This window comes from Bradyrhizobium sp. UFLA05-125, assembly GCF_059803515.1.
The window spans coordinates 1-57177 of record NZ_JBANBJ010000002.1 but is presented as its reverse complement, the minus strand read 5'-3'; the positions used below and the strand labels follow the sequence as shown (position 1 = coordinate 57177).

The window sequence follows — 57177 nt, the reverse complement described above, 5'->3', positions numbered from 1 at the left end:
AGGCGATGCAGTGGCGCGCCAGCTTGGCAAGAATGCGGAGCGACTCGCTGAACTTGGCGCGCGTCTGCGCGCCCTCGATCCACCGCTCGTCGCGACCATCGCCCGCGGCTCGTCGGATTGCTGCGCGCTCTATCTGAAATACCTCGTCGAGATCGTTTCGGGGGTGCCTTGTGCCTCCATCGGCCCGTCCATCGCGACGCTTTACCGTACGCCCATGCGGCTTGAAGGCGGCGTTTCCGTCGCGATCTCGCAATCGGGACGCAGCCCGGACATCATCGAAATGCAGCGCGCCGCACGACGCGGCGGTGCGCTGGCCGTCGCACTGGTCAACGACGTCGCCTCACCGCTCGCGCAAGAGACCGAAGTGCTACTACCGTTGTGCGCAGGCACGGAACGTTCCGTCGCTGCGACCAAATCGATGGTTGCAGGTCTCGCCGCGGGCGCGAGCCTTGTCGCGGCGTGGCGCGAGGACCGGGAGCTCGCAGACGCCCTCACCGGCCTGCCGGACGTCCTGCGTGGTCAAGCGGCGCCGCCGCCCGCGGCGATGCTGGAGAGGCTGGCAAATGCCCGCAGCGCATTCGTGCTTGGCCGCGGCGCGACGCTTGCGATCGCCGCGGAGGCGGCGCTGAAGCTGAAGGAAACGTGCGCCATTCACGCCGAGGCCTACTCTGCAGCGGAGGTGCTTCATGGCCCGGCGGAACTTGTGGCTTCGGGCTTTCCCGTAATCGCCTTCCTGCCGTCCGACGCGGCGCGCGAAGGCATGCTGCCGACGCTCACGGCACTGACCAATGCCGGCGCGACGGTGATTACAATCGAGACGGGTGGCACCGACGAGGCCGATCGTCTCGCGACGGCAAAAGTCGAAGCGACACTTCTGGAGCCGATCGTCATGATCCACCGCTTCTACCGCCTTGCCGAGACGCTTGCGCTCCGGCTCGGGCGCGATCCCGACCGCCCCCGCAACCTGCGCAAGGTGACGGAGACTGTTTGATGACCATTCTGTCCGGTGCGCGGATTTTTGACGGCGAGCGTTTTCTCGATGACCATTCTGTTGTCGTCGAAGGCGAGCGCATCACTGCAATCGTTCCTTACGCCGATGGACCTCGCGGCGCCGCGCGCGATCTCGGTGGCGGCCTGCTGGCGCCCGGCTATATCGATGTGCAGGTCAACGGCGGCGGCGGCGTCCTGTTCAACGAGGATCCGACGCCCGAGGGCATCGCCCGTATCGCGGCCGCGCATCGCAACCACGGCACCGTCGGGCTGCTGCCGACGCTGATAACCGACACGCCGCAAGTGACGGCCATCGCCATTGCCGCCGCGCGCGAGGCGCGGCGTCTGACGCCGGCGTCGCTCGGCATCCATCTGGAAGGGCCGTTCCTGGATCCGCGCCGCAAGGGCGCGCATGAGCTGAGGTACATCCGCAACCTCGAGCCCGACGACGTCGCGACGATCGTCGAAGCGAATTGCGGCTCGGTCATGCTGACGCTCGCGCCCAATCGCGTCGGGGTGGAGAGCATCGCCGAACTTGCCCGGCAGGGCGTGCTCGTCTCGCTCGGTCATTCCGATGCGACCTACAAGGAGGCGCGCGCCGCGGTCGAAGCCGGCGCGCGCGCGTTCACCCATCTGTTCAATGCGATGAGTGCACCGGCCGTTCGCGAGGCGGGTATGGTCGGCGCCGCCCTCGATCTCGACGAGCCGTTCGTCGGCATCATCGCCGACGGCCATCACGTGCATGAGGCGAACCTGCGCATCGCGCTTGCCGCCAAGCGCCGCGATCGTTTCATGCTGATTACCGACGCGATGCCGCCGGCCGCCGGTGGTCCCGATCAATTCGATCTGCTGGGCCGCCGCGTAACAAACGTTGATGGTTGCCTGCGGCTCGACGATGACACGCTCGCCGGTTCGGTGCTGACCATGGACGAGGCAGTGCGTTATGCCGTCAACGTCCTAAGGCTCGATCTCACCGATGCTCTCGCGATGGCCTCCCGCATTCCGGCAACGTTTCTACGGCGTGAGACTGAGCTCGGCCGCATCGCGCCCGGATATCTGGCGAGCCTCGTGCATCTCGACGACGATTTGCGGGTACTCGAAACCTGGATCGAGGGCCGGTCGACCGCCGACCGCCCCTGACGCGATCTGGCGGGCGTTGTTTCGATTGAAGGACGCGATTGAGCCATGTCTTCTTCATCTTGGTCGGCAACGCAGCCCATCCGCGTGCTCGTGGTCGGGCTCGGCACCATGGGAACCAGTCATGCCCGCGCCTACAGAGCGATCGAAGGCTTCGAACTCGTTGGCCTTTGCACGTCTCGTGCGGCCGATCGCCAAGACCTCGAGGCCGAGTTTCCTGGTCTGCCGCGTTTCGAGCGATACGACGAGGCACTCGCGATACTGCGTCCGGACGCTGTCGCGATTTGCACTTACACCGAACATCACGCCGTCATGGCTCTTCAGGCTTTCGCGGCAGGAGCGCATGTGTTCTGCGAAAAGCCGCTGGCCGACACGCTGGAGGCCGCCAGGAGTGTGGTTGAAGCCGCGCGAGGGAGCGGAAAGGCGCTGCTGATCGGCTATATCCTGCGCGTCCATCCGTCATGGTCGCGCTTCGTCGAAATCGGCCGCACGCTCGGAAAGCCGCTCGTGATGCGCATGAATCTCAACCAGCAATCGGCCGGCTCGTTCTGGGAGGTTCACAAGAAGCTCATGCTATCGACCTCGCCGATCGTCGATTGCGGCGTACACTATGTCGACATCATGTGCCAGGTGACGCGCTCGCGGCCGATCACGGTGCACGCGGTCGGAGCGAGGCTCACGGACGAGATTGCACCTAGCATGTACAACTACGGCCATCTTCACATCGTGTTCGAAGACGGATCGGTTGGTTGGTACGAAGTTGGTTGGGGGCCGATGATGAGCGAGACCGCTCATTTCGTGAAGGACATTATCGGACCGAACGGCAGCGTGTCGATCGTTGCAAAGGAAAGCACGGACGCGACTGCGCGTTCGGCGGAACATGACACCCATACGCGCACCAACGCGATTCGCATCCATCACGCGGGTCTGAACTCGGAACGCGATTTCGCGAAGCCCGATGAACTGCTCTCGACCGAAGACGAGCCAAACCATCAGGAACTCTGCGAACGCGAGCAGCAACTGTTTCTGAGGGCGATCCGCGGCGAGATCGATCTGTCCGAGCATCACGAGGCCGCGATCAACTCGCTAAGCATCGCGTTTGCTGCCGACGCCAGCATTCGCAGCGGCGAGGTCGTACGCCTGTAGCGACTGATTCTCGGATGGAGTCGTGGCGCGGGACGTCGAGCCCGGCAGGAAGCACACACCATCAGAGCATTTGAACACTCGTAGTGGGTCCGTAGATCTTCCCTCGTGGAAGCGAGATAGCTTTGACCTGTACGTGCGCAAACGCCATCGCTATGCCGCAACGTCCGCAGAGAAAAACCCCGGCGGTTGCCCGCCGGGGTTCTCTGATCGATCGAGAGATCGAACTTAGAAGTTGCGCTGGGCGCGGAGGAGCATGCTGACCGAGTTCTGGTCCTTCATCTCGTACAGGCCTGCCGGCTTCGCAGCGGTAGCAAGGCCCGGGCTCGTGATGGTGCCAGAGTACTTCTGGTCCAGATGCGTCCAGTTGACGTCCGCCGTGAAGGCCAGGTTCTTCACCGGGGTCCACACGGTGTTGACACCGACCACGGAGAAGTTGAAGTCCGGGTTGCAGTTGCCGGTCAAGGCGAGGAGGCCAACCATGTTGGCGCAGATCGTGGTCTTGCCACCGGAGCCGTACTGCACGGCGCCGTAGCCACCGTAGATGGCGCTCGCCCAGTTCGGGTTCCAGTTGTGGGTATAACCACCACGGAAGCCCCAGGTCTTCACAGTCTCGATCGACGAGCCGGTGGTGAAGACACCGTCAGCAATACCGCCGATTCCGAGGCTCTGGTAGGCGCCAATGCCGCTACCGCTGTACATAAAGAAGGACTGTGGGAACAGGCTCTGGAAGTTGTAGCGAGACGCGCCATCCGTGTAGACGGCCTGCAGGTTGATCGAGTCGCCAGGTCCCGTCGGGATGTTCTTGATCGACAACGCACCCTGGATGGCCCAGCCCCACTTGTCAGCCGGGTGACCGGTGAGTTCCGTGGTGCCGTAGTAGGCAGCATGGATGTCATGCGCGGCAACCGAGACCTGAGCCAGACCCCAGGCCTGGTCGACGCGGATCGCACCGACGATGTCGGGAACGCGCGTCCCACCCCAATCGTTGTTGCCATAGACGCCCGTGATCATGTTGGCAGCGGTCGCACCCGACAGGTTCCAGAGGTTCGACTGGCCGTTTGCCGCCGTGCTCAGATCCTGCAATGCCACCGAACCGGTGATGCCCTGGCCGAAGTCAGCCGTATAGGCAACCTGGTTCACACCGGTGACGTTGTTGGAGCCGCCCGGAATGGTGTCGGGACCGCCAGCCGGATAGCTCTGCCACGGAGCGTCGAAGATCGAGACCGTGCGGCCGAAGGTGAAGCCAGCGAACTGGATGAACGCATGGTAGAGGCCGAGCGAGGCGGAACCGGTCGAGAACGCCGACGGGTTGCTGCCGGTGACCGAGGTCGTATCCCAGGTGAAGACCATGTCGGCGTAAGTACGAACCACGCCATACTCGGTCGCCGTACGGGTATCGACGGTGAGGTCCATACGAGCGCGGCTGTACCAGTAGTTGGTCAGACGGTTGTTCGAACCCTGGTTCGCGCCTTGCATGAACGAGTAGTCGCCCGAACCAAGCGTAGTGTCGGCACGCACGTAGCCACCGAACTTGATGCAGGTGTCAGTGCCCGGCATGTAGTAGAATCCGGCTCCGTACAGGGAGCAGATCTTCACGTATTCGACGGCCTTGGCCTTCACGGGAAGATCGGCTGCCTGCGCTCCGCCAACGGCAATCAGAGCCGCCGCCGAGCCAAGCATAAGGCTCTTCGTCAATTTCATTTGCTTACCTCCAAGTTGGTGCTGGGCGACTTGGACGCGATCGACGATCGCGGCCTCCGGCCCCTCAATTCCCCATTCGTCCGCCCCCGATCTCCGGTTGCGGAAACGACTTCAAGGGTGCCCCCCTCCGTCGCTAAGTTCGATATAATTCACCAAAACAATCAGCTCAATTAATTGTTGCGATCAATTAACTGTTCGCGGCGGGCTGTTGTAACAGCGCAACACCACTGAATTCGGGGAAATTTGACCTGATTTCGCATCGAAACTGATAGCAAAAAACCCTCGGGGGGCATCCCGAGGGTTTCCTTGGAGGTTTAACAAGCGGTGTTTCGGAACTCCCTATTGAGGAGTTCGAACTGCTCTTAAACGTGATAATGCTTATTCCAATCAATTAATATTTTCAAGTATCAATTCAAGCCGATGCTTGCCGCTATCTAGCCGCGAAAACTGGGCATTTTACCGCCGTGGATAACGAATATCTGAGAGCAAAATCACTTGAGATGACAGTAGAGTAGCTAGTTAAAGGGCTCTGGTCCTCCAACTTCGCTGGAACTCAAAAATGATCGAGAAAAACCTCGACCGAGCAATCAGGGATTTCATCTGGAATGTGGTCGAGATCCACTCCCAATTGGAGGATATCCATAAGAGCTGGGCCGAACTCCTCGGCATCACAGAACCGCAATGGCTGATCTTGATGGCCATCGAAGAGTTGGATGAGGGGCAAGGCGTGGCTGGAATCGATGTTGCGGGTAAGTTGCGGATTCATCCGGCATTCGTCACCAACCAGACGAAGAGTCTCGAGAAGGGCGGATTGTTGTCGCGAGCGACTCGTGCGGACGACGCGCGTTATGTCTTGATGTCCCTTACAGCCAAGGCACAAGCCGAAATCGCGAAGCTCGCCAAGAGGAAACTTGCTCTAAACTCGACAATGTTCAACGAGTTCGACGAGAAAGCCTTGGCAGATATCAACGTCTCGCTGGCGACGATTGCGAAGAATGCGCGGCTCGCATCCCGTCTGCTGGCGATAGATATCTCCTGAACGTGGAGCAGCTTGTTGACCGGCGCATCATGCGTCGGGGCCTCCAGCTCGAACGAGCTACAGGGCGGACATCTTTGGACTTGATCTGCTCGCTGCTGGCCGCCTGCTACAGGTAGGTTATCGGTTCAAATTGCCGATGCGGTCCGAGTTTTTGCTGGAGCCAATCGAGAACGAAATTGTCCTTGGTGACGAAGTTTTCGAACTGCCCCGAATTCTGAGCAATTGCAATGGAGCAATCCACTCCGGCAGGCTTGCACTCGGCTTGCAGTTCAAGAGCATCCTGCTGGTCGACCATCGCTCGACCGCCAGCCATAATCAGGACCGGACACCGCATTCGACGCACCAACTGTAGACTGGACTTCCGCACGCGGTCGCGGGCCGGGTCCCACATTCCCGTCATCCAGCCCACGCTCGCTCGATGTCGGAGCGCGGTCCAAAGTCCGCCATCACAAACAGCTGCAACTATCCTGCGGTCGGTTGCAGCGATGCGCGACGCATGACTGGCGGCGATTCTCTCACCGCTGACAGCGATTCGGCCAGCATCGACATCGGATCGGCTTTCCAAATAGTTCAGCCAACTCGCCAGGAAGGCTTCAGGCCCGAATAGACGATGCCTTGATGCATCGTCTCCTCGAACAACCAGGATCGACAGATTGCGCCCCTCAGCCGCAGGCAGAAGCCGGCTCAGGATCGTATCGACGGACGATTCCTCGTCGCTAATGCAAATGACCGCGGGTGCAGGCCGTGCGCGACACGCGGCGGGCAGAAAGCACCCGGCAAGCCGCACTTGATCAAAAGGCTCAATCTCTACCCGCTCCACGCGACGAGGCTCACAGGCCTCGAAACTCCTGAGGCTACCCTCGATCCGGTCCTCAAGCGCGGTGCTCGATGAACTCCCTGCCTCGGCGAGTTCTCTTGCCACCTCAAAAGCTGTCAGGGCGCAAAACCAGGATTCACTGGATGACGTTTGCAGCTTTTTCCTGATAGCGAGCTCGGCCGAATCCCGATACCGATCACCAACCGTCATCCAGTTGTGAATCCCGCGGTCGCGATCTCCAGGAGCCGCAACCAACATATTGTCAAGAAATGCCGCTGCAGCGCGCCGCACATCTGCAAGGTTGGCGCAGGCGTTCGTCATCGATGCCTGCGGCCACCAATCGCCGTCCATGTCCCCCTCCGAAGGCCTGCTCTTCAACTCGCATAAGCACCCCTCCTTGAGTATTCGCCCGACTGTCCCCTCAACGCGTCCCTTGTCCATTTCGCGAGCAGGCGAACTTGCCAGCAAGAGACGCTGGCAAAACGCGCACGTCTATTAGGATTGTCGGAACACGACCCAACGAAGATTAGATTTTTGATCGGCTCGGTCAACCCTCGTCGGCGGACATGAATGCAGCAACGATGACCAAGATTGGCCGGATCGTTTCACTTTGTTTCCCGAAGCCCAGCCATGAATCGTCGCGATACAAGCTTCCAGGATTGCATCAACCCTTCGGCATTCTCCAACGTGGCCCCAAGACTTCCATGCCCATCCCGAGCCTTCCTTGCAAGAGCAGGCGGTATTCTTACGGGAAAAGCTAACGAGCCCGGCGGGCAAGCCGACGCGGCCTGGCGCAGCCCTGCTCAGGTGGCGGAAGCCGCCTTGGTACAGGCTGTCACACAACTAGGCATGACGCGTCATGGAAGCTTTCGTGTCGGCGGCGCGCTATCCAGTCGCACCCAGCTCAAGTGTGACAGATCCTTCGATCGTGCCGATGGTCAGGGGCTCCGCCACTCCGATCGGCGTCACACGCAAACGGTCGAATGCCGGACGGAAATCGCCTTGCGCCCTTCCCGTCAATTCCAGACCGGTGGCTTTCCGGCACAAGCGAACGGACAACAGCAACGCATCCGTGCGCCAGGCTGTCATGTCGCCGTCGTCCTCGTAGAGATCGGCAGTGGAATACGTCTCCGGCGCGCCGAAGACCATAAGCGACCGCTCACCCGGACTGCCGGCCAAATCGATGTCAACGACCGGAATCATGGCGCCGGCGCGAACGAACACTGGCAGGCGCCCCAAGGGCGCGGCGACCTGCACCGTCCCACCACCGGCGAAGTGTCGACCATCGTGCCAGTCGTACCAGCCACCTTCATGCGCAGGTAGCTGGACGCGGCGCTCGGAGACGCCCTCCTCGAGCACAGGAGCGACGAGCAAATCGGGGCCGAGCATGAAGGCGTCCTCGACGCCCCTCACCGCCGCATCGTCCGGGAAATCCCAGAACAGTGGACGCACCACGGGCTCATGGTCGCGACTGGCGCGCCACATCTGCGTGTAAAGGTAGGGCAGCAGTCGATGCCGCAGCCCGATCACGGCGCGCACCTGCGGCAGCACGGATGCGTGCATCCAGGGCAGTGTCACCGAGCCGTCATCGTTCCAGGAATTCATGATCATGCGCGGCCAGAGCGCGCAGAACTCGACGAAGCGGCAGAGCAACTCCGGGCTTGGCCTCGGGCCGTGAAAACCGCCGACATCGTGGCCGATGTTGAAGAGCCCGGACAGGCTCATGTTGAGACCCTGCGTGAGATTGAAACGCAGCGTCTTCCAGGCGGTTTCGTTGTCGCCCGACCAGGTCTGGCCATAGCGCGCGAGCCCCGCCGGCCCGCCACGCGTGATGACATATGGCCGTCGTGACGGGGATCGGTCGGCCTGTGCCTCGAAGGAAAGCTTCGTCATCAGCAACGCCTGCGCCGGGCGCGCCAGCGCCTGGGCGAAGGGACGGCCATCGCCGGCACAAACCGCGTCCTCATCCCAGATCTCGAACTCATTGTTGTCGTTCCACATGGAAACGACGCCATGATCGAGCAGCGCATGCTCGATGCCCTCGCGCCACCACCGGCGCCCGTCGGGATTGGTGAAGTCGACGTGAAAGCCGACGCCATCCCAGAACTGCGCGACGGCTGGAGCTTCTGTCGCCTTGTCTTTCACCAGGATGCCGGCGTCGATGGCCTCGGTGAGCCGCGGATGATCGTCGAGCAGACACGGCTTGATGTTGGTCACCGGCTGGATGCCGGCTTCGACGAGCCGCGTCATGGTCGCGGATGGATCGGGAAACTTGTCGTGATTCCAGTTGAATACGTACCGCCGCCCGCCGATCGAGGTATAGCCGGAGCCAAAATGGAAGCTATCGCAACGGATGGCGTGGCGGCGACAGTCGGCAATGAATTCCGTAACTCGCCTGTCCGCGTCGGGCGCATCCGCTATCGCCATCGACGTGACACCGAACCCGAGCGACCAGCGCGGCGCAAAGGCCTGGCCCCCTGTGAGCCAGGAGAAACGACGCACGACCTCGCGCACACCGGGCCCCGCGAGCACGTAGAAGTCGAGATCGCCGTCATCGGCGCGATAAGACCGGAACGTGCCATGGTAGTTGTCGATCGTGCAGCCGAGATCGACAGATCCGGTGGAGAGATTGTCATAGAAAATGCCGTGAGCGCCTTGCGGCCCATCGACGATGACGAACGGCAGCATCTTGTAGAGCGGATCGCTCAGCTCGGCGTCGAAGCCGCAAGGGTCTACTGCGTCGATGGCAAAGCGTCGTCCCGTGCGATCTAATGGGCCCGCCTTGTCGCCCAGGCCGTAGTGGCGCTCGTCCGGGTGACGCGCCGTCATGTGCGCGATGGCTGGGGTTTTGTTGGAGACAAAATAGGCCTGGGTCGGTCGGTCGCGCAGGAATGGCTCGACCTCGTGCCCGCGTCGCCAGGCAACCCCGAACGGACGCAGCGTGACCTCGGCCATGAGCCCCGCTGCCGCTACGCTGATGGTACCCTCGCCCACAGTCACCGTCACCGGCGGATTGGCGAAGCCCGACAAGTCGTCGCGATCGCGTCCCCCATACGGCGGCTCGATGCCGCCAGGCGCCAGCGACCAGCCGCGATCAAGTCGAAAGCCGCCAGCACGGCGCAGCGTCACCCGGCCCAGATCGTGCTCGAGGATGCGCACCGCGACGGTGGCTCCCTGCCCGACGTCGAACACTGCGGCTCCGCCTTCGAAACCGCGATAGCGGCCCTCAACCAGGGCTTTCATGTCTCAGCACTCCATCATTGGTCTTGTTCTATCGTCGTCTGCCCTCGGGATTCAGCGGCCGGGCCCCGAACGGCAGCCCCTTCGGCGTCGAACAGGTGAAGGTTGGCCGGCTCGAAACGAACCGGAAGAGTCTCGCCGCGCCCCCGCAGCGCCTGGCCGTTCTGCCGCACTGTGATCTGCGGCAAGCCGGGCGCGCTGCCATAGAAATACGTGTCGCCACCGAGCTGTTCGACGAGGTCGATGGTGAGTGTCAGATCAGCGGCGTCTGCGGCGAGCGTAATATGCTCGGGGCGCACGCCGAGCGTCGCTGATGTGCCCGCAGCGACCGAGCCCGTCGTTATCTTGATCGGTTGACCGGCCTCGCCGACGCGCACCAACCCCGGCGATGCCACCTGCACCGGCAGCAGGTTCATGCGCGGCGAGCCGATGAATCCGGCCACAAAGAGATTGTCCGGCCGATTGTACAGTTCGAGCGGCGTACCAATCTGCTCGATGCGGCCGCCACGTAGCACGACGATGCGGTCTGCCATGGTCATCGCCTCGACCTGATCGTGAGTGACGTAGATCATGGTGCCGCCGATCTCGGCATGCAGCGCCGCAAGCTCCTTGCGGGTGGCGACGCGCAGTTCGGCATCAAGGTTGGACAACGGCTCGTCGAGCAGGAAGATCTTGGGATCGCGGACGATCGCGCGACCGATCGCCACGCGCTGCCGTTGTCCCCCCGACAGTGCTTTCGGCTTGCGCTCGAGATACTCGGTGAGGCGCAGCATCTTGGCCGCGCGCCGAACCCGGGCGTCGATCTCGGTACCGGCAAGACCCATGTTCTCGAGCGCGAAGGCCATGTTCTTGTAGACGGTCATGTGCGGATAGAGAGCATAGGACTGGAACACCATGGCGAGCCCGCGGTCGGACGCCGGCACGCGCGTGACGTCGAGGCCGTCGATCGCAATCTCGCCGTCGGTCACATCCTCGAGCCCGGCGATGATGCGCAGCAAGGTCGACTTGCCGCAGCCGGACGGGCCGACGAAGACGATGAATTCGCCGTCCGCGATCGCAAGATCGACGCCGTGAATCACGGCGATCGTTCCGTAGGCCTTGCGGACGCCCTTGAGAGTCAGGCCAGCCATGACGACATCCCCGCCATCATTTCATCCCCGTATTGGCTATTCCCGTGGCGATGAAGCGCTGCAGAAACACGAAGACAAGAGCCACCGGAATCAGCGATACTACCGTCATCGCCAGGAGATAATTCCACTGGGTCTGCAACTCACCCTGGAAGGCGTTGAGACCGATCTGCAGCGTGAACGATTCGGACTTGGTGAGCACCGCGAGCGGCCACAGAAACTCGTTCCACCGCCACATGATGGAGAAGATGGCCAATACTGCCAGAGCCGGTGCCGCCAGCGGCATGACGATCCGCCAGTAGATTTGCCACTCGCTTGCCTTGTCCATGCGCGCCGCCTCAATGAGGTCCCGCGGTAGCGTCAGCATGTACTGCCGCAACAGGAAGACGCCTGTGGGCGTCGCGGCGCCCGGAAGAATGACTGCCCAGAGCGAATTGACGAGGCCGAGCTTCGTGACGACGAGATAGACCGGCACGAGGATGATGGTGATCGGGATCATGAGCGTGCCGATCACCATCAGCATGGCGACGGTCTTGCCTCTGAATTCATAGATGGAGAGAGCATAAGCTGCCATCGAATTGATGAGCAGTGTGATCAGAGTTGCGATCGTCGTGACGAATACCGAGTTCCACAGATAGTGCGTGAAGGCGAATTTCTGGAGCGGCTCGGTGTAGTTCGAGGTCACGAAACTCAGGTGCCGAACCGGCGCGAGCTTGGCGGTTGGCACGCGATATTGCTGTTTGGGATCGGCCGGATCGACCATCTGGGCGACCAGCCCGATGCGCCTGATTTGCGCGAACTCGCGACGCTCGCCATTGTCGAGGATGGCTGCAAAAAGCGGCAGCGGCTGCGGAAAGCCCTGCACTCTGACTTCCTGCTGGGACAGCGGCAGCAGCGAGGGCGGAAATTCCAGCAGGCTCGCCTGGGTCTTGAACGAGGACAGGACCAGCCACACGACGGGCCCGAACATCAGCACGACGCCGAGCCCGAGATAGGCATAGGCGGCGATATCGGTCCAATGCCAGTGCCCGCTCCGACGGCGGGCGCGCAGCAGCTGAATTGGCTTCATGAGGCGCTCCGGGTACGAGACAACTGCGCCAGCGTGAGCAGAAACAGCACCGCGCCGAGCACGATCGAAGCCGCCGCAGCGAGGCCGAAATTCTGCACCTGGCTGGCAAATGCAGTCTCGTAGATGTACTGCACGATCATCAGCGTTGCGGTCCCCGGTCCGCCGCCGGTCAACACGAACACCTCATCGAACGTCTGCACGCCGCGGATCAGCGCCAGCACGATCACCACGATGAGGTTCGGCCAGAGCAGCGGCAGCGTGATCCGCCAAAACACGCGCCAGCGCGGCGTCGCGTCCATCTGCGCCGCTTCGTAGAGATCGGCTGGAATGGCCTGCAATCCCGCGAGCAGGATGAGCGTGTAGAAGCCCATATGCGCCCAGACCGAGACGAAAACCGACCAGAACATCGCCCAGCCGGGATCCACGAAGAACAGCACCTTCTGCCCCCCGATCGTGGTGAGCCCGGCGTTCAGCAGGCCGTCGCGTTGCAGTATCCATTTCCAGACCAGCGCAACCACGACCGGTGACAGCAGCACTGGAAAGAAATAGACCGCGCGAAAAATGCCGCGGCCGCGGATCCGCATGTTCAGGACCAGCGCGGTGACGAGCGAAAACGTCACCATGGATACGAGCTGGAAGATGGTGAAACGCAGCGTGTTCGCAACGCCGCGCCAGAAATGATCGACCCGGCACGACGCGGGATCGAAGAAGGAGCCGCAGTCGAACAGATAGGCGTATTGATCGGTCCCGACATAGGGTCGCTCCGAAGGAAACAGCGACTCCCCGCCGGTGAACGAAAACACCAGATCGATCGCAAGCGGGACGAACACGAACAACGAGAAGAAAACGAGGTTCGGCAGCAGGAAGACATAGGCCATTCGCCGCTCGCCGATGAGCCGTTGCAACAGGCGCATTGGACGATCGACGAGGCGCAGCAGGTTGCCGCACACCGCACCCAGCGCCGTCTCGGCCGCGCGGCGCAAGCGCGCGAGCAGCGAGACCGTCGGCGCGGCCTGCGGTTCACTGCCAGTTGGCAAATCGGTCATGCCGCGATGCGCCCAGCGCCTACTTCTTGTTGCGCTCGGCGAGCTGCTGCTCGACGTCGCCCGAGATGCGCTTATAGGCCTCATCGAGTGTGATCTCGCCGGAGACGGCCTGGCCGAGCCGGCTGATCACCGCGTTGAGGATGACGCGACTCGCCGGATAGCCCTGCAACTGATTGGCCGCCGGCGCGAGTTGATTGACACCGTCGCTGAAGACCTTGAGCGCGGCATTCGCAACCGGCGACGCATCCTTGTAGTCGAGGCCCTTGCGGGCGAGACCGAGATGGCCCGGCACGAACAGGGAGCGGGCATAGAACTCGGCGACGACGTCCTCGCTCGCGAGGTAATCGAGCACGCGCGCCACTTCTTCGGGATGCTTGGTGGACTTGATCCCGACGAGCGCCGCACCGCCCGGCATGCCGGAGCAGTTCGCCGGCCCGCACGGCGTCGGCACCGCAACCCAGTCGAACGCCGTTCCGATCGTCTTGTCGAACTGGCTGATCTGCCAGGAGCCCGATTCATACATGACGACCTGGGCGTTCTTGAATTCCTCGTTGGCTCCGCGGTAGGTCGCCCCCGCCACCGAGCCCCATAGCTCCTTCGACATCACGCCGCTGTTGTGCCAGTCATAGATCAGCTTGGCCGCGCGCTTGAACCCGTCGTCGATGATCGCCGGCTGCCCCTTGCCATCGAACACGGCTGCGCCTTGCGAAATCGCCATGCCGAAAAAGCGGTGACCGGAACGGTCGAACGCGATCGGAAACGGCGCCTGGACCTTGTCCGCCACCTCTTTTGTCGCCTTGCCCCAGTCCTCCCAGGACGCTTTCGGACCCGGCATTGCGACGCCCGCCTGCTCGAACAGCGTCTTGTTGACGAATGGACCGGTCACGGTCAGTTGGGTCATGAAGCCTGGAATCGACGACGTGTCGCCCGGCACCCGCATCCACTGCAGGAAGGGACCGTAATTCGCTTCCCAGTAGTCGGCGTTCTTCAAGTAGGGGCGCAGGTCGAGCATATAGCGGGCAAGGCCGCCCATGTCGCTGACGCGGGCAATGTCGGGCCCCTGCCCCGAGGCAAGTTGCACCGGCAGATTCTCGTTGATGGCCTTGAACGGCACCTGATCCAGAACGACGTGGATGTCGCGGTTCTTTTCCTCGAAGCGGCGGAGGAGATCGGCCATCACCTCACCTTCGTTGCCGTCCGAGTACCAGGTCATCCGCAGAACGGTCTGCGCCGCGGCGGGATGAACGCCCGAACCGCCCGCCAGGAGGCAGACCGCCAGCACAGAGGCGCTGATGGCGTGTCGGATAACAGTTCTCATAGCGTCCTCCCGGCGAAGTCTTGGTTGTTAGGGCTAGTTTGGCAAACGTTTGCCTAAATTGTCAATCGCTGTATTCTCCCTCTTCAGCGGATCACAACCGAGCCAATCAATGAAGAACAAACAACGCTCCGCGCCCGCCTCACTTGCGACCGTCGCTGCGGCGGCCGGGGTTTCGATTGCCACCGTCTCGCGCATCGTCAACGGCGAAACGCGCCGGGCCTCTGCCGAGACCGTCGAGCGCGTCCGCAGGGCCATCGCCGTCGTGGGCTACCACCCCAACCACGCCGGCCGGACGTTGCGCAGGCGGGAAAGCCGCCTCGTCGCGATGCTCGCCCCCAACCTGGACAATCCCGTGATGGCCGCGATCGCCGCTTCGACCGAAGCCGCGCTGCGCGCCGCCGGTTACGTGATGATCCTCTGCGACACGCACGATCGACCTGATCTGCAGGACGAATATCTCAACGCCATGCGTTCGCAGGTGGTGCGCGGCTATATCATGGTCGCTAGTGTGCCGAGCGCAGTGCTGAAAGATTTCGTCGCTGACGGCGCGCCAATGGTTTTCGTCAACCGCCGCCCGCCGTTCGGGCGCGGCGCCTTCGTTGGTATCGACAACGTCAAGGCGGGCGGCGAAGCCGCCGAAATGCTGTGGTCCGCGGGACTGCGGCGCTGCGGCGTGCTGGCGCCCGCCCGGGGATCCTCCGTCACGCGGGATCGCCTCAAGGGATTCTGCAACCGTATGCGCGCGCTCGGCGCCACAGAAATCCCGAAGGCGGAGGCGGCCGGCCGTTCTCACCTCGAGATCGGCTACGAAGCCGCCCAGCAGCTCGCCGCGCGCGATGGCTGGCTCGAGGGATTGATGTGCGTCAGCGACCAGATCGCCTATGGCGCCTATCGCTTTGCTCGCGAGAGCGGCATTCCGGTTCCGGAACGCTGCAGGCTCGTCGGCATCGATGGCAACCCACTCAACCGCTGGATTGCACCGTGGCTGCGATCGATCGAGGTGAAATACGAGGATTTTGGCGAGCCGATCGTCGAGCTACTCGACCAGGTCTGGCGCGGCAAAGGCCAGGCGGAGCGCATCATGCCGCACGGCGTGGCATGACAACGTCTTGAGAGCTTCGCCACTGCCTGGATCTGCGCGGTTGAACGGCTGATCGAGGGCGTCGATGGACAGGCCGACACCATTACGGCGTACGGCTGCGCAGGCTTGCTCGTCTCGCGTATTCCAGCGCCGTAAGCTAGGAGCCTTCCTGCACACGCTCCAACTTCTGCAAACAACGCGTGGCGCGCACGACGGCGGGCATCTCCTCGTCCGGAAAGTTCGTCTTCCAGTCGGTGACGCCGACCTCGCCGACATACAGGTCACCATGCGAATCCAGCGCGATGCCGTGCGGTGCCAGGAACTTGCCGCTCGCGATACCCGGACCATCTTCGCCGCCGAGCCGCGCGATGCGCCTTCCTTGCGCATCGACGATCGACAGTCGCGGGCCGAGATTAGGCACCTTGCGGTTCACCGGCATGGCGGGGCCGAGCTCTCCGATGATGAAGGTCGGCTTCCTTCCGCCGCAGCAGCACAGCGCACAGGGCCGATGCAGGTTATTCCACTGTGTCTCGTACCTGCCGTTGCCGTCGAACACTTGCACGCGATGGTTCTCGCGGTCGGCGACGTAGACATAACCGTCGGCGTCGGTGGCGATGTTGTGAACGATGTTGAACTGGCCGGGATCGGTGCCAGGCTCGCCCCAGCTCATGATCAGCTTCCCATCCGGCGTGAATTTGTGGACGCGGGCGTTGCCGTAGCCGTCGGAGACGTAGATCTCGCCCTTCGGCGACAGCGCGGTATGGGTGCAGCGATGAAAGGGATTGCCGCTCATGAACGGCGTGGGCTTCTCGGGGATGCCGATCGTCAACAGCACCTTGCCGTCGGGGGTGCACTTGCGCACAGTGTGATCGCCGTCATCGGTGCAATAGAGATTGTCGTCGGCGTCGATATGCAGACCGTGGGCGCGGTTAAACAGTCCCTCACCCCAACTCCGCAGGAAATTGCCCTCGCGGTCGAGCACCACCATCGGATGGGCGCCGCGGTTGAAGACGTAGATGCAGTCCTTGCTGTCGACCGCGACGGACGCGACGTCGGTGAGCTGCCAGCCGTCCGGCTTCGCCCAGTTCTCGACGACGCGGTAACGATGCTCGCCCGAGCCGAGAATGGCCGGCATGTAGTCTCCTTGCCTGTCGCGTTGCGGCACTGGATCCGCCTCGATCGCAGAACGCTACGCCCTAACGTTCGGATTGCCGGAGCCGCGGGCGAGTCGATCGTCGTAGGCCTGCCTGTTCAGGCAAAGGTACAATTCTTGGCCTCGAGCACCTTGCCAATGCCCGACAATTCGAGAATGTCGCCACCCGCCTTAAGCGCTTTCATCACGCTGGCTTCCTTTTCCTCGCGCGCGGCGGATTTGACGCAAACGTCGGCGATGTTCTCCTTGGGCACGATGACCACGCCGTCATCGTCTGCGCTGACGATATCGCCTGGGCGGACTGCGATGCCGCCAATGACGATCGGCTGGTTGATGTAGCCGAGGGTCTCCTTCACGGTTCCCTTCATGCACAGCCCATAGGAAAAAACATGGAAGCCGGTATTGCGGATCGCCGGACCATCGCGCACGCCGGCATCCGTGACCAGGCCGGCGAGCCCCTTGGCGACACAGGCGGTCGCCAGCACCTCGCCGAAACCGCCCTGCTCCGGATGGTCACCTGCGCTCACCACGAGCACATCGCCCGGCTTTGCCAGCGAGATCGCCGTGATGAGCATCATGTTGTCGCCGGGGTGACAGCTCACGGTAAACGCCGGCCCGCAGGCCCGCATTCCCGGATAGATCGGCTTGATCCGGGACGTCAAAGCACCCGAGCGCCCCTGCGCCTCATGAAGGGTGGATGGAGGAAATTGCTTGATACGCTCTACGAGGTCTGCGGCAGGCCGATCGAATGTTCTGACAACGTGAACCATGGTCCCTCCAAGGGTCCGAAATCTGTGCTTCACCCTGAGATAGTTGACCGCCTCACGTCGGAGAATTTCAGATTTGGGATTGCCGCATCGTATTTCGTTATGGCTCGTCCTTCGATCCGCTCAGAGGCGATGTTGGGCTGCCAGTAGCGCCGGCAGCCGAGCCGGAGGAGCAATCGAACGGCCTCCAGTTCTTACCGATGATCTCGAGCAATATCTTGTAAACAGCGAATGCGGCATCGGACAAAGCAACGTTGTCGGAAATGCATAGCGACATTTGCTGCGACGCCGACGGCGCATCGATCCGACGAATGCAGAGTTCATCCAGGTTCGGCAATGCCTCTGCGATGGACATGGGTAGCACGGCAGCACCCATCCCGGCTGCAATCGCCGAAGACAGGGTCGATTGTGAATGGATCTCCGCGACGATGCGCGGGCGGAGCCCAACCTCGGCGCAGACCCGTTCGACCGTCTGTCGCAGGAAGGATTCCCGATATGGAAGCAGCAGATCAAATTGCGCGACCTCCTCCGCAGAAACCTCTTCCGAAGGCATCTGCCCCGAATACATGCTGCGGGGCGCAACAAGATAAAAGTGCTCGCGCATCAGCGGCTTGTAGTCGAGACCGGTCACGGGACGATCGCCGTAGAGGACAGCCATATCCAGGATCCCCTTCAGCACCATTTCGCTGAGCATGACCCCGGAACTGTCGTATATGTGCAGCACGACGCCTGGATAGCGTTCACGTACCTGCATCAGCAGCGGGGTCGCGAGCAATGCCGCCGAGCTGAGCGGCGCCAGGCCGATCGTAACGTTGCCATTCAGCCCCGATCGGTTCTCCAAAATAGTACGCCGCGCTTCGTCGATCTGCCGCTGGATCGATTTGGCATAGCGGTAGAGGATTTGCCCCGCATCGGTCGGCCTGACGCCACGAGCGCTGCGGTCCAGCAGCTTTCGCTTGAAGTCGACCTCCAGGCTGGCGATCTGCTGGCTCAGCGCCGGCTGGGCAATGTTGAGCAGTTTCGCCGCACGCGACATGCTTCCGAGGTCGACGACTTTGACGAAGGCTTCGAGGCGGCGCGTATCCAATACGGGGTTCCCAAGAACGAGGTCATCACGGCGGCAGCAATACGCTGCGGCTATGGGACTAGAACGAAATATTCTTACCACCTGGAACCCGTCGGGCCTATAGGTAACGCTGCACTGAGGAGCCGAACGAATGGGATTTTCAGACTATCGAACGGCGCTGGTGACGGGCGCCTCCTCGGGCATCGGGTCTGCGACGGTTCGCCGCCTGAGCGCCGAGGGGCTGGACGTCTATGCGGTCGCACGCGATGCGGACCGGCTGGCGGCCCTGTCGGCCGAGACCGGGTGCCACGCCTGCGCCGTTGACGTCAGCGACTTGGACGCGCTGACGGCGCTGGCAAACTCGGCTGAATTCGACGTTCTCGTCAACAATGCCGGCCAGTCCCGGCGAGGTAATATCCTGGACACTACGCCTGACGATGTCGACGCCCTGATCGACGTCAATCTGCGCGCCGTCCTGCATCTGACGCGGCTGATCGTACCTGGAATGGCGAAGCGCGACCATGGCCATATCGTCAACATCTCGTCGATCGCCGGCCATTATGCCTTCGGCGGGGGAAATACCGTGTACCACGCAACGAAGGCGGGCATCCATTCGCTCTCGCAGCAGTTGCGCGTCGATCTCTACGGCACCCGGGTTCGCGTGACCGAGGTTTCGCCGGCCCGCGTCGAGACGGAAGTCTTCGGGCGGCTGCTGGGTGATCTTGCCGAGGCAAAGCGTCGCTTTTTCGATGACTACGATGCGCTGCAGCCCGAGGACATCGCCAATTCAATTGCTTTCGCGATCGGCTCCCCCGCGCGCATGAACGTCGCGTTCATGGAGGTGCTGCCGACCCAGCAGGTGGTCGGCGGCCTCAACTTCGCGCAGAGGCATCGGCGGACCACGACTTGATGATCGAGAGGCGCACATCGATACGCTAGACAGGGGCGATGACCGTGGACCTCGCTAAAATCGAGCAACTGGTCGATCTGGTCTCGCGATCGCGCATCGCGGAGCTGGAGCTGACGCAAGACGGGACGCGCGTCCGCATCCTGAAAAGCACTGCGTCGCACGAGGCGAATCCCGTCTCACCTCATGCCCCGCATGGATCGGACGTGATGCGCGTTCCCAGGCACGAGCCGGCACGCGCGCCGGCGGTACCTGATGCTGATGCCGAAGAGATCGTCGTGCCCGCGCCGATGCATGGCGCGTTTTATCGCGCTGCGGCGCCGAATGAGCCGCCCCTGGTGGAAATAGGCACAACCATCGAAGCAGGTCAGAAAATATGCATCATCGAAGCGATGAAGACCTTCATCGACGTCACCGCCGAGGCGTCCGGTGTCGTTCTGGCCGTTCTCGTCGAGGACGGTAACGAGATCGAAGCCGGACAGGCGCTGTTCCGGATCCGACCTGCAGGCCCCTCCTGATGTTCGACAAGGTCCTGATCGCCAATCGCGGCGAGATCGCGCTTCGCATCCAGCGCGCGTGCCGGGCGATGGGTCTCAAGACCGTCGTCATTCACTCCGAGGCGGACCGGGATGCGAGATACGTTGCGCTCGCAGATCAAGCGCTCTGCATCGGACCGGCCGCGGCGAGCAACACCTATCTAAATCCTGCGGCGATCCTGCTCGCAGCGGAAGTCACCGGAGCTCAGGCGATTCATCCGGGCTACGGATTTCTGTCGGAAAGCGCTGATTTCGCCGACAAGATTGCACAGGCCGGCCTCACCTTCATCGGGCCGCCAGCGGACTGTATCCGAACCATGGGCGACAAAGTCGCGGCCAAACGAGCGATGCGGATGGCGGGCGTTCCTTGCGTGCCCGGCCCGGACAGCGCCCTGCCCGATGATCCGGTCGAGGTCCGTGCCATCGCCCGGGAGATCGGGTATCCCGTCATCATCAAGGCGGCAGGCGGCGGTGGCGGGCGCGGCATGCGGATCGTGCGCGCCGAGAATGAACTCGACGACGCGCTTGCGCTGACGCGCGCAGAAGCGAGTCAGGCCTTCAAGAACGCCGCCGTTTACATCGAGAAATTCCTCGAAAAGCCGCGACACATCGAAATTCAAGTCCTGTGCGATCAGCACGACAACCATCTTTGGCTTGGGGACCGCGATTGCTCGCTCCAGCGCCGGAACCAGAAGGTCGTCGAGGAGGCCCCCGCGCCCGGCATCGACCGCGCGCTCGTCGAGCGGGTCGGAGAGAACTGTGTCGAAGCCTGTCGGCGGATCGGTTACCGTGGCGCAGGCACCTTCGAATTCCTCTATGAAGACGGGCAGTTCTTCTTCATCGAGATGAATACGCGCGTCCAGGTCGAGCACCCCGTTACCGAGATGACTACGGGCATCGACATCGTCAAGGAGCAGATTCGCATCGCACGCGGCGAGTCGTTGCTGATCTCGCAAACGGGTATCGCGCGGAGCGGTCATGCCGTGGAGTTTCGCATCAATGCGGAAGACCCGGTCACCTTTGTGCCTTCGCCAGGCGCCGTGACGCGCTGGGACGTTCCCGGCGGCATCGGCATCCGTGTCGATTCGCACATCGTCACCGGTGCCAACGTTCCGCGTTATTATGACTCCTTGATCGGCAAGCTCATCGCCCACGGCGCCACCCGCGACGAGGCACTGGCGCGCGCACGTGTCGCGCTATCCGAACTGCGCGCCGAGGGCGTCAAGACCAATGTGCCGCTGCATCAGGCCATTCTGTCAGATCCAATATTCTGCCGGGGTGGCTACGACATCCACCATCTGGAGCATTGGATGGCTGTGCGGAGAGCCATAAAATGACGGCTCTCGATCGACCACGGATCAGCCTGCTCGGCACGTCAGCTCTTCTGTTCGAGGCCCCCGGCACGTTCGACCTGGCCCACCAGCAACGCATCTGGGCGCTCGCCGCTGCGGCTTCGAAATGGCCGGGAATCCGCGAAGCCATCCCGGGCATCACCAACCTGATGCTGACCTTCCAAACACCCCCCCGCCAACTGGACTCGCTGATCGCGGCCCTCAACGATGGATGGGACGAAGCGCAGGAGTTTGCGATCGGGGGGCGCGAGATCAAGCTGCCGGTCACCTACGGCGGAGAGATCGGATTGTCACTCCAGGCCGTTGCCGAACACACCGGCCTGTCCGTTGACGACGTAGTATCGATCCATGCCGCGCCCCTCTACACCGTGTTCGCGCTGGGAAGTCATCCCGGCTATTGCTACCTCGGCGGCATGGACCCTCGCATAACCATGCCGCGTCGCCAGACGCCGCTGCAACGTTCCGCCGGCGGCTCAGTGTCCATCGGTGGATCGCAGACGGGCGTCTCCGCTTCACCGGGCCCAAGTGGTTGGCACGCCATCGGACACACGACCTGGACGTTCTTCGATCCGTCCTGGCAGACGCCGGCCGCGCTCGCGCCGGGCGACACCATCCGCTTCGAGATCGAACGGGTGATCCGTTGATCGAGATCCTCTCAGCTCTCGGCCCGACCAGTGTCCAGGACCTCGGCCGCTTCGACCAATACCGGTTCGGGGTCGGCACGTCGGGCGCGATGGACGACGTTGCCTTGCGCGCCGGCAACATCCTGCTTGGCAATGACGAGAACGCGGCGGCCATTGAGATCCCGATGACGCCGTTCAAGCTTCGCTTCTGCCGGAATATGGATTTTGCGCTTACGGGCGCCGAGGTCGACGTCGAGATCGGAGGACGAACGATCCCACCATGGTGGCGGTCACATGCGCGCGCTGGCGACATTCTCAATCTCAAGGCGATGCCCCGTGGCGCGCGATGCTATCTGACCGTCAGTGGCGGCATCGACGTTCCGGTAGTCTTGGGATCACGGAGCACTCAGTTCCGCGGCGAGTTCGGCGGTCTTCACGGGCGACCGCTCCAGCCGGGAGACATGCTGCAATGCGCCGAGCCCAAACCAGCGACGGGCATCGGCGAGCTCGGGATCGAACCGGCCGACATCGTCCTCGCCCGGCCGAATGCGCCAGCGGACGATATCCCGGTCAGGGTCGTGATCGCCGGCGAATACGGCGCGTTCGACAGCGCCACACAGGAGTTGTTCTGGCGCAGCAGCTGGAAGATTACGCCACAGAGCAACCGCTACGGTTATCGCCTGCAAGGTCCCGCCGTGAAACCGATCGCACCGATCGAAAAACGGTCGCACGGCATCGTCCCGGGTGTCATTCAGATCCCGCCCAATGGACAGCCCATCATTCAGATGCGCGATGCGCAGACCTCCGGCGGCTACCCGAAAATCGCAACCGTGATCAGGGCTGATCTTTGGCGCGTCGGACAGGCAAGGCTCGGCGGCAGACTGCGGTTCGAGCAAACTCCGTATTCGGATGCGCTTGCAGCCGAGACCGATATCTCGGCCTATCTTGATCGGCTCAGGACCAACGTTCGACTTCTCGAGGAGCTTCGCAGATGCCGATAGATGCATCCCACATCGAACGCCTGGCCAGGCTCCTGGAGATATACGGCGTCGCGTCCATCGAGGTCGAGGACAAGGACCAGTCGTTGAAACTCGTCGTGGAGACCGGCGCGTCTTCGGCGGCGCCTGCCGCAGCATCCAGCCCTCACCAGGATCCGCACGTCGTCGCGACGGCAAATGTCGCGGGGCATTTCCTCGCCGGGCATCCCTGGCGGGCAAAACCCTTCGTCGAGGCGGGCCAACGGATCGAGGCCGGCGCGATCGTCGGCCTCGTCAAGGTTGGCCTGATCTATGCGCCAGTTCTTTCTCCGGCCGAGGGTATCCTCGATGCTGTCCTCGCCGAGACGGGCGCGCTGGTCGGCTACGGAACGCCCATCGCCAGGATTCGCCCCTTTGTCGAGGCCTGCCCGACCTGAACGACGGCACGCCCGCCCAAGCAACGCATTCTAGAGCATGATCCGGACCCGAAGGGCCACGTCAGTGCACAATGTGGTGCTGTTTTCCCTCGCGACAAACGCGGAACGCGTTTGCGCGGAGATGTAGCTCAAACAGCAGGCCAAAGCGCGATGACGATTCATCCTGATCTCATCGCGCTTTAGTCCACCAACACCTTCGCCGGGGCGACCTCTCCGCCACCCTGTTCCACCACGCGCCGCACCGTGGCCGCGAGATCGACGGAGCCGGGGGTGTCGCTGTGAATGAGGATCGAACGCGCCTCAACCTTGATCGATTTGCCTTCGATCGTCTTCACCGTGCCGCCGTCCAAAAACCTCTGGACCCGTTCTGCCACGGCCTCTGACGAGGTGATGACCGAATTGGGCAGCTTGCGGGACACGAGATGGCCGTTCTCGTCGTAGGCACGATCGGCAAGAAAGAGCGTCAACACCCGCAGGCCGACTCTGCGCGCGGCGCGCACGATCTCGGCGTCGGGCTGCGAAAACACGATGAAGTCTCGATCGATGGTTGCGATTGCGCGGGCGACCACGGCGGCCATGTCCGCATCGGCGTTCACCATATTGCCCATCGCCGCGTGGAAGCTGACATGGGTCACGCGATGGCCGGCATTGGCCGCGATGCCCTGGAGTGCACCGATCTGATAGACCATATGCTTCTCGAGCTCCGCTGCATCCATCTGGATCACGCGGCGGCCAAATCCAAGCAGATCCGGCAGACCCGGATGCGCGCCGACTTCGACCCCCTTGGCCTTTGCCATGCGGACCGTGCGATCCATGATGATGGGGTCGCCGGCATGAAAGCCGCACGCCACATTGGCAGATGAGACGATTCCCATGAGCGCCTCGTCGTCACAAATGCGATAGTTGCCGAAGCCTTCGCCCATGTCCGAGTTGATGCCGATTTTCATGTTTGAACCATCCTTCTTGATTGTTGCTTAGTTCCACTCAGAGAGCTCGATAAAGATCGGCCGTGGCGCGCACCCTACCGATGTAGTCGTTGACGGGAGCCATGGCGGCAACGGCGTCCTGGTAACTGACCTCGCTGAAAGCGATGAATGATCCCGACCGCGCTTGGCCCAGGCGCCAGAGATCTGCCTGGATCACCGCGGCCATCTTCGGATATCCCCCGGCCGTGTTGGCGTCGCTCATCTGGATGATCGGCTCGCCGCCCGGCGGCACCTGTACGACGCCGGCCACCACGCCGTGCGAACGCATCTCGACTGGCGCAGCCAATGTCAGCTTCGCTCCGCTAAGCCGATATCCGCCGCGATCACTCTGCGCGCTGATCTTCCATCTCGTCGACCAGAACGTCGCCTGCACCTCCTTGGAAAACAGGTCGTGCTCTCCAGCGCGTACGACGCGCACCCGCAGAATGCGGTCCTCCGCCGGATCGGGCTCCGCGATCGAGACCTCGGGTGGCTCGGCACCAAACTCGACCCGGCTCAACGATTGGCGCTGCGGATTCCCAACCGGCACAACGTCGCCCGACTGCAAGGCCCGCCCCTCCAATCCGCCGAATCCCGCACGAAGATGCGTGCTCCGTGAGCCAAGCACCGGTGGAACGTCGACGCCTCCCTCGAACGAGACATATACGCGAGCACCGCGTTTGGGCGCGCTGATCGAGAGGACATCCCCTGCCCTCGCCCGCATGCACCACCAGGGCGGAACGGCTCGCTGCCCCAACCTTGCGTCACAATCAGCTCCAGTAAGCGCAAATGAGACGTCCGCGTTGAAACGCAGGCGGAATGGAAACGTCTGCACCTCGATACTTGCGGCATCACCATCGTTGCCGAGAAGCGCGTTTCCAGCCTCGAGGGCGACCGGGTCCATGGCGCCAGACGTGCTCACACCGAAGCGGCGCACACCGCGGCGACCGTGGTCCTGAATCGTGTTGAACGCGTGGCTCGTCAGGATCTCGATCACAATTCGATCCGATCTATTCTGAACTTGACGCGATCGCCTGGAGCCATCAGCGACGGCTGCGTCTTGCGGGGATCGAACATCGTCATCTCGGCCCAGCCGATCGCGTTCCAGCCGTTCGGGCTCGTGAGCACCGCAACGCCGGTCTGCATCCCGCCGATCGTCACCGAACCGGCGCGCATGTTGAGCGATGGGACCGACTTGCGTGGCATGAAAATGCGGGGATCAAGGCCATGGAGATAACCGAAACCCGGGGAGCTCGCGATCGCACAGACAGTATAGTCGCCCTCACTGTGGATCCTGATCACTTCCCGCGCCGACAAACCCGAGCGCGCAACTACCGCCGGCAAATCGAAGCCAAGTTCGCCGCCATAAACAACGGGAATCTCGATCAGCTTGCCGCCCGCATTGCGCGGGCTCAAGCGATGCCAGAGTTCGACGATATCAGCCGCGATTGCGCCGATGTCGTTCGGCGGCAGCACAAACGTGAGCATGACGTTGGTCACGCCAACAACGGCCTCTTCGACATTGGGCCAGGACGAAAGTACGTCGGCAAGCGACCAGACGCGGCCCTGTTGAACAAGGTCGAACTCCCCTGGAGCCTCCACCAGCATAGCCAGTGTGCCGATCAGACTGATCTTTGGGTCCTTCTCGAGCACGCCGATGAAGGGAGAGGCCCGCTGGGTGATCGACAAATGGCGCTCCGGAGATCGACGTGCGGCCCTGTGGCCGCTATACCCTATCTAGATGACGCGCACGAGCCGAACCAACACGTTGTCGCTCTGCGGGTATAGGGGATACTGATTGCTGGCGCCCCCCCGCCGCCCGCACTGCGACGTATGGCAGCGAGCGCACCACTTGCGCTCGCCATCCAGGTCGATGGTCCTCGGCTTCCAACCGTGACTTTAGTGTCGCGCAATGACGTGATTGCTCGGCGCGTTCCATCGCGCAACGACCTGCTGCCCTACCGCGTAGCGGAGCTCCGATTGCTGCGATTGGTTTTGCTCGAACACGATCAGTTGCTCACCGCTCGCCGTCTTTAGATAATAGTGACTGACGAAGCCGCGATAGACGACCTGATCGATCCGCGCAGCTACACTGTTTGGTCGATCATCCGCAACACCCTGGCTGGCTCCCTCGACGATGATCGCTTCCGGCCTGATCGAGACCATTACGTCAGCCGCAGAAGCAGGCACCTGATCGACCTGGAGCTTCAGATCCTGTGACACGCGAATGATCGCGCCATTTCCGTTCCGTTGCTCGACCCTGCCCTCGAACAGATTGGAGGCACCGATGAACTGTGCAACGAATTTCGAGGCTGGGCGCTGATAGATCTCGGTGGCCGAGCCGACCTGCTCGAGCTTACCGTCCCGCATCACCACGATCTTGTCGGCCATCGTCAGGGCTTCGTCCTGGTCGTGCGTGACCATGATAGTGGTCAGGCCCAGTCGTCGCTGAAGGGCTCGCAATTCGACCTGCATGCTTTCGCGAAGCCCCTTGTCGAGGGCACCCAATGGCTCATCGAGCAGCAGCATCGCAGGCTCGATCACCAGCGCTCGCCCCAGCGCAACGCGCTGTTGCTGGCCGCCCGAGAGTTGGGCGGGATAGCGCTTCCCGAAGTTCGACAACTGGACGAGGCTCAGCGCAGCGGCGACCTTCTTGGCGGCCTCCGCCTTGCCGATCCCGCGCATCTGTAGGCCGAATGCGATGTTCTCCTCGATCGTCATGTGCGGAAACAACGCATAGTTCTGGAACAGCATTCCGATGTTGCGACGATGCACGGGCACGTCGGTAATCTTCGCGTTGTTAACCAGGACATCACCGGATGTCGGGCGGATCAGTCCAGCGATCATGCGAAGGCAGGTCGTCTTCCCGCATCCGCTCGGCCCGAGCAAGGCAATCATATGACCCGGCTCGATCGTCAGAGATACCTCATCGACCGCAACAAAGCGGTTGTACTCCTTGCTGAGGCGTTCAAGCCTGACTTCGGAAGACCTCATGGTTACCCGCCTCAGCTCGTGAAGACTTGGTTGTAACGCTCCAGCCAGGGGCCACGGCGCGGCACGATGAAATTCCAATCGGGTGTGAAGAGCCCGAGATCGGTGGCCTTCGTATCCGGATATGCGAGGAACTTCGCCGTCTCCGGCTTGAAGTCGATGCCGCTAACCGAGGGCGCGCTCAGCGTCTGCTCGGAAAGCATCTTGGCGACCGACGGCTCGAGAATTCGGTTGATGAGTGCGGCTCCCAGTTCCGGTTCGGGCGCATTCTTGACCACCGTCATGCTGTTGATGCCCGTGAACGCGCCTTCTTTGGGGAAGGTCATGTCGAGAGGCATGCCCTTCGCCGTATGCGGGTAAATGGCCTTCGAGTACTCGATGCCGCCGATCGTCGCCTGCCCCTGGGCGACCTGGAGGACCTGCGCCTCGCTGTCATAGATCGTCAGCACGTTCGGCTTGAGCGTCGCCAGCTTGTCCCAGCCCTGGTCGACCAGGTACTGGGCCTCCTTGAACGGCTTGCCCGTCACGAGCGACGTCGCGGCGATGAGCATCAGCACGCTTTGGGTGTTCTTCGGCGTGTTCAGGAGAATTTGCTTGCGATACTTCGCATCGAAGATCTGTTCGTAGCTCTCGATCGGCTTCGTCACCTGTGGGTTGATGAACAGCGCGGCGCTCGAGATCGAGAATCCGACACCGTAGCCGTCCTCGAAGATGTAGCGCGGATATACCTTCGCGAGATTGGGAATCTTGGCGGGATCGAGCTTGTCGATCAACCCTTCCTGCTTCGCCTGCGGGATGCCGACGTCATCCATCATCATGACGCTGTATCGTGGCGTCTCGCGCGTCGCGCGAAGTGCGGCGATGTTGGAGAGCGTGGCGCCTTCAATCGTGAAGACGCGACACTTGAACTCGGCCTCGAACTTGGGAATGACCTCCTTCTGGATCAGCTTGCCCAGAGCGGAGTTGTAGACGCCGACATGAAGCTGCTTGGCGTCCTGTGACCAGGCCCGGCTGATGATCGTCGGGAAAGCAACCGCGGATGCACCGGCCTTGATGAGAGTCCTACGCGTCAGTCTCATGGTCCAATCTCCATCTACGAAAGTAAATCAGGCGGCCAGCGCGCGGCGAAGACCTACCAGCTTTTCCAGAACCAGGACGCCGACCATCGCCATCAGGATGATGATCGTCGACATCGCGGGCACGGAAGGGTCAAAGACGTTGACGAGCTGCCGCATCAGCACGAGCGGCACCGGAGAGTATTCTGAATTCGCGAGCCACATCGTGACCGGGTAATTGTCGAAGGACACCATGAAGGCGAACAGACCACCGGCGGCGACCCCGGATGCGATCTGCGGCAGCGTCACGCGCCAGAAAGTCCACAGCCGGTTCGCACCGAGCGTGCGAGCGGCATCCTCCAGGTTCTCGTCGACCAGTTGCAGGCTCGTGACCACCGTTCGGATGACATACGGCGAGGTCACGACGACATGCCCGATCAGCAGGTTCAGCCTCGCATCCTCGGAACCGAGCTTGGTGAGAACCTGGAGCAGCGCAAGGCCGGTCACCAAGGCAGGGAAAATCAAGGGCGAGAGCAGGAAGCCCTTGATGGCCGCCAGGCCGAAGAAGTTTCCGCGCACCAGCGCAAAGGATGCCGGCACGCCGAACAGCAGCGAACCCGCCGTCGTGCCGAGCGCGAGCAGGATGCTCAGCCGCATCGCTTCCAGGAAGTCACGGTCCCCGAGCACCTTGACATACCACTTGAGCGTAAAACCCTGGGGCGGAAACGTCACGAAGTAGGAGTCGGAAACAGACACCGCCATGACGAGAAGCAGCGGCGCCATGATGAAGACCATCATCGCGGTCGTGATCGCGTACAGGACATAGGCGCCAAAGCCGGAAAAATGCTCGTCCATCAGCTCGGCCTCCGAAGACGGCGGCCCTCGAGAAGCCACATCGAGAAGCCATTCACTGCGAAAACGACACCTACCAGGACCACGGCGATCGCGGCGCCGAACGGCCAATCGTACACGACGAAAATCTGCTGCTCGATCAGATTGCCCAGCATGACCGCGGAAGCCCCTCCCAGGATGGCGGGGATGACGAAGGATCCGGCCGTCAGCGAGAACACCAGGGTGAAACCCGCCACGAAGCCGGGCATGCTCAACGGCAGCGTTACCCGCAGGAAGACTTTCCACCACGGCGCGCCAAGAACGCGGGCCGCGTCCTCCAGATTGCGATCGATCTTGCCGAGCGCGGACGCCAGCGGCAGCACCATCATCGGGAAGAACACATGCAGGGATCCGATGACGACGGCCTTCTCGGTGTAGAGGACTGAAACCGGCGCGTCGACGATGTGCAGCGTCATCAGGATCCAGTTCAGCATCCCTTTCGGGCCGTTCGCCAGGATCAACTGCCAGCCGTAGCCGCGCACGACGACGCTGACGACCAGCGGCGCGATGACGATGAGCGTGATAATTCGCGTGACGAGGGGGCGACTCTTCACCATGACCAGCGCGACCGGATAGGCCAATACAGTCGCAAGGGCTGACGTGATCAGGCTGATCCTCAGCGTCGTCCAGAACACGCGCGCATAGAGCTCGACATCAATGAGCCTCGCATAGTGCGCAAGCGTGAAAGGAGGCCCGATGATGCCCTGGCTGTTCTGGGTTTGAATGCTCGAGAACAGCAGCCTTATTGCCGGATAGAAGAAGAAGTAGGTCAGAAAAGCCAGCATCGGGAGCGCGAGCAGCCCGGCAGGCAAGTTCAGGCGCCAGCGCGATCCCTGTCGGGCCTCTGGTTGGGCCCCTACAACTGCCACCGCATCGTCGCTGGTCATTGCTGGGCGTCCCCGACTGCGCGATCCCAAGATCTACCCCTCTTTAAGCAAAGCTTAGACGCCGGCACCCGATAGGACCAAGATTGTCTCCATTTAGGGGCATTGCAAACGGTTATGACAATGGCTGCGGCACCCTGCCCGAACTCCGGTCATCGGATGCCTCGTCCGACATCCGTCAACGCAAACCTTCGCAGAAGGTCGCAATGCGCCGGCAGCCCTCCTTCAGCGTCTCGATGTCGGTCGCGTAGGAAATGCGGAAATACGGGCTCATTCCATAAGCCCCGCCGTGAACGGCGGCGACGTACTGCTCCTCCAGAAGGGCCGAGATGAAGTCGGCATCGGTCTCCAGCCGACGTCCTCCCTTGGACGTCTTGCCGATGCAACCGGCGATGTTCGGGAACACGTAAAATGCACCCTGCGGCTTGTGGCAGGTGATCCCGGGGATCCGATTGAGGAGCGAGACCACCAGATCGCGCCTGTCGCGATAGATATCGGCCCGCTCTTTCAGATACCCCTGAGGACCATCCAGAACCGCCACGGCGGCCGCCTGGCTGAGCGTGCAGATGCCGCCCGTCGCCTGACCGTGGACATTGTTCATGGCGGCAATCAAGCTTTTGGGGCCACCGCAATAGCCAACACGCCATCCCGTCATGGCGTAGGCCTTGGAAGCGCCGTTCACCGTTACGACGCGCTCCTTCAGCCTGGGCTCGACCTCCGCGATCGTGCAGAACTCGAAGCCGTCATAGGTGAGGTGTTCATAGATGTCGTCGGTGAGGATCCAGACATCAGGATGCTTCAACATGACGTCCGCGATCGCGCGCATCTCGGCGCGCGAGCAGGCGGCACCGGTCGGATTGTTCGGGAAGTTCAGGATCAGCCACTTCGTCTTTGGCGTGATCGCAGCCTCGAGATCCGCCGGCCGCAGCTTGAACTGGTTGTTCTCCGGGCATGGCACCGAAACCGGCGTCGCCTCGGCGAGGAGAACGATGTCCGCGTAGGTGATCCAGCCTGGCGCCGGAATGACCACCTCGTCGCCGGGATTGCAGGTCGCGAACAGCGCGTTGAAGATGATCTGCTTGCCGCCATTGGCGATCAGGATTTCATCAAGGGCATATTCGAGATTGTTCTCGCGCTTGAACTTACGTTGGACCGCAGTTCTCAGGGCCACCGTCCCTGGCATCGCCGGGTATTTGGTATCCCCTGCCAGTGCCGCCCGATGCGCGGCATCGATGGCATGCGGAGGCGTCGGGAAATCGGGCTCGCCGGACGACAGGCTGACGATCTCGACGCCCGCATCGCGCAACTCACGCGCCTTGTCCGTCATCGCCGCCGAGGCGGACACTTTTACCGTTTTGAGGCGGTTCGCAAGTTTAGGCATCGTCAGCTCCGTTTCTTGATCTCTGTCTGTTGCGCGGCCTCGGGTCGACGCGCAAATCGCAGGTCACCTACGACCTGAAACGTTGGAATGACCTCGAGCATCGCGACGTTCATGCGCATCGGCGATCCCACCGCGAACGCGATTGCGTCCGCGATGTCCTCGGGTTGAAGCGTCTCGAAGGCGCCGACAAAGCGATCATTCCCGTCGCCGCCGATGTCCGGGTTCTGGAAAATGCCGGTCGCGACCCGCCCCGGGGACACTTCGGTGACGCGAACCCGGGTGCCGTAAAGATCCACGCGCAATTGCTGCGACAGCGAATGGACGCCCGCCTTGGTCGCGTGATAGGCGACAGACGAATTGAACGTCGTCGCATTCTCGCCGAACGCATAGCAGCCGGCGATGGAGGAGATGTTGATGACATGCCCGCGGTCGCGCTTGGCCATGCCCGGAACGATCAGCCGCGTGAGATGCAGGACTGCCCGCATATTCACGTCCACCAGCGTGTCGACGTCCTCATGGGCGGTATCCAGAATATTGCTGCGCCGGGACTGGCCGGCATTGTTGACGAGCACGTCGAACTCGGCCGAGCCTGCCAGTTCCGTCAACGCGCCGAGGTCATTCACGTCAACGGCACGGGCGCGGCAACCGGTCTCTGCCGACAGCACCGCCAACCGTCCCGCGTCCCTGGCGGTCGCGTAGACATCGAGGCCCTCCGCGCTCAAGCGGCGAACCGTCGCAGCCCCGATTCCCGAGGATGCACCCGTCACCAATGCCGTTCGCAATTCCGCAAATCCCATCCGCACGGCTCTCTTGCGATCAAGCGGAGCGGCGGAACACTACGTTCACATAAATGGATGCGGATAGAACCGTTTCGATCTGCCCTCATAAGCATGGCCGATAGCTCCACAGGCCCCGCTGGCAGTCCCATAAGCGTCACCAATACCGGCAGAGTGAATTGCTCTTACTCGCTTCCAGCCACGTCCCCCTACATTCGCTCCGGCCGTTTTGGCACACCCTTGGGAAAGAAACGCACATGCTGGAGGTCAACAACCGGATCGTCATGGTCTCGGGCGCCTCGCGCGGCATCGGACGCGCCGTCGTCGATCGACTCCTGGCATCGGGTTTCCGTGTCTCGGCGGGAGTTCGTAATCCGGGCGCGCTCCAGGAGAGTCCGCGGCTCATGACGCACCGCTACGACGCCGACGACGCCGAGAGTCCCAAAGCTTGGGTCAAGGCGACGCTCGCAAGGTGGGGCGGCGTGGATGCCATCGTCAACGCAGCCGGCATCAATCCGAAGGTCCGCGTCTCCGACGAGGGTGAAGACGAATTGGACGACATGTGGCGGATCAACGTCAAAGGCCCGCTGCGTGTCGTCAGGGCGGCCCTGCCCCATCTGGCAGTCTGCGGCCATGGGCGAGTGGTCAACCTCGGTTCACTCGCTGGCAAGCGCGTGGGAAGCAATGTCGGCTACGCCATGACCAAATTCGCCGTAGTCGCACTCACGCACGGCATCCGCCGTGAGGGTCGCGCTGCAGGAATCAGGGCGACCGTCATATGCCCCGGCTATGTCGCCACCGACATGACGCTGAACGATGACGAGATTCCCCGTCACGAGATGAGTCAGCCCGGCGACATCGCGCGGCTGGTTGAGACCGTCCTCATGCTGCCGAACAACGCCTCGGTCTCCGAGCTGCTGGTGCATTGCCAGTTCGAACCGATGTTGTAGCGATGGGGTCGCATGGTCGTCGGTAACCCGCCGCAGCGAAAAGAGGCGCCTGGCGCCGGCTGGCGGGCCTCCGCGATAAAATCTCGAAAACAACCCCATGCAAAGTAGCCGGCAAACCCGAACATGGGGCGCTACGGAATTTACGAAATCGATTGACACGTCGGGCAAATCACCGGCATGATGCCATCATCGCAGACTGGCGCACACGACCTGGCCCTGATCAGGCATTTGCGAGACGGGCTCGAACTTGGCGATGCGCTGGTCCAGGCGCCATAGCTCGATGCGATAGAAGCTAACGAGCGCCTGCGCCTGACGCTTGGCATCCTCCTCACCTTCGCAGACGAGATTGATGCAGCCGAGGACATGGCCGTCGGGATCAATCTGGAATGCCCGGTAATGCTTCATGATCTGCCCTCTCCTTGCCAGCGCCTGCGGACGGCCGGGGCGGTCAACCAATCGGTCAGACTGGAAGCCACCTCGTCCTGCTTCGCACGGCGGAGCAACATCTCCCGCTCCTTGCCGGCCGGAAGGCGGCGGGCAGTTTGGCGGGCCTGTTCGGCCGAGATCTGCAAACGCTCCTGAAGCGAATGCGTCTGTTTCCTTCGATTGCGCTTTGCGGTCATTTTCTGTTCACGAATGATCTGCCTTGAGGGGAATCGACCCCGACTGGTTGCTCAGAGCGCCGGGGCCGATCACCTGCAGCACCGGAGGCGGCCCCGGCGACAGCCTTTGTAGATTCGGAGCGGAACCGGGTTCCGGCATTTCCATAGGTTAAGCAAATGCGATTGTTACGAGCAGGCTGACGAACGCTGCATCGCAGTATGATGGATCGCCACGGTCTCGCGTTCGGGCGACACGATATGCCCGGAGCTTCTCCGCATACGTCAGAGGCTCTGAATGCTGGATCGCCCGCTCCTGTGCGCGATTGCGCACAAGGTTGATGATACCGATAGTTGATGCTCGCAATGACGAAATTGTTGAAACTGCGCGCCGCACTCTCGCGGTCATGCACCGCTCGACCGGTGCATGACAGCGAGCATTCGAAGCTACCTGCTGCGATAGAGTTGCAGATAGCTCGGCGAGTACAGCGCGGCGTCCTTGAGTGCATCGAGATCGTTGATGGTCAACGTTCGCTCGCGGAGCACGATCAGGCCCGCGGCGCGCAATTCCTGCACGGTACGATTGAGATGGACCACCGACAGGCCTGTGGCATCGGCCAGATCCATCTGGGTTACCGGCATGATACAGGAATTGCCGTCGACCATTCCGACCGGACGCAGCCGCTCGAAAATCTCGCAGAACAGATGCGCGACGCGCTCCAGCGCGACACGGCGGCCGAGATTGATGGCCCATTCGCGCTGGATCGCACCGTTCACGAGCGTCTCGCACCAGAACGCTTCCGCGAGCGACCGGTCGCTCGCGACAAGGCTCTCGAAGCGCGCACGCTTGATTTCCGTATAAACCACCGGCGTCAGCGTCGCGATCGAGTGGTCCATCACCGCCAGCAGGAACGCATGCGCATCGCAGGTCTCGCCAGGAAAAATGAAGTTGACGATCTGGCGCCGGCCGTCCTCGAGCGTCTTGTAACGGCAGAGCCACCCCGACAGCACGATGCGGACGCTGTCGACGGAATCGCCCTCGGAGATCAGATCCTCGCCCGATCCGGCGCGCTGCATCCCTTCGAGAGCGACGTGCTCGAGCAAAGCGGAGGCTTCGGCCGACAACGACCGCAGCGCGCTCAGCCTGCGGACGACCGGATCAGTCACGCTTCGATCGAGAGTAGAGACGGGCATCAACTAGCTCCCCCCGGCGTATGGAACGTACGCTTGCTCAAGGGAATGGTAATCGTGCATTGCAGTCCCGAAACGCTGAACGCCATCGTCGTCTGCCCCTTGAACTCGAACGCCAGCGTGCGCTCGAGAAGCTCGGTGCCAAAGCCCTTTCGCGGCGGCGGTGTAACCTGCGGCCCGCCCCGCTCGCGCCATTCAAAGACCAACTCCGCCGGGTCGGTGGATTCATCGACGCGCCAGGCGATCTCCACCCGCCCCGTGGGCCGGCTCAAGGCACCATATTTCAACGCGTTGGTCGCAAGCTCATGGATGGCGAGCGCGAAGGTCTCGGCGGCTTTCGGCTGGAGACGCACCTTGGGGCCGGAGACCCGCACCTGCTCGCCTTCCCTGGCATTATAGGCCAGAAGCTCCTCGACGACGAGATATTCGAGATCGACGCCGCCTTCGGGATCGCGTGTCACCAACGCCTGGGTGCGCGCGAAGGCGTTGAGGCGGCCGTCGAGATGGGAGGCATATTCGTCGACGTTCGAGCTCGATTCAGCCGTGCGCCGCGCGATCGAGCGCACGACGCCGAGCGTGTTTCGGACGCGATGCTGGAGCTCGGCGAGCAGCAGGCGCTGCCGCTCCTCGGCGCGGGTGATCGCGGTGACGTCGATGAAGGTAATGACGACGCCGGCGATGAAATTGTCGATGCTGCGATAAGGCAGGATGCGCACGATATAGCGCGTGCCGCTGTCCGGCGCGGTCAGCTCGCGCTCGGCGCTGGCCAGCGTTCGCAGTACCCGGCGCACGTCGTCATAGAGCTCCTCGATCGCAATGCGCGCCTTGATGTGGGCGATAGGGCGGCCGACGTCGGTTTCCACCAGATGCAGAACCTGCGTGATCGCGGGCGTGAAATTCATCACTCGCAAATCGTTGTCGAGGAACACGGTCGCGATTTGCGTGCTCTCGAGGAAGTTCTTCAGGTCGCTCGTGGCACGGGTCAGCTCCTGCACGCGATGCGCCAGCTCGCCATTGACGGTGGTCAGCTCCTCGTTGACCGACTGCAATTCCTCGCGCGAGGTCTCGAGCTCCTCATTGGCCGATTGCAACTCTTCGTTCAGAGACTGGTATTCCTCATTGGAGGATTTCAGCTCCTCGTTTGTGCTCTCGAGCTCCTCGATGGTCGCCTGCAGCCGCTCCCGCGTTGCCCGCAGCTCGCTTTCCAGACGCTCGACATGCTCGGTGCGCACCAGCACGTTGGGGTTATTCTGATTGGTATCGATCACCCGGGCCGGGCCGTCCTTGAACAGGACGAGGAAGTTGCGATGGCCGCCGGCGCCGTCCTGGATCGGCTCGACGGTGATGTCGACCAGCACGCGGTGCCCGTTCAGCCCGAGCTGCACCTGCTCGGCACTGGCGGCCTCATTGGTCTCTGCGGCGCGGCTGAGCGCCGTGCGCAATTCGAGCCTGAGATCGCGATGCACGAGCTGGAGCAGGTCGAGCGTGGCGGCACCCGCGGTCGGCTCGATGTAGCGGCCGGTGCGCCCCGAGAAATGCAGGATCTGGAAATTGTCGTCGGTAATGACGTAGGCCGGCGCGTAGCGCTCGGCGATCCGCTGCGCGCGACGCTCCAGACCCACATCTGGACCGAACGAGCGCACTGGCGGCACCTCGACCGGCACCCTGCCCGCCGCAGTCGTGATCGGAAATTCCGGCGGCAGCCGTGTTCCGGTCTCGAGTTTCTTGAAAATACGGGCGCGGCGGTCGACCGGCGCGAACAGCTTTGGATGCCGCGTCACGTTCTCGGAATTGCCGAGAAACAGGTAGCGGTCCGGCAACAGCGCGAAATGGAACAGCGGGATCACCCGGTTCTGCAGTTCGGAATTGAGGTAGATGAGGAGGTTTCGGCAGGAGACGAGATCGAGCTTGGAGAATGGCGCGTCCTTGATGACGTTGTGTTGCGAGAAGATGCACATCTCGCGCAATTCCTTCACCACGCAATAGGTATCGCCTTCGCGCACGAACCAGCGCGCGAGGCGTTCGCTCGTCATATCCGCCTCGATACTGGTGCGGTAGCGGCCGACCCGCGCAGTGGCGAGCGCGCGCCCGTCGATGTCGGTTGCGAAGATCTGGACCTGCGGTCCGGAATCGAGCCGCGCCATGTGCTCGCGCAAGAGGATGCCGATCGAATAGGCCTCTTCGCCGGTGGCGCAGCCGAGCACCCAGATCCGAACCTGCTGGCCCGCGCCCTTGCCTTCGAAGATCTTCGGAACGATCTGGGTCTCCAGCACCTCGAACTCGCGCTTGTCGCGGAAGAACTCGGTGACGCCGATCAGAAGATCGTTGAAGAGGTGCTGGGCCTCGTCCTTGTCGTTTCGCAGGAAATCGACATAGCCGGGAATCTCGTCGATCTGGACCACCTGCATGCGCCGCTGCACGCGACGAAGGAAGGTGTTCTGCTTGTAGCCGTGGAAATCGTTGCCGGTCTTGTTGCGCAGGATGTCGGCGATACGAGCGAGAGAGGTCGCGGCCGCGGCCAGGACCTCGTCGAAGCCCTGCTTCTCCTCGAGGCGCCGCAGGTGACGGGCATAGACCTGGATGTGTTCGGGGATATCCTCGGGCGGCAGCACGTAGTCGGCGATGGCCGCGGGCGTGTTGCCGTCGAGCAGATGCTCTGGCTCGGGTCTCGCGGACTTCTCGGCGATGGCGAGACCACCGTGGTCCTTGAGCGTCGCGGTGCCGAGCGTTCCGTCGCCGCCGGTACCGGCGAGGATCACGCCGATCGACTGCTCGGCGCGCTCTTCGGCGAGCGACACCAGGAAACTGTCGATCGTCGCACGTTCGCCGGGGGCCTGCTCGGCCTTGCGGATCGCGAACCGGTCGCCCTGGATGGTGGTGATCATCGCCGGCGGGCACAGGTAGATCGTGCCCCCCTCGATCGCTTCGGCTCCACCGATGTCTGCCACCTTGGCGCCATTGGATCCCCGCACGATCTCACGCAGCCGGCCCTCGTCGAAGGCCTCGTGATGCTGAAGCGCCAGGACGATGGCCTGGTCGGACGCCACGGTCAGCTTGGCAAAGAAACGCTCGATGCTGTCCAGAGCACCGGGCGATGCGCCTACCCCGATGATCAGCGGGGCCTTGACCTGACGCTCTCCCTCGACCGGCTGGTCGCCGACTTCATTCATGGCTCTGCTGGCTCTCATTGGCTGGCCGGGAGCAACGGGCGCCCGGCCTCTGCAAATAGCAGAAACCCATGTTACCCCAACAGTTCAAAGGCAGAAATGGTCCAGCGGCTGCCCCCCGGGCGTTGTGATGCGCTGCGCAAACGGCCATTGTCGTGCCGTGACGCCGGAACCCGCGATGCAATTTTCCGAAGAAGTCGCGACCCTGATCAGGCGGGCCGCGGGTGCCACGGCAACCGCCCGCCGCCTGCTCGACGAGAACGACCGCAGGGCGCCAGAGCGTCATGTGGCAGCTCGACTACATGTTCGAGATCGGCACGGAATTCAGGAGGCCGTCCCCTAGCTGGACGCCGGCGGCTCTGGATCGACCTGCGTCTGAAGATAAATGACGCGCTGCTCGATCAGGGTGCGGTGGCGCTCCCATTCGACCAGCGTCTGCTTGAGCAGGTTGACGAGGCGCTCGGCCTGACGCGTATCGTGGCCGCCGGCCTCAAGATCGCGAACCCGCTCCTCCTGGTCGCGCACCCGCTGCCAGCCTTGCTCGATATCCTGATCGGCCTTGACGAGAAGTCGCTGCTCGGAATGGAGCTGCTGGGTACGCTCGGCAAGTGAGAGGGCCATGGCCATGCCTTCAGGCCTCCCGCTTGCGCGCCGGAGGATCGAGCGACTGTAGCACGACGCGCCGGATCATGTCGGCATATTCGCGATATTCGGCGGCACGGGCGTCATACATCTCCGCGACCGCAGGCCGGCCGCTGCGCCTGCCGTCGGAGGCCATCCGCTGCACCAGCTCCGCTCGCTCCTCGATGATGCGCAGCGCGACGCGGAGTGCTTCGTCCACCCGCCCCTCCTGCTCCTTTGCAAGGACATCGGCGGTGTAGGCATGACCGACCTGGCAGCGGAAACGCATCGGACGCAATCCTTTGACCTCGGACAGGACGCCGCCACAGCCCGGGCAGGTCAGCGCGACGGGATCGGCAAGTGCAATAAGGCTGTCGCTGCCGATCCGGTCACCGGCTGCAATCTCGACTTCGAGGCGGATGTCCGGCGGGATCGGCAACGTCGCGCCCGGAGGCTCCTTGACGAGATCGGACAGCACGTCACCCACGGCCGCGCCGGGCACGCACAGATCGATGGTGCTCGCCTCCAGGGCGCGCCGCGGCATCTCGTCGGAAATGGCGTCCAAGGGGTCCTGAACCACCGTCATCCCGCCGCATCGCTTGATGGCACTGAGACCGGCTGCACCATCGGACAGCAGGCCGCTGAGAAGAACGCCGATCACGCGAGGGCCATAATGCAGCGCCGCCGAACGGAACAGGGCATCGATCGCCGGCCGTACCAAGTTCTCGCGCGGACCGCGCCCGAGTTGCACATGATTTTCAGCCAACAGCAGATGGTGATCCGGCGCCGCCAGATAGACATGACCGGTTTCGATCTTCATGCCGTTTTCGGCCTGCCGAACGGGGAGCTTGGCGGCGCCGCTTACGACCGTCGAGAGTATGCCGATGCCTTGCGCCGGTATGTGCAAGACGATGAATACGGCCGCCGGCAGGTCGGCCGGAAGGCGGCCCAAAATCTGCTTCAAGGGTGCGGTCGCCCCTGCCGAGCCCCCGATGACGATGATGTCGCGGTTGCTCATGGAACCCGCCTTCGATTGCATCGTTTGCACCAAGGCGGCTGCCCGTTTTATGTTCCTAACGGCCTGGAGCAGCGCTGGAGGCATCATGTCGGTATCGCCCACATTGTCCCGTCAGAACATCGGTCTTACGGGCCGGCGGATTCTCGTCGTTGAGGACGAATATTTTCTCGCCGATGACATCGGCAAGACGCTTCGCGCGCTCGGTGCAGAGATCGCCGGGCCGGTCGGTCATATCGAGGACGCGGTCGAGATTCTGCACGATGGCGGCGTTCTGGACGCCGCGGTGCTCGACGTGAACATCCGCAGCGACATGGTCTTCCCTATTGCCCGCGAGCTGAGAGCGCGCCACGTGCCTTTCGTATTCACGACGGGTTACGACAAGATCACCATCATTTCCGAATTCCAGGACGTGTTGCTCCTGGAGAAGCCGATCGATCTCACAGCAATGGCCCGGAAACTGACTGCGCTCATCAACGATCCGAGGGTCTGACGCACGACGGCGCGGTGCTTGCGCCGCTCATCGCAAGATAGAGGGACATGCGATGATGATCTACACTCCTGATCACCCGCTGGACGCAAGAGTCCTGGCGAATTCCCGCGAGATGGTTCGCGAGGCGCTCGCGCTCTTGCGCGACAGCGATCACCTCGTCAGTGGACTGCGCCTGCGTGAGGAGCTGGGACGTCGCGAGCCGCCGCGCAGCGACGACTGACCGTCCGGACACAACGGTTCACAGCAAGTTGACAGCTAAAAGAGATGCGCGAAGGTGAGCCAGGCGGTCACCGCGAGGCACAGAACAACGGCGGCGTAGGACAACGCGACGCGCAAGATTGCCTCCGGGCCCATCAGCTCAGCATCATCCAGACAATCGCCCCAGCCATCACCAGAAAACCCGTGATGGCGGTTGCAACAAAGGCCTGTTCCACGCGGTCCATCGCCACGGCAGCCCCCCTTTCCAGCCAGGTCAGTGTGATGGGCTGCGACGTCTCGCGCATTAGGATATGTGAATCGGCCGCGCCCACTTGTTTCGGCCCCGCCTCAAAGGTTGCAGCGCTTCGGCGCTACGATCGCGGCTATTCACGCCAGAATTTCGCCAGTTCCCCGGCCGTCACCAGATTCACCTGGCCGTGGAAGCGCGTGGGTGAACGGCATCCCGCATCTCGGCGATCTCCGACCTGTCGTCCCTCATCGTTCCATGCACCGTCAAGAAGCACAGGGATTCGACTGCCTCCTGCTCAAGCGGTATGGCCGTCGAAGCCACCAGTTGCAGGCGTCTTCTTGTCGCGCTGGGGCGTCATCCGCGCGGGATCCGGCTCGCCCGGAATACCGCGCGGCCCGAGTTGCTCCCGTTGCAGATCGTCCTCCGAGAACGACGGCTCAACGCCGTTCGGCTGCTTCGGCCTTCGCGCAGTTTCGTTGTCATGGCTGCCCATGGCACGCTCCTGATGTACTCGAGGTCAATCATGACCGGGCGCGCGCGTTCCAAGCAGACTTCCCGACTTCAACGGATGTTCCCGTGGCGCGGCTACGTGCCTGAAAGTGGCATCTCGCCGCCTTCGATCAGCTCAGGAACGACATCCCGGAACAGACGCACCGGAACGGACTTCGCCGCCCTCCGACGCCAGGCGATTGGGAGCGACGCGTCGCAATAGCAGCAACCGCGCTACAAGTAGCGCAATCACTCTGGCGTAACGAAGTACCAAGCTCGCTAGATCGTTGCGGTGTCAACCAAAGACCCCGCGATGTCCCTGTTCCCGAGCGGCACCACCACGCCCGCATCGATCGTCGACGCCCTGAAAGCGGTAGCCGGTGATCCACCAAAGATACGCGCGAGCTTTGCCAAGGGCCAATGCGTCCACGGCGCTTATATCCCGTCGGATCAGGCGGAGGAGATTACGAAATCCCGCAGCTTCACCCGACCATCACGCGTGCTGGCGCGCTTCTCGGTCGGCGGCGGCAAACCCGGAGCGGCGGATACCGACAAGCTTGCGCTGCGCGGCTTCAGCTTCAGGCTCGGAAACGTTGATCATCGGTCCGACATTCTCACGCAGAGCGCTCCGGTGCATTATGCAAGGACGCTCGACCAGATGCTGGCGTTCCTCAACGCGAGCATTCCGGGAGCGGACGGCAAGCCGGATGTGGAGAAAATCAACGCATTCTTTGCCGCCAATCCCGAAACGCTGCATCAAACCGACTTCATGGCCGCGCGTCCGCTACCCGCGAGCTTCGCCGGCACGACCTACTGGGGCGTGCACGCCTTTCCCGCGACGAATTCGATGGGTGAGACCCGGTTCATCAAGTTCAAGGTCGCGCCGGTCGGTGGGGACATCACGCTGACGGAGGATGAGGCCAAGGCAAAGTCTGCCGACTTCCTGCACGATGATCTCGAACATCGGATCGCCGCAGGCGATGCCCGCTTCAGCGTGATGGCGGTGCTCGATCGTCCCGGGGATCCCACGATGGACGTGACCATCCGTTGGCCAGACGAGGACGAACGAGAAGCAGTACGATTGGGAACGATCGTCATCACGGCTATCGAGCCAAACGAAGCGTGCGATGCCTTCTTCTTCGATCCCGCAAACCTCGCCGAAGGCATCGGTCATCCGCCTGACGAGATCTTCGCGGCGCGCAGCCCTGCCTATGCCATCTCGTTTGCGAAGCGGCGTTGATCAGGTGAGTTCTCACGGAGCGCTGCTGACTATGTCTCGCCTTCCGGCGCCCCCAGTGTTTCGCGGCGCCACACCGCGGGGCTGACGCCGACCTGCGCCGTAAACACCTTCGTAAAGTGGCTTTGATTGGCAAACCCCGCCGAGATGGCAATCTCGGACAGCGGCAGGTCCCGTAGGGTCATCAACTGCTTGGCCACCTTCACACGCTGGCGCAGCAGCCACTGGTGCGGCGGCAGGCCGGTGGAGATACGAAACGCGCGCGAAAAATAACTGACCGAGAGACCGAACTCGGCCGCGACCCGCTGCAATGAAAGTGTCCCGCCGAGGTCCGAGTCGAGCTTTTCGCAGGCCCGCTTCACCTGCCGTGGAGCGAGACCGCCACGACCCGATCCGGCGATGCGCTGCAGCCCGCCATAGGCCTGGACGATGTGCGCGCTGAACGCGAGCATCATGTGATCGATGAAAAGCTGGTTGGCCTCGGCCGGCCGACTCAGCCCTTCCAACAGCAAAGCCCCGATATGACGCATGACCTTGTCGTCGTGACCGAAGCCGAACTGACAGGCGAGATCGCCAACACCCCGCGTACGGGATTCCTTCGCGATGGCGTCGAGCGCTGAACGCGGAAGATAGAACTGGAGGGAGTGGAACGGTTTGTCGATGATAAAGCCCGGATCGCTCCTCAGGTCGTACAGATAAGTTGTGCCGGCTCTGACATCCGCTTTCGCGACGCACTTGCCGTGATCCCAGAGCTCGCAGTCCGGATAATCGTGAAGCTTCAAGCTGACGAGATAGGCCTCATCGGCGACTGAGCCGGAAAGGCCTGGCACGGGGTTATCGTCCTGGGTTTCGGTGACCGCGAGGTCGACGCCGCGCATTGACCGCGTGATCAGCGAGGGCGGTGCATCCCTCAGGCGCAACTGCTGCCTGACCCTCTGTACAAAAGTGCCCGCGTCTCGCATGCCGACCGATCTCATCCGTGGGAGCCGCAGCAGGAAGGCCTTCTTCAGCTTTCCTAGCTGGCATTCTAATACCGGAGGTCAAGCTCGCCAGTCCAGATCGGCTGGCGGAACGAGCATCGGCCCCGGCAGCCACCGGATCAATCCCCGCGAGGTCATTTTTTCAGCAGTATCAGGATGATCTGGATCGTCCGGCAACGAACTTCACTCAATCCCAGGTAGCTTCGATCGGTTCGGTCGAGCGTTTGTGAAGGTGCCGCCCTGCTATTGTTCGATCTTCGACGCTCCGTCGTCGCGCATTCCTCAATCGGAAAGTTTAGATCTACCTGGACCAAAAGATTGAGACCAAAAGATTGGGCGCCGAACCGTCGGCACGATAGGCCGTTCTGCAGTTGCAGCGCATCTTCCGAGTCTCGGCAAGGTTGATGGGAGACTGCAATGCGGCCAAGTCAATTCGACCAAGCGTTGGGGGCTCGTCTGAGGTCGCTCAGTTCGCGCACGCGCTAGCTCCGTATAGGGACCAGCGTCAATTCAGCAGGGAGGCCGTGCGAACGAGTGCCCTCTTGGCGAGCGAGAGCCTCGAGCGATCAGCACCGGGTCTCCGATGACGATCTCATCAATGCATTGCGATGCGTGATCGTACCGCAATGCATATTCTCTACCTGCGTCACCGAGAACGGCTATTCAGGTTCATGGCACGACGGCTTTTCTGGTGATCCTCGCCTTGACCCTCGGGCTTATTCTGCCACGCATGCTGCTCGAAGATCACGCGTAGCATCGCTCGTGTCTTCCAAGAGCGGCACAAGCCGCTACCAACATGGAACTATACATCCCGAAGTTCAACAAACAGCTTTTCGAATTCGGTCTCTGCCCTGTAGAAGACCGCGGGCTGCCCCAGCGGCGCCTTGATCGATATGTCTTGGCCGCCCGCAAATGACTGGCCCGTCCAGACGTGAATCCAGTCGGTCCCCGACGGAAGGTAGAGTTTCCGCTCCTCTTGTGAGGCCTGCCAGACGGGTGCGACCAGCACGTCCCGACCATAGAGATAGCAATCCTGAATACCGTAGGTCCGCCGGTCTTCTTCGTGATGCAGGAACAACGGACGCTGAACCGGAAGACCCTGGCGAGTTGCTTCCAGCGACAATCTCCTGAGATAGGGCGAGAGGTGAACGTAGATCGCAGTCATTCTGGCGAAATGCGAAAGGACCGAAGGGTCGCCGTCGATCTGCAGGTTGTCGCGGGGCCTGTTCCCTTCGTGACTACGCATCACGGGCGTGAATGCCGCCATCTCGGCCCAGCGCATGATGAGTTCGGGCGTGCGGACATTTCCGAACAAGCTCGTGTAGCCGCCGATATCGGAATGGTGAAACGCATTGCCGAGCAGTCCCGACGACAACGCAGCGCAAATGACCGTGACCAACCCGTCATGCCGCGAAAAATCAACCGATTGATCGCCGGCCCAGAGCAACGGGCACCACTTCTGTGTACCCGTGAAGCCAGCCCGCATGAAGAACACGGCCTCACCTGTCCGGCCGCGGCTCGTCACCGCCTTCGCGTTGACTTCTGCCCATAGCGTTGGCCAATGGTTGTGCGCAAGCCTTGCGTCGGCCCCGTTGGCGAGACGCACATCAACCGGTAGATACTCGCCGAAATCGGCCATCCACCCGGACAAGCCATAGTCGAGCATCCTTGCGCCTATGATCTCTTCGGAAAACCACGCCGCAGCGTCCGGATTGGTGAAGTCGACGATACCACAGTGAAATTCCCCGAAATCGATCAGGGCAATTCGCGCCGACGCATCTTTGACGAAGTAGTCCGCATCCGCAGCCTCCTTGAACAGGACACCATCGTCGCAGAGATACGGATTCACGTAACCGAGGAAGTGGATGCCCTCGCTGTTCAATTCCGCGATGCGCTGTCGCAGGCCCGGATACCGCTTCTCGTTTGCCTGCCAGTCCCAGAACAGTCGCGCACCGAATGTCGTCGGCCGAATCCCGACCCAGTCCTCGCACCACAGACCGGCGACCTTGACGCCCGCCTCACGCATCTTCGCAAGGCGATTGAACGAGTTCGCTCCATCCTTTAAGCCGATTATCGCACCATTGTAGATCCATTCCGGGAGTGGTGGCTGGCGTCCAAAACGGCTGGACAGGATCTCAACCAGTTCGACGAACGACGGGGCAGCAAACAGTTCGATGCGCTCCGGAACAGCCCAGACTTCAATCTCGTGAAACGATTCATCGCGAAAATCGAGAACGCTAAAGGCGAACGTTGCGACATGCAGCGCATAGCGCGCCGATGAGACATAAGTCGGCTGGGGATAGTACGTGTGATAGTAGTCGCCGCCCGCGTGGCCCGCCACGTCCGCCTTGAACGTGATCTCGGTGTTCTTGTCGCGCCCGACGCCCGGCTCCGAACTCCACAACGGAAATTGCCGCCCGCGCAAATCAAAGTAGGAGAATTGCTCGCCCCCGCCCCAGACGTTCTCGTCCCGGTCGGCAACGACACGCAGCCAAAATCGGTTCACGGATGGATCAAGGGCCTGCAGCGCCAGCGCATTGCCCTCGAGCGTGACCGCCAGGCGCGGGGGCTGCCCCTTGGCAGCGGCAAGCACGATCCTTTCGCCATCCATCTCCGCATGCGCCAGCGGACAGCGTTCAGCAAGGCGATCTTCAATCTCGAAGCGACCGCGATGCATAGCGATGCTATCGTTCCCTTGGCCGACAAAGAAGCATGGGGCCGCGGCGCTGTGTGCAAGAACCCGGCGGCCACAAACGGAGACAGTAAAGCCGGATTGGGTCGTCTCAAGTTTCAAGTCCATTCCTCTCCATCCCTTCAGGTCAGGCCAGCATCGACCACGAAGTTCGCCCCTGTGCAGCCTGCGCTCTCGTCGGAGGCGAGGAACAGCGCCACGCGCGCAACGTGCGTGGCATCGAGTCGAAATTTGAGCGCCTGGCTCTCGATGAACTTCTGATTGCTTTCGGGCGTCGCCCACAGCCGCAGTTGGCGTTCCGTCACGATCGCGCCCGGCACGATGCAGTTGACGCGAATGCCCGCCGGGCCCAGTTCGCGAGCAAGTGTCTTCGTCATGCCGTTAATGGCCGCCTTCGCTGCCGTATAGCCGACCATTCCCGGAATCCCGCGCATCCAGGAAACCGAACCAAACATGATGATCGCCCCGCGGCCGGCCTCAATCATCCGCCTGCTCACGGCCTGGCTGGCGAAAAACTGATGATCGAGGTTCAACGCCAGCGCGCGTCGCCAAGCCTCAGGCCCAACGTCGGCCATCGCGTGGCGATCATCGCGGGCGGCATTGTTGATGAGCACTGCGACCGGTCCATGCTTGTCTTCAACGCCCGCGATCGCGGAGCGCAGCGCCTCAACGTCGGTGATGTCGCAAGCAATGAACTCGGCTCCCGTGGCGGCAGCGGTCTCCCGCCCCGCCTCCGCGTCGATGTCGACGAAAGAGACGATCGCCCCTTGGGAAGAAAAGGCCTTCACCATTTCGGCGCCAATTCCAGAGGCCCCGCCAGTAATCAGTACGCTGCGACCAGCCAATGATGCGTAGCGAACCGAATCGTAAGCTGCCATTTTTCTTTAACCTCGTGAAGCCTCAGGCATCCGGATCGAAACGCGGCTTCTCGATACCGGGAACCATTTTTGCTGTTTCTTTGACACGTCAGCTCCTCATCCCTTGAGGCCGCCCGCCGTCAGCCCCGAGACCACACGCTCCTGGAAGATCACGATCAGGATTGCCACCGGTACGATGCCGACGACGAGCGCGGCCGAGATCACCGGCCAGGGGAAGGCGAATTCGCCCTGATAAAGCTGGATTCCGACCGGCAGCGTGCGCAGTGCCGGATCGGAATTGAACGAGAGCGCGAGCAGAAACTCATCCCATGAATTGACGAAGGCGAGGATACCCGCGGTAAATACGCCCGGCGCGGACAGCGGCACAACTACCTTGAACAACGCGCCAAAGCGCGTGCAGCCGTCGATCATGGCGGCATTCTCCAGATCGCGCGGAATGCCCTCGAAGAACGACGTCAGCACCAATGTACAGACCGGCAGGCTCAGCACCGTGTAAGGCAGAATCAGCGCCGTCCAGGTGTTGAGCAGATTGAGCGCGCGCATCGTCTCGAACAGCGGCACCAGGAGCGTCACCAGCGGGAAGGTCGAGACCGCGATGATCAGCGACATGATGAGGCCGCGAAATCTCAGATTCAGTCGCGCCAACGCATAGGCCGCGAGAACGGACACTAGCAGCGTCAGCACGGTCGACAATAGCGCGACCATGAAGCTGTTGAATAGGAACGTGAGCAGCGGTTGATCGGAGAATGCCTGGACGTAATTCTTCAGCGTCGCCGCTTGCGGCAGCCAGGTGATCGGCTTCTGCGTGAGCTCGGCCTCGGTCTTGAACGAGGTCAGCAGAATCCACAGCGCCGGGAACAGGCCGTTCACGACGAGAATGAGCGCAGCGATGGCCCGCAACGGTTTGCCGGACAAGGCCGCGCCGAGGGCGGAGAAGGCAGCCGTGCTCATGATGCGGACCCGCTGCCGCGGATCATCCGCAGGTAAAGTGCCGTGACGCACATCGAAAGGCCGAACATCACCACCGCAAGTGCCGATCCATAACCGAGGTCGAGGAACGACACGGTGTTCTGATGGATGTACATGGCCAACGTCGCGGTTGCGGTGCCCGGCCCGCCTCCCGTCATCATGTAGGGAATATCGAAGGTCTGCAGCGCGGTAATGGTGCGGAAGATCAGCGCGACCACGATCGTGGGCTTCAGCAGCGGCAGCGTGATCTCGAAGAACTGCCGCACACGCCCTGCCCCGTCGACGTCCGCTGCCTCGTACAGCGAACGCGGAATGGTCTGCAATCCGGCCAGGATGATCATCGCCATGAAGGACGAGGCCTTCCAGATGATGGCGAGGCAGATCGCGGCGAACGCGAGTCGCGGCGAATTGAACCAGATCACGCCCGGCAGGCCGATCCGATTGAGCACGTCGTTGACGACGCCGTATTCCGAATGGAAGAACCAGGCGAAGATCAAGCCCGCAAACGCAAGCGGCAGCGCCCACGGAATCAGAAGCGAGAGCCTCACCGGCCATCGCATCTGGAACGGCAGATTGGCGAGCAGCGCAAGTCCGAGCCCCACAAGCAGCGCGCCGGGCACCGTGATGAGCGTGATCAGGATCGTGTTCCAGGTCGCCTGCCAAAACACTGGATCTTCCAGCATCTGCTGAAAGTTCGCGAGCCCGGCGAATCGCGCCGGCAGGCCCGACGTCAGCGACAGGTCGAGGAAACTCGTATAGATTAGCCGGCCCACCGGATAGACGATGATAACGCTGAGCAGGATCGCGGCGGGGGCCAGGAGCAGCACCGCAAGCGTCGTTTCGTCCGGATCAAACCAGCGCGACAGCCTCGCGCGCCGCGCATCGACGCGGCCGGCTGCGTTCTTGGACGTGGATGTCATCGTCATTCCGATCCGGATTGCGCGCAAGGCGACCGCAAGAATTCGCGACAACGAGCGGGATGCGAACAGGAGCGCACCCACTCGTCGCCGGAACGTGCCTTAGCGGAGGATTCGCTTCAGGCGAGCCTCGATCTGGGTGGCGCCGTCCGCCGGCGTGGTCACGCCAGCAAGCACCGCGTTGACCGTGGTCCGGATCGCTTCACTGACCTCGTTGTAACGCGGGGTCACCGGACGCGGCTGCGCGGTCTCGACAACCGGCTGAGCGTCGGCGAACCACGGCACCGCCTTGGTCACGTCCGCGTCCTTGTAGAGCTTGCCATAAGTCGGCAGCAGCGAGCCATTGACGGCCATGAATTTGGAGACTTCGGGGCTCGACAGATATTCGACGAGTTTCTTCGCCTCCTCCTGATGCTTGGAAAAGGCGGACACACCCCACTCCCAACCTCCGAGGCAAGTCGCCTGTTCGCCGCCCTCGACCGCCGGGAGCCGCGCGACGCCGACCTTGCCGACCACGGCGGAGTCCGCGCCCTGCGTCATGGCCCATGCGTAGGCCCAGTTCACCGCGAATACGACGTTGCCGGCCTGAAACTCCTTGCGCGTGTCGTCGGTCGCAACCTCGGCAATGTTCTTCTTGGCGACACCACTATCGGCGAGGCTCTTCCAGAGCGCGAGCGATTTCGCGGCAGCCTCACGATCGAAATCGAGCTTGCCGTCCTTCATGACTACCTTGCCCTGGCTCCAGTACGGTACGAGGAAAGTGCAGACAGCACCTTCAATTGCCTTGCCCTGGAACGAAAGGCCCTGCAGATTCGGATTGTGCTCGCCGTCCGCGATCTTCTTCGCGGCGGCAGCGAGCTCGTCCCAGGTCTTTGGCGGCTGGAGCCCGTATTTTTCGAGCAGGTCCTTGCGATAATAGAGGAACATGGAATCCGCAAAGGCGGGGAGCGCCACCACCTTGCCATTGACGGTGTTCGCCTCGGCGTAGGCGCGGAGGTAAGCCGACATGTTTTCGCTTGCAAACGGACTGGTCCAGCCCGCAGCCGCAAACTGCGCCGGCCGTATGACGTCGAGCATCAGCACATCGAGTGACGAGTCCTTCGCCGTCATGACCGTGTTGAGATATTGCGCCTGCAGATCTGAGGTCGCGCCGCCCAGCTCGATAGTGACTTTGACGCCCGGATTGCGAGTTTCGTATTGATCGAGCACCGCGCGCCAAATGCCGGGCTGCCCCTGGCTTGTGATGAAGACCTTCAACGGGGTTTCGGCGGACGCGCCGGTTGCGAATGCCAATGCTCCAAATCCGAGCAGCAGTCCTGTTATCTTTGCAATGCGTCCCAAACTCATGCCGTCCTCCCGATTAAGATCGCCGCTTGCTCGCGACATTTCTAGCTTTTGGTCGATAGCTCGCCGCGCACCTCTACTGCAAGGCACGCTCCGTCTCCACATCGAACAGATGAATCTTCGCAGGGTCGAGGCCCAGCTTGAACGCCTCACCGGTGTGCGGGCGCAATTCGGGCTGCAGCCGCGCGGTCAATGTCGCGCCGCCCAACGAAAAATGCACCAGCGTATCGGAACCGAGCGGCTCGACCACCTGCACCTGGCAATTCAGGCCGATATCAGACACCCCAGATGTGAAATGCTCGGGCCTGATGCCGACTATGAATTCGCGCCCGTCAGCCGCCGAGATGCCGGTGCCAGTCAAAGCCGCAAGCGGCAGACGGTTGCCGTCGGCAAAATCGAGGTAGCCATGGGCAGCCCTGGCCTTGGCGAAGTTCATCGACGGAGAGCCGACGAAGCCGCCGACGAACACGCTCGCGGGATGGTTGTAGACCTCATCGGGCGTTCCGATCTGCTCGATGTTGCCGCCACGTAGGATGACAATGCGATCGGCCAACGTCATCGCCTCGACCTGATCGTGGGTCACATAGACGATGGTGGTCCCCATTGTCTGGTGCAGCCTCTTGATTTCCGTGCGCACCTGACCGCGCAGCTTTGCGTCGAGATTGGAGAGCGGCTCATCGAACAGGAACACCTGCGGCCGCCGAACGATGGCCCGTCCCATCGCAACCCGCTGGCGTTGCCCGCCGGAGAGCTGTCCCGGCCGCCGGTCGAGAAGATGGGTGATGCCAAGCATCTCCGCCGCGCCCCTGATCTTGGCGTCCGCTTCCGCCGCGTTCGTGCCCCGCACCTTCAGGCTGAACCCCATGTTCTCGCGCACCGTCTTGTGCGGGTAGAGTGCGTAGTCCTGAAACACCATGGCAATGTCGCGCTCGCGCGGCGGCAGATCGTTGACGATACGGTCGCCGATCCGAATCTCACCCCCACTGATGCTTTCAAGTCCGGCGATCATGCGCAGCGTCGTCGATTTGCCGCAGCCCGACGGACCAACCAGCACCACGAACTCGCCGTCGATGATCTCGAGGTCGATGGCCTTGACGACGCGAAACGCACCGTAGCTCTTCTCAAGCTTGCGCAGGCTGACCGAAGCCATGAGCCCTCTTCTCCCGTCCCCGCCCCGCATCCCCGACGGCCGTAGAAGCCGTGGCCCCAATGGTAGCGCTACGATTTTCGCAAATCAACGGTCGAGAAAACGCCTGCCGACCCCGGCTCTCGCCGTGGTTCTGAGATCCGATTCTAGCCTATTTGACTGATCTTTTGCCAGTAGCGAGAATGCGATAGTATCACGGACAGAACCTCGGCCAAATAGCAGCGCTATTATTTCGGGGCTACCAAGGGAATGGCGGCAGCAAAGCCCACACGCACCCGGCGCAAGATGCAACGGGTCACAATCATGGATGTGGCGGCGCGCGCCGAACTCTCGCCGTCCACGGTGTCCCTCTATTTCAGGAAGCCCGATGCAGTTTCGGCGGCGGCGAGCGAGTCGATCGCACGCGCCATCGAAGCACTGGACTACGTGCCGAACCTGATGGCCGGCGGCCTGGCTGCGGCATCATCGCGCGTCGTGAGCATCATCGTGCCATCCGTCCGCAATGCGTTCTTTGCCGAGACCGTCGCGGCCATGCAGGAGGAACTCGGCAAGCAGCGACTGCAAGTCATGCTCGGCCATACCGAGTACAAAGAGCTCGACGAGGACAATCTGGTGCGCGCGGCACTGTCCTGGGCCCCTGCCGCCATCGTTTTGACCGGCCTCTCCCACAGCGCCGCGACGCGCAGGTTGTTGCGTGACAGCAAGGTGCCGGTTGTCGAAATCTGGGAGCTCGGTTCCCAGACGATGGACATGGCGGTCGGTTTTCACCACGACCAGGTCGGTCGCGCCGCCGCATCGCATCTCATTCAACGAGGGCGCAAGCGATTGCTGTTTCTTGGCGCCCGCCTGCACGAAGATCGTCGCGCTGCACGGCGGGCCCAAGGCTTCGTCGAGACGGCGCGGAACGTGCCGGACGTCACTGCGGAGATCATCCAGCATCCTGCGCCGGCGAGCACCGAGGTCGGTGCCATGCTGCTCGGCGAGGCCCTGCATCGCTTTCCGAACGTGAACGGGATTGCCTGCTCCAACGATCACATCGCCCTCGGCGTGATCTTCGAGTGCCAGCGCCTCGGCATCGCAATCCCCGAGCGCGTGTCGGTGGTGGGCTTCGGCGACTTGAGCTTCAGCGCAGCCTCCAATCCGTCCTTGACGACCATCCGCCCGCCTGGCGACCTGATCGGAAAGGAAGCTGCGCGACTGATCATCGCAAGGATCTCGCACCCCGACGGTAAGCCGGAGCAGGCCGTCATCGATACGCGTTTCACATTGCTCCATCGGCAGAGCAGTTAATTGGAAATTCAATCACCTGTGACAACGGCGACGCCCCAATTACGCCCGAGCCGACTGTCCTCGACTTCGTAAATACTGGTCTCGACGACGCTTTTTCCGACCTCGACCGTCTGATCTTGTGCGAGACTCGATGCGCCACGGAGGCCTACTCCAAGCTCCCGTCGAGGACTTCACCGAACTGCTCCCAGCCCGTGCCTGTCCATCGCTGAAGCTGCAGTTGCGTCCAGATCATGTTGTTCCGGTCACTGGTGTTGATCTGAACGCCGGGCAGCGCCGTTGGCAGCAAGAAGTTCTTCAGCGACTTCGCCTGCTTCATGATGTTTTCACGCGAAAGGTCGTCGCCGCATTGCTTGAGGATCTGCTCCAATACCATACCCTGCTGGTATCCGGTCAGGTAGCTCGTATTGGTGATATCGGAGCCGGGCAGGTATCGTTCGAAGAAGGCGCGATAGACCTTCACTCCCTCGTCATCCGCCCATTTCTGGTCGCTTGGATCCTTGTTCGGGGTACCGACGATGACACCGATCGAGTTCTCCAATCCCGCGGGCTTCAGCGTGCCCGCTATCGTTGACGACGGGAAGTTGATCAAGATCGTGGGATGCCACCCGCTCTCCACCGCACGACGGATAGCCTGCGCGGCAAACTTCGGTGTACCAGCGATGAACAGCGCCTGCGCACCCGAGCTCTTGAGCGTAACCACCTGTGAGTCGATCGTCGGTTCCGTCACCTCGTAACTGGCGGTCACCACGCGCTTGTCGAAATCGGCGCCCAACACGGCCTTGAAAGCGTTCACGTAGTCACGACCGAGATCGTCGTTCTGGAACAGAATCGCGTATTTCGCCATCGGCAAGGCGCGCTGCAGATATCTTGCGTAGATCTTGCCCTCGGTATCATAGCTGACGAGGCCAGTGGTCGTGAGCGGATAGTCCTTGACGCTGGTAAATTTGCTCGCGCCGGTGACGATTGCGATTGTCGGTACGCGTTTCGCAGCGAGGTATTTTGCCACGGCGGAATTGCCCGCCGTACCGAGCTGGCTGAACATGAAGGCGATTTCGTCGCTCTCCACCAGCCGGCGCGCGTGCTCAAAAGCCTTCGGCGGGCTGTAAGCATCGTCGAGCATCACGTACTCAATCTTGCGTCCGTTGATTCCACCACGATCGTTGATTGATTGCACATAAGCGCGCACACCCTGCCCGACCTGGCCGATCGAGGAGGCCGGTCCGCTCAACGGAAATATGCCACCAATCTTGATTTGCGTCGCTGTGACGCCGGGGGTGTCGCCCGCCCAGCAAGGGACCGACATTGCAAACAGCAGTGCGCAGGCCAGTCGGATGCCCCAAAACATTGTGCACTTCTCCATTGTTTTCGCGCCCTGCCTCGAGCAGGAAGCGATGCTTTTCTCAGTTCAAGTCAGGTTCTCAGATCAAGTCAGGCGGCAAACTTGAGTATCTTGACGATGTCGCCGGGCTCGCGGATCGGCTGTGGGTTCGCCCGCGTAAAAATTGAGAGCATTGCGTTCTTGCCGATCAGTTCGAAGCGGTCCTCGGCAACGCCGACCTCGGCGAGCGTTCGGGGAAGACCGAGCTCCGCAACAAACTCTGCGAAAGCCTCGCCGGCGTCACGCCCTCGCGCGCTGAGCGCCGCGGCGACAGCCTTCTGCGCGGCTTCCGTGGCGGGGCGGTTGTAACGCAATACGCTCGGCATCATCACGGCCGTGCAGAAATAGTGCGGCACGTCGCAGGTCCCGCCGAGCACATGCCCGATGGCGTGGCTCGCGCCCATCGGCACCCTCGCCTGCAGCCCAAAGGCCGACAGCCACGAGCCCAACTGACAGCTCAGCCGCGCCGCTTCGTCGTTCGGGTTGCTCCTGGTGCGCCGCAGACCATCATGCAGATAGCGCAGTCCCTGTTGACACACGGCATCGACGAGCACGTTCGGACGACTGGAACAGATCGCCTCGATGCCGTGATCCATGGCCCGGGTGCCGGAGCCGAGCCAGAGCTTCTCCGGCGTATATTTCGTCATGGCGGGGTCGAGGATGATGCTGCGCGGCATCATCATGGGGTGGTTGAATATCTGCTTCAGCTTGCGACGGGTATCGGTGACCAGCGCGCCGGAATTGTATTCGCCACCGGACAACGTGCTCGGGATGGCGATCATACGCGCCTTGGGAGTGCGGAACTGTCCAAAGCGGCGCTCTGGCGTGGTCTCGAAGCCGTCAAGGCCATCCTGCTCGAAAATCTCGTGCTCCATGCACATCAGCACGATCTTCGCCGCGTCGACCACCGAGCCCCCGCCGACGGCCACGACCAGGTCGGCCTTGGCCTCCGTCGCCCGCCTGGCAATCTGCACCACCGCTTCGCGCGTCGTATGCTGCGGGATACCGTCGAAAGTCTCCGCATGGCGCTCGCCCAGGGCCTTGCGGATCTTTTCGATCTCATCCGTCTTGGTGTTCAGTGTGCGACTGACGATCAGGTAGACGCGCTTTGCGCCAAGCCGCTCCGCTTCCTCGCGCAGCGCTTCGGCCGCGGGCTTGCCGTAGATCACCGATTCCATCGTCGGGTATTGATAACTGCCCACTGCAAGCATGCTTTCCCTCCCATCGATGCTGTTGTTCGACATCCCCGCAAAGCGCGCTGAACCGTCACGCGACGGCGCGCGCCGGAACGTCGTCGATGTTCTCGTCAAGGAAGCCGATCAGCCGCTGGCGTATGATCTGCTCGGCCTCGATCATGATGCGGTCGATCAGTTCCCTCACCGTCGGGATATCGTTGATCAGGCCGACCACCATCCCGCAGCTCCAGGCGCCCGCGTCCATCTCGCCGTTCACCATGACCTTGGGGTAGACCCCGGCAACCTGTTCGTGGATGTCATCGATCTTCAGGCTTGCGCCCTTCTCTCGTTCGACCTCAAGCAACTGGTCGACGCCCTTGTTCTTGAGCACACGCTCGGTGTTGCGCAGCGCGCGCATGACCAGCACGGTGTCGAGCTCGGTTGCCTTGACCAACGCCTGCTTGACGTTGTCGTGGACCGGCGCCTCCCTGGTGGCGACGAAGCGGGTGCCCATGTTCATGCCGGCGGCGCCCATCGACAGCGCCGCGACGAGGCTCCGCGCATCCGCCATGCCGCCCGACGCCACGAACGGGATCTTCAACTCGTCCGCCGCGCGCGGCAGCAGGATCATGTTCGGAATATCGTCCTCGCCAGGGTGACCGCCGCATTCGAACCCGTCAACGCTCACCGCATCACAGCCGATCTTCTCGGCCTTGAGCGAATGCCGCACCGAAGTGCATTTGTGGATCACCTTGATCCCGGCTGCCTTCAGCGCCGGCATGTACTGCTCGGGGCTGCGGCCCGCGGTCTCGACGGCCTTGACGCCTCCCTCCTTGATGGCAGCGATGTATTCGGGATAAGGCGGCGCGGTAAAGCTCGGCAGGAAGGTCAGGTTCACGCCGAACGGCTTGTCGGTCATGTCGCGGCAGCGCGCGATTTCCTTCGCAAGCAGTTCAGGGGTTTTTTGCGTCAAGCCAGTGATGATGCCGAGACCGCCAGCGTTGGAGACGGCTGCCGCAAGCTCGGCAAAGCCGACGTAATGCATGCCACCCTGGATGATCGGATGCTGGATGCCGAATAGTTCAGTGATTGCCGTCTTCACGTGTGATCTCCGCTTTTGAATCAGTGGACGACTTCGAACAGACCGGCCGCGCCCATGCCGCCGCCGATGCACATGGTCACCACGCCGTATTTCGCCTTGCGCCTACGGCCCTCGATCAGGAGGTGCCCCGTGAGCCGCGAACCGGTCATGCCGTAGGGATGGCCGATCGCGATCGAGCCGCCATTGACGTTGAGCTTGTCCGGATCGATGCCGAGCTTGTCGCGGCAATAGATCACCTGCACCGCATAGGCCTCATTGAGCTCCCAGAGATCGATGTCGTCGATCTTCAGATTGTGGCGCTTCAACAGCCGCGGGATCGCAGCGACCGGGCCGACGCCCATCTCGTCCGGCTCGACGCCGGCGGCGACGAAGCCGCGGAAGATGCCGAGCGGCTTCAGGCCCTTCCTGGCAGCGATCTTGTCGCTCATGATCACGCAAGCCGAGGCGCCGTCCGAGAGCTGGCTGGCATTGCCGGCGCTTATCGTCTTGCCCTCGAACACGGGCTTGATCTTGGCGAGGCCCTCGGCGGTCGTATCGGGGCGCGGTCCTTCGTCTTTGGTCAGCGTCACCTGCTGATAGCTGACCTCCTTGGTGTCCTTGTCGATCACGGCCATCTTGGTCGT

General features: G+C 62.2%; 54 protein-coding genes (1 of these 54 only partly in view). 16 read left to right on the top strand and 38 right to left on the bottom strand.

Annotated features, from left to right (window positions below; all coding sequences use genetic code 11):
* The 3 genes in view from SO156_RS03680 to SO156_RS03670 are tightly spaced (at most 45 nt apart) and all read left to right on the top strand, a layout consistent with a single transcriptional unit that may run on beyond the window.
* Positions 1–991 carry the 3' portion of an SIS domain-containing protein gene (locus SO156_RS03680; protein ID WP_458142921.1) on the top strand. The gene continues 35 nt to the left of window position 1, outside the view, so 991 of the gene's 1026 nt are visible here — the last part of the coding sequence; the start codon falls outside the window, past its left edge; it ends in the stop codon at positions 989–991.
* Positions 991–2130: an N-acetylglucosamine-6-phosphate deacetylase gene (gene nagA / locus SO156_RS03675; RefSeq protein WP_498533882.1), complete on the top strand. Its 1140-nt coding sequence runs from the start codon at positions 991–993 to the stop codon at positions 2128–2130. The genes SO156_RS03680 and nagA overlap by 1 nt, the downstream gene beginning before the upstream one ends.
* Before the next feature lie 45 nt (positions 2131–2175).
* Positions 2176–3273 (top strand): Gfo/Idh/MocA family protein, encoded by a 1098-nt coding sequence (locus tag SO156_RS03670; protein WP_458142917.1) that lies wholly within the window; start codon positions 2176–2178, stop codon positions 3271–3273.
* 225 nt (positions 3274–3498) lie between these two features.
* On the opposite strand, the gene SO156_RS03665 is transcribed toward SO156_RS03670, so the two are convergent.
* On the bottom strand, positions 3499–4974 hold the full coding sequence (locus SO156_RS03665; protein WP_498533881.1) for a porin: 1476 nt from the start codon (positions 4972–4974) through the stop codon (positions 3499–3501).
* Positions 4975–5533: 559 nt separating this feature from the next.
* Here SO156_RS03665 and SO156_RS03660 point away from each other — a divergent pair.
* Positions 5534–6013 (top strand): MarR family winged helix-turn-helix transcriptional regulator, encoded by a 480-nt coding sequence (locus tag SO156_RS03660; RefSeq protein WP_458142914.1) that lies wholly within the window; start codon positions 5534–5536, stop codon positions 6011–6013.
* Between the two features lie 106 nt (positions 6014–6119).
* Here the strand turns inward: SO156_RS03660 and SO156_RS03655 are convergent, their stop codons facing one another.
* The 6 genes from SO156_RS03655 to SO156_RS03630 all read right to left on the bottom strand — a co-directional run bounded on the left by SO156_RS03655 (position 6120) and on the right by SO156_RS03630 (position 14630).
* Positions 6120–7181, bottom strand: coding sequence for an alpha/beta hydrolase family protein (locus SO156_RS03655; protein ID WP_498533880.1), 1062 nt, complete (start codon positions 7179–7181; stop codon positions 6120–6122).
* Between the two features lie 534 nt (positions 7182–7715).
* Complete coding sequence (locus SO156_RS03650; protein ID WP_498533879.1) at positions 7716–10073, bottom strand: glycoside hydrolase family 31 protein; 2358 nt, start codon at positions 10071–10073, stop codon at positions 7716–7718.
* Positions 10074–10087: 14 nt separating this feature from the next.
* The gene (locus SO156_RS03645) at positions 10088–11200 is read right to left on the bottom strand and encodes an ABC transporter ATP-binding protein (RefSeq protein WP_498533878.1); all 1113 of its coding nucleotides are present in this window, start codon (positions 11198–11200) and stop codon (positions 10088–10090) included.
* Positions 11201–11216: 16 nt separating this feature from the next.
* Positions 11217–12266, bottom strand: a complete 1050-nt coding sequence (locus SO156_RS03640; RefSeq protein WP_498533877.1) for a carbohydrate ABC transporter permease — start codon at positions 12264–12266, stop codon at positions 11217–11219.
* Positions 12263–13312 carry a carbohydrate ABC transporter permease gene (locus SO156_RS03635; protein WP_498533876.1) on the bottom strand — a complete coding sequence of 350 codons (1050 nt, stop codon included), beginning with the start codon at positions 13310–13312 and terminating at the stop codon, positions 12263–12265. The genes SO156_RS03640 and SO156_RS03635 overlap by 4 nt, the downstream gene beginning before the upstream one ends.
* A 19-nt stretch (positions 13313–13331) precedes the next feature.
* A complete protein-coding gene (locus tag SO156_RS03630) occupies positions 13332–14630 on the bottom strand; it encodes an ABC transporter substrate-binding protein (protein ID WP_458142906.1) in 1299 nt (432 codons plus the stop codon).
* A 109-nt stretch (positions 14631–14739) separates the two neighbouring features.
* On the opposite strand from SO156_RS03630, the gene SO156_RS03625 reads away from it, so the two are divergent.
* The gene (locus SO156_RS03625; protein WP_498533875.1) at positions 14740–15732 is read left to right on the top strand and encodes a LacI family DNA-binding transcriptional regulator; all 993 of its coding nucleotides are present in this window, start codon (positions 14740–14742) and stop codon (positions 15730–15732) included.
* Between the two features lie 136 nt (positions 15733–15868).
* Here SO156_RS03625 and SO156_RS03620 read toward each other — a convergent pair whose 3' ends face one another.
* From SO156_RS03620 to nac, 3 genes are all read right to left on the bottom strand, one after another.
* Complete coding sequence (locus SO156_RS03620) at positions 15869–16846, bottom strand: peptidyl-alpha-hydroxyglycine alpha-amidating lyase family protein (protein ID WP_498533874.1); 978 nt, start codon at positions 16844–16846, stop codon at positions 15869–15871.
* A gap of 116 nt (positions 16847–16962) precedes the next feature.
* Positions 16963–17634 (bottom strand): 4-carboxy-4-hydroxy-2-oxoadipate aldolase/oxaloacetate decarboxylase, encoded by a 672-nt coding sequence (locus tag SO156_RS03615; protein WP_458142902.1) that lies wholly within the window; start codon positions 17632–17634, stop codon positions 16963–16965.
* A 97-nt stretch (positions 17635–17731) separates the two neighbouring features.
* Positions 17732–18718: a nitrogen assimilation transcriptional regulator NAC gene (gene nac, locus SO156_RS03610; RefSeq protein ID WP_498533873.1), complete on the bottom strand. Its 987-nt coding sequence runs from the start codon at positions 18716–18718 to the stop codon at positions 17732–17734.
* A 130-nt stretch (positions 18719–18848) separates the two neighbouring features.
* Here nac and SO156_RS03605 point away from each other — a divergent pair, with 130 nt between their 5' ends.
* The 6 genes from SO156_RS03605 to SO156_RS03580 are packed head-to-tail and all read left to right on the top strand — an operon-like array spanning position 18849 to position 23529.
* Positions 18849–19607 carry an SDR family oxidoreductase gene (locus tag SO156_RS03605; RefSeq protein WP_498533872.1) on the top strand — a complete coding sequence of 253 codons (759 nt, stop codon included), beginning with the start codon at positions 18849–18851 and terminating at the stop codon, positions 19605–19607.
* A gap of 44 nt (positions 19608–19651) precedes the next feature.
* Entirely contained in the window at positions 19652–20122 is a 471-nt protein-coding gene (gene accB / locus SO156_RS03600; RefSeq protein ID WP_498533871.1) for an acetyl-CoA carboxylase biotin carboxyl carrier protein, read from the top strand.
* On the top strand, positions 20122–21477 hold the full coding sequence (accC, locus tag SO156_RS03595; protein ID WP_498533870.1) for an acetyl-CoA carboxylase biotin carboxylase subunit: 1356 nt from the start codon (positions 20122–20124) through the stop codon (positions 21475–21477). The genes accB and accC overlap by 1 nt, the downstream gene beginning before the upstream one ends.
* Complete coding sequence (pxpB, locus tag SO156_RS03590) at positions 21474–22136, top strand: 5-oxoprolinase subunit PxpB (protein WP_498533869.1); 663 nt, start codon at positions 21474–21476, stop codon at positions 22134–22136. Before accC ends, pxpB (SO156_RS03590) begins: the two co-directional genes overlap by 4 nt.
* On the top strand, positions 22133–23116 hold the full coding sequence (locus SO156_RS03585) for a 5-oxoprolinase subunit C family protein (RefSeq protein WP_498533868.1): 984 nt from the start codon (positions 22133–22135) through the stop codon (positions 23114–23116). The genes pxpB (SO156_RS03590) and SO156_RS03585 overlap by 4 nt, the downstream gene beginning before the upstream one ends.
* The gene (locus SO156_RS03580) at positions 23107–23529 is read left to right on the top strand and encodes an acetyl-CoA carboxylase biotin carboxyl carrier protein (protein ID WP_498533867.1); all 423 of its coding nucleotides are present in this window, start codon (positions 23107–23109) and stop codon (positions 23527–23529) included. Before SO156_RS03585 ends, SO156_RS03580 begins: the two co-directional genes overlap by 10 nt.
* Before the next feature lie 179 nt (positions 23530–23708).
* Here the strand turns inward: SO156_RS03580 and SO156_RS03575 are convergent, their stop codons facing one another.
* From SO156_RS03575 to SO156_RS03535, 9 genes are all read right to left on the bottom strand, one after another.
* A complete protein-coding gene (locus SO156_RS03575; RefSeq protein ID WP_498533866.1) occupies positions 23709–24476 on the bottom strand; it encodes a LamB/YcsF family protein in 768 nt (255 codons plus the stop codon).
* Between the two features lie 37 nt (positions 24477–24513).
* The gene (locus SO156_RS03570) at positions 24514–25491 is read right to left on the bottom strand and encodes a 5-oxoprolinase subunit C family protein (protein ID WP_498533865.1); all 978 of its coding nucleotides are present in this window, start codon (positions 25489–25491) and stop codon (positions 24514–24516) included.
* Positions 25488–26183 (bottom strand): 5-oxoprolinase subunit PxpB, encoded by a 696-nt coding sequence (gene pxpB / locus SO156_RS03565; protein ID WP_498533864.1) that lies wholly within the window; start codon positions 26181–26183, stop codon positions 25488–25490. The genes SO156_RS03570 and pxpB (SO156_RS03565) overlap by 4 nt, the downstream gene beginning before the upstream one ends.
* A gap of 210 nt (positions 26184–26393) precedes the next feature.
* Positions 26394–27488, bottom strand: coding sequence for an ABC transporter ATP-binding protein (locus SO156_RS03560; RefSeq protein ID WP_458142882.1), 1095 nt, complete (start codon positions 27486–27488; stop codon positions 26394–26396).
* Positions 27489–27499: 11 nt separating this feature from the next.
* Positions 27500–28564, bottom strand: coding sequence for an extracellular solute-binding protein (locus SO156_RS03555; protein WP_498533863.1), 1065 nt, complete (start codon positions 28562–28564; stop codon positions 27500–27502).
* 27 nt (positions 28565–28591) lie between these two features.
* Entirely contained in the window at positions 28592–29395 is an 804-nt protein-coding gene (locus SO156_RS03550; protein ID WP_458142879.1) for an ABC transporter permease, read from the bottom strand.
* Positions 29395–30318, bottom strand: a complete 924-nt coding sequence (locus tag SO156_RS03545; RefSeq protein WP_498533862.1) for an ABC transporter permease — start codon at positions 30316–30318, stop codon at positions 29395–29397. Before SO156_RS03545 ends, SO156_RS03550 begins: the two co-directional genes overlap by 1 nt.
* Before the next feature lie 175 nt (positions 30319–30493).
* Positions 30494–31696 (bottom strand): pyridoxal phosphate-dependent aminotransferase, encoded by a 1203-nt coding sequence (locus tag SO156_RS03540; RefSeq protein WP_498533861.1) that lies wholly within the window; start codon positions 31694–31696, stop codon positions 30494–30496.
* Positions 31697–31698: 2 nt separating this feature from the next.
* Positions 31699–32493 carry an SDR family oxidoreductase gene (locus SO156_RS03535; protein ID WP_498533860.1) on the bottom strand — a complete coding sequence of 265 codons (795 nt, stop codon included), beginning with the start codon at positions 32491–32493 and terminating at the stop codon, positions 31699–31701.
* A 236-nt stretch (positions 32494–32729) separates the two neighbouring features.
* On the opposite strand from SO156_RS03535, the gene SO156_RS03530 reads away from it, so the two are divergent.
* Positions 32730–33422 (top strand): SDR family NAD(P)-dependent oxidoreductase, encoded by a 693-nt coding sequence (locus SO156_RS03530; RefSeq protein WP_498533859.1) that lies wholly within the window; start codon positions 32730–32732, stop codon positions 33420–33422.
* A gap of 186 nt (positions 33423–33608) precedes the next feature.
* Here the strand turns inward: SO156_RS03530 and SO156_RS03525 are convergent, their stop codons facing one another.
* From SO156_RS03525 to SO156_RS03500, 6 genes are all read right to left on the bottom strand, one after another.
* A complete protein-coding gene (locus SO156_RS03525) occupies positions 33609–33827 on the bottom strand; it encodes a hypothetical protein (protein ID WP_498533858.1) in 219 nt (72 codons plus the stop codon).
* Positions 33824–34045, bottom strand: a complete 222-nt coding sequence (locus SO156_RS03520) for a hypothetical protein (protein WP_458142870.1) — start codon at positions 34043–34045, stop codon at positions 33824–33826. Before SO156_RS03520 ends, SO156_RS03525 begins: the two co-directional genes overlap by 4 nt.
* A 423-nt stretch (positions 34046–34468) precedes the next feature.
* A complete protein-coding gene (locus tag SO156_RS03515; protein WP_498533857.1) occupies positions 34469–35215 on the bottom strand; it encodes a Crp/Fnr family transcriptional regulator in 747 nt (248 codons plus the stop codon).
* Positions 35215–38382, bottom strand: coding sequence for a CheR family methyltransferase (locus SO156_RS03510; protein ID WP_498533856.1), 3168 nt, complete (start codon positions 38380–38382; stop codon positions 35215–35217). The genes SO156_RS03515 and SO156_RS03510 overlap by 1 nt, the downstream gene beginning before the upstream one ends.
* Before the next feature lie 336 nt (positions 38383–38718).
* Positions 38719–39006 (bottom strand): hypothetical protein, encoded by a 288-nt coding sequence (locus SO156_RS03505; protein ID WP_498533855.1) that lies wholly within the window; start codon positions 39004–39006, stop codon positions 38719–38721.
* A 4-nt stretch (positions 39007–39010) separates the two neighbouring features.
* On the bottom strand, positions 39011–40018 hold the full coding sequence (locus tag SO156_RS03500) for a chemotaxis protein CheB (protein ID WP_498533854.1): 1008 nt from the start codon (positions 40016–40018) through the stop codon (positions 39011–39013).
* An 85-nt stretch (positions 40019–40103) separates the two neighbouring features.
* On the opposite strand from SO156_RS03500, the gene SO156_RS03495 reads away from it, so the two are divergent.
* Both SO156_RS03495 and SO156_RS03490 read left to right on the top strand, forming a co-directional pair.
* Complete coding sequence (locus SO156_RS03495; protein WP_498533853.1) at positions 40104–40508, top strand: response regulator; 405 nt, start codon at positions 40104–40106, stop codon at positions 40506–40508.
* 52 nt (positions 40509–40560) lie between these two features.
* Positions 40561–40728 carry a hypothetical protein gene (locus SO156_RS03490; RefSeq protein WP_458142861.1) on the top strand — a complete coding sequence of 56 codons (168 nt, stop codon included), beginning with the start codon at positions 40561–40563 and terminating at the stop codon, positions 40726–40728.
* A 133-nt stretch (positions 40729–40861) separates the two neighbouring features.
* On the opposite strand, the gene SO156_RS03485 is transcribed toward SO156_RS03490, so the two are convergent.
* Both SO156_RS03485 and SO156_RS03480 read right to left on the bottom strand, forming a co-directional pair.
* A complete protein-coding gene (locus SO156_RS03485) occupies positions 40862–41011 on the bottom strand; it encodes a hypothetical protein (RefSeq protein ID WP_458142860.1) in 150 nt (49 codons plus the stop codon).
* A 240-nt stretch (positions 41012–41251) separates the two neighbouring features.
* Positions 41252–41449, bottom strand: a complete 198-nt coding sequence (locus SO156_RS03480) for a hypothetical protein (RefSeq protein ID WP_458142858.1) — start codon at positions 41447–41449, stop codon at positions 41252–41254.
* Between the two features lie 309 nt (positions 41450–41758).
* Between SO156_RS03480 and SO156_RS03475 the strand changes: the two genes are divergently transcribed.
* Positions 41759–42685, top strand: coding sequence for a catalase family peroxidase (locus SO156_RS03475; protein ID WP_498534043.1), 927 nt, complete (start codon positions 41759–41761; stop codon positions 42683–42685).
* A 29-nt stretch (positions 42686–42714) separates the two neighbouring features.
* Here SO156_RS03475 and SO156_RS03470 read toward each other — a convergent pair whose 3' ends face one another.
* The 7 genes from SO156_RS03470 to SO156_RS03440 all read right to left on the bottom strand — a co-directional run bounded on the left by SO156_RS03470 (position 42715) and on the right by SO156_RS03440 (position 51612).
* Complete coding sequence (locus SO156_RS03470; protein ID WP_498533852.1) at positions 42715–43644, bottom strand: helix-turn-helix domain-containing protein; 930 nt, start codon at positions 43642–43644, stop codon at positions 42715–42717.
* An 820-nt stretch (positions 43645–44464) separates the two neighbouring features.
* A complete protein-coding gene (locus tag SO156_RS03465; protein WP_498534042.1) occupies positions 44465–46456 on the bottom strand; it encodes an alpha-glucosidase in 1992 nt (663 codons plus the stop codon).
* Between the two features lie 20 nt (positions 46457–46476).
* Positions 46477–47232, bottom strand: a complete 756-nt coding sequence (locus tag SO156_RS03460; RefSeq protein ID WP_498533851.1) for an SDR family NAD(P)-dependent oxidoreductase — start codon at positions 47230–47232, stop codon at positions 46477–46479.
* Between the two features lie 96 nt (positions 47233–47328).
* Entirely contained in the window at positions 47329–48183 is an 855-nt protein-coding gene (locus tag SO156_RS03455; protein ID WP_498533850.1) for a carbohydrate ABC transporter permease, read from the bottom strand.
* Positions 48180–49121: a carbohydrate ABC transporter permease gene (locus tag SO156_RS03450; protein WP_498533849.1), complete on the bottom strand. Its 942-nt coding sequence runs from the start codon at positions 49119–49121 to the stop codon at positions 48180–48182. Before SO156_RS03450 ends, SO156_RS03455 begins: the two co-directional genes overlap by 4 nt.
* 99 nt (positions 49122–49220) lie before the next feature.
* The gene (locus tag SO156_RS03445) at positions 49221–50465 is read right to left on the bottom strand and encodes an ABC transporter substrate-binding protein (RefSeq protein WP_498533848.1); all 1245 of its coding nucleotides are present in this window, start codon (positions 50463–50465) and stop codon (positions 49221–49223) included.
* 73 nt (positions 50466–50538) lie between these two features.
* The gene (locus tag SO156_RS03440) at positions 50539–51612 is read right to left on the bottom strand and encodes an ABC transporter ATP-binding protein (RefSeq protein WP_498533847.1); all 1074 of its coding nucleotides are present in this window, start codon (positions 51610–51612) and stop codon (positions 50539–50541) included.
* Between the two features lie 246 nt (positions 51613–51858).
* On the opposite strand from SO156_RS03440, the gene SO156_RS03435 reads away from it, so the two are divergent.
* Positions 51859–52899 (top strand): LacI family DNA-binding transcriptional regulator, encoded by a 1041-nt coding sequence (locus SO156_RS03435; protein WP_498533846.1) that lies wholly within the window; start codon positions 51859–51861, stop codon positions 52897–52899.
* 145 nt (positions 52900–53044) lie between these two features.
* Here the strand turns inward: SO156_RS03435 and SO156_RS03430 are convergent, their stop codons facing one another.
* The 4 genes from SO156_RS03430 to SO156_RS03415 form a co-directional block, all read right to left on the bottom strand.
* The gene (locus SO156_RS03430) at positions 53045–54244 is read right to left on the bottom strand and encodes an ABC transporter substrate-binding protein (RefSeq protein ID WP_458149546.1); all 1200 of its coding nucleotides are present in this window, start codon (positions 54242–54244) and stop codon (positions 53045–53047) included.
* 83 nt (positions 54245–54327) lie between these two features.
* A complete protein-coding gene (locus SO156_RS03425; protein WP_498533845.1) occupies positions 54328–55488 on the bottom strand; it encodes an iron-containing alcohol dehydrogenase in 1161 nt (386 codons plus the stop codon).
* Positions 55489–55543: 55 nt separating this feature from the next.
* The gene (locus tag SO156_RS03420) at positions 55544–56554 is read right to left on the bottom strand and encodes an NAD(P)H-dependent flavin oxidoreductase (protein ID WP_498533844.1); all 1011 of its coding nucleotides are present in this window, start codon (positions 56552–56554) and stop codon (positions 55544–55546) included.
* Between the two features lie 20 nt (positions 56555–56574).
* The coding region (locus tag SO156_RS03415; RefSeq protein WP_498533843.1) for an acetyl-CoA C-acyltransferase at positions 56575–57177 on the bottom strand (603 nt) is incomplete at its 5' end.

Coding starts and splice junctions, on each gene's coding strand:
- SO156_RS03460 (WP_498533851.1), bottom strand. CDS start 47,232: ATGGCAGCTTACGATTCGGTTCGCTACGCATCATTGGCTGGTCGCAGC.
- SO156_RS03580 (WP_498533867.1), top strand. CDS start 23,107: ATGCCGATAGATGCATCCCACATCGAACGCCTGGCCAGGCTCCTGGAG.
- SO156_RS03425 (WP_498533845.1), bottom strand. CDS start 55,488: ATGCTTGCAGTGGGCAGTTATCAATACCCGACGATGGAATCGGTGATC.
- SO156_RS03575 (WP_498533866.1), bottom strand. CDS start 24,476: ATGAAAATCGGCATCAACTCGGACATGGGCGAAGGCTTCGGCAACTAT.
- SO156_RS03650 (WP_498533879.1), bottom strand. CDS start 10,073: ATGAAAGCCCTGGTTGAGGGCCGCTATCGCGGTTTCGAAGGCGGAGCC.
- SO156_RS03485 (WP_458142860.1), bottom strand. CDS start 41,011: ATGCGCGAGACGTCGCAGCCCATCACACTGACCTGGCTGGAAAGGGGG.
- SO156_RS03535 (WP_498533860.1), bottom strand. CDS start 32,493: ATGGGATTTGCGGAATTGCGAACGGCATTGGTGACGGGTGCATCCTCG.
- SO156_RS03435 (WP_498533846.1), top strand. CDS start 51,859: ATGGCGGCAGCAAAGCCCACACGCACCCGGCGCAAGATGCAACGGGTC.
- SO156_RS03630 (WP_458142906.1), bottom strand. CDS start 14,630: ATGAGAACTGTTATCCGACACGCCATCAGCGCCTCTGTGCTGGCGGTC.
- SO156_RS03510 (WP_498533856.1), bottom strand. CDS start 38,382: ATGAATGAAGTCGGCGACCAGCCGGTCGAGGGAGAGCGTCAGGTCAAG.
- SO156_RS03640 (WP_498533877.1), bottom strand. CDS start 12,266: ATGAAGCCAATTCAGCTGCTGCGCGCCCGCCGTCGGAGCGGGCACTGG.
- nagA (WP_498533882.1), top strand. CDS start 991: ATGACCATTCTGTCCGGTGCGCGGATTTTTGACGGCGAGCGTTTTCTC.
- SO156_RS03445 (WP_498533848.1), bottom strand. CDS start 50,465: ATGAGTTTGGGACGCATTGCAAAGATAACAGGACTGCTGCTCGGATTT.
- SO156_RS03480 (WP_458142858.1), bottom strand. CDS start 41,449: ATGGGCAGCCATGACAACGAAACTGCGCGAAGGCCGAAGCAGCCGAAC.
- SO156_RS03430 (WP_458149546.1), bottom strand. CDS start 54,244: ATGTTTTGGGGCATCCGACTGGCCTGCGCACTGCTGTTTGCAATGTCG.
- SO156_RS03490 (WP_458142861.1), top strand. CDS start 40,561: ATGATGATCTACACTCCTGATCACCCGCTGGACGCAAGAGTCCTGGCG.
- SO156_RS03515 (WP_498533857.1), bottom strand. CDS start 35,215: ATGCCCGTCTCTACTCTCGATCGAAGCGTGACTGATCCGGTCGTCCGC.
- SO156_RS03655 (WP_498533880.1), bottom strand. CDS start 7,181: ATGGACGGCGATTGGTGGCCGCAGGCATCGATGACGAACGCCTGCGCC.
- SO156_RS03530 (WP_498533859.1), top strand. CDS start 32,730: ATGCTGGAGGTCAACAACCGGATCGTCATGGTCTCGGGCGCCTCGCGC.
- SO156_RS03440 (WP_498533847.1), bottom strand. CDS start 51,612: ATGGCTTCGGTCAGCCTGCGCAAGCTTGAGAAGAGCTACGGTGCGTTT.
- SO156_RS03665 (WP_498533881.1), bottom strand. CDS start 4,974: ATGAAATTGACGAAGAGCCTTATGCTTGGCTCGGCGGCGGCTCTGATT.
- SO156_RS03560 (WP_458142882.1), bottom strand. CDS start 27,488: ATGAGGTCTTCCGAAGTCAGGCTTGAACGCCTCAGCAAGGAGTACAAC.
- SO156_RS03545 (WP_498533862.1), bottom strand. CDS start 30,318: ATGACCAGCGACGATGCGGTGGCAGTTGTAGGGGCCCAACCAGAGGCC.
- SO156_RS03550 (WP_458142879.1), bottom strand. CDS start 29,395: ATGGACGAGCATTTTTCCGGCTTTGGCGCCTATGTCCTGTACGCGATC.
- SO156_RS03670 (WP_458142917.1), top strand. CDS start 2,176: ATGTCTTCTTCATCTTGGTCGGCAACGCAGCCCATCCGCGTGCTCGTG.
- SO156_RS03615 (WP_458142902.1), bottom strand. CDS start 17,634: ATGGTTCACGTTGTCAGAACATTCGATCGGCCTGCCGCAGACCTCGTA.
- pxpB (WP_498533869.1), top strand. CDS start 21,474: ATGACGGCTCTCGATCGACCACGGATCAGCCTGCTCGGCACGTCAGCT.
- SO156_RS03605 (WP_498533872.1), top strand. CDS start 18,849: ATGGGATTTTCAGACTATCGAACGGCGCTGGTGACGGGCGCCTCCTCG.
- SO156_RS03625 (WP_498533875.1), top strand. CDS start 14,740: ATGAAGAACAAACAACGCTCCGCGCCCGCCTCACTTGCGACCGTCGCT.
- SO156_RS03555 (WP_498533863.1), bottom strand. CDS start 28,564: ATGAGACTGACGCGTAGGACTCTCATCAAGGCCGGTGCATCCGCGGTT.
- SO156_RS03525 (WP_498533858.1), bottom strand. CDS start 33,827: ATGAAGCATTACCGGGCATTCCAGATTGATCCCGACGGCCATGTCCTC.
- SO156_RS03500 (WP_498533854.1), bottom strand. CDS start 40,018: ATGAGCAACCGCGACATCATCGTCATCGGGGGCTCGGCAGGGGCGACC.
- SO156_RS03540 (WP_498533861.1), bottom strand. CDS start 31,696: ATGCCTAAACTTGCGAACCGCCTCAAAACGGTAAAAGTGTCCGCCTCG.
- accC (WP_498533870.1), top strand. CDS start 20,122: ATGTTCGACAAGGTCCTGATCGCCAATCGCGGCGAGATCGCGCTTCGC.
- SO156_RS03520 (WP_458142870.1), bottom strand. CDS start 34,045: ATGACCGCAAAGCGCAATCGAAGGAAACAGACGCATTCGCTTCAGGAG.
- SO156_RS03450 (WP_498533849.1), bottom strand. CDS start 49,121: ATGACATCCACGTCCAAGAACGCAGCCGGCCGCGTCGATGCGCGGCGC.
- SO156_RS03475 (WP_498534043.1), top strand. CDS start 41,759: ATGTCCCTGTTCCCGAGCGGCACCACCACGCCCGCATCGATCGTCGAC.
- SO156_RS03470 (WP_498533852.1), bottom strand. CDS start 43,644: ATGCGAGACGCGGGCACTTTTGTACAGAGGGTCAGGCAGCAGTTGCGC.
- SO156_RS03620 (WP_498533874.1), bottom strand. CDS start 16,846: ATGCCGGCCATTCTCGGCTCGGGCGAGCATCGTTACCGCGTCGTCGAG.
- SO156_RS03495 (WP_498533853.1), top strand. CDS start 40,104: ATGTCGGTATCGCCCACATTGTCCCGTCAGAACATCGGTCTTACGGGC.
- SO156_RS03505 (WP_498533855.1), bottom strand. CDS start 39,006: ATGGCCATGGCCCTCTCACTTGCCGAGCGTACCCAGCAGCTCCATTCC.
- SO156_RS03645 (WP_498533878.1), bottom strand. CDS start 11,200: ATGGCTGGCCTGACTCTCAAGGGCGTCCGCAAGGCCTACGGAACGATC.
- SO156_RS03455 (WP_498533850.1), bottom strand. CDS start 48,183: ATGAGCACGGCTGCCTTCTCCGCCCTCGGCGCGGCCTTGTCCGGCAAA.
- SO156_RS03660 (WP_458142914.1), top strand. CDS start 5,534: ATGATCGAGAAAAACCTCGACCGAGCAATCAGGGATTTCATCTGGAAT.
- SO156_RS03635 (WP_498533876.1), bottom strand. CDS start 13,312: ATGACCGATTTGCCAACTGGCAGTGAACCGCAGGCCGCGCCGACGGTC.